Annotated in this window: 47 protein-coding genes and 1 pseudogene (1 of these 48 cut by a window edge); 5 read left to right on the top strand and 43 right to left on the bottom strand. The window is 55.9% G+C overall.

Annotated elements, in window-relative coordinates; all coding sequences use genetic code 11:
* Positions 1-527 precede the first annotated feature (527 nt).
* The 4 genes and pseudogenes from disA to EDC14_RS27760 all read right to left on the bottom strand — a co-directional run.
* Positions 528-1,598, bottom strand: a complete 1,071-nt coding sequence (gene disA, locus EDC14_RS09750) for a DNA integrity scanning diadenylate cyclase DisA (protein WP_243662875.1) — start codon at positions 1,596-1,598, stop codon at positions 528-530.
* A gap of 14 nt (positions 1,599-1,612) precedes the next feature.
* A complete protein-coding gene (radA, locus tag EDC14_RS09745; protein WP_132014096.1) occupies positions 1,613-2,998 on the bottom strand; it encodes a DNA repair protein RadA in 1,386 nt (461 codons plus the stop codon).
* Positions 2,999-3,701: 703 nt separating this feature from the next.
* Positions 3,702-4,487, bottom strand: coding sequence for an S-methyl-5'-thioadenosine phosphorylase (locus tag EDC14_RS09740; protein WP_132014095.1), 786 nt, complete (start codon positions 4,485-4,487; stop codon positions 3,702-3,704).
* A 303-nt stretch (positions 4,488-4,790) separates the two neighbouring features.
* A pseudogene (locus EDC14_RS27760) lies at positions 4,791-5,006 on the bottom strand (alpha/beta-type small acid-soluble spore protein); the annotation flags it as partial.
* 474 nt (positions 5,007-5,480) lie between these two features.
* Between EDC14_RS27760 and EDC14_RS09730 the strand changes: the two are divergent.
* Positions 5,481-5,678, top strand: coding sequence for an AbrB/MazE/SpoVT family DNA-binding domain-containing protein (locus EDC14_RS09730; protein WP_132014093.1), 198 nt, complete (start codon positions 5,481-5,483; stop codon positions 5,676-5,678).
* 44 nt (positions 5,679-5,722) lie between these two features.
* Entirely contained in the window at positions 5,723-7,000 is a 1,278-nt protein-coding gene (locus EDC14_RS09725) for an aminotransferase class V-fold PLP-dependent enzyme (protein ID WP_132014092.1), read from the top strand.
* A gap of 47 nt (positions 7,001-7,047) precedes the next feature.
* On the opposite strand, the gene pgsA is transcribed toward EDC14_RS09725, so the two are convergent.
* From pgsA to deoC, 14 genes are all read right to left on the bottom strand, one after another.
* Positions 7,048-7,575 (bottom strand): CDP-diacylglycerol--glycerol-3-phosphate 3-phosphatidyltransferase, encoded by a 528-nt coding sequence (gene pgsA, locus EDC14_RS09720; RefSeq protein WP_132014091.1) that lies wholly within the window; start codon positions 7,573-7,575, stop codon positions 7,048-7,050.
* A 49-nt stretch (positions 7,576-7,624) separates the two neighbouring features.
* Positions 7,625-8,950 (bottom strand): 30S ribosomal protein S12 methylthiotransferase RimO, encoded by a 1,326-nt coding sequence (rimO, locus tag EDC14_RS09715; RefSeq protein WP_132014090.1) that lies wholly within the window; start codon positions 8,948-8,950, stop codon positions 7,625-7,627.
* 107 nt (positions 8,951-9,057) lie between these two features.
* Positions 9,058-9,609: a lytic transglycosylase domain-containing protein gene (locus EDC14_RS09710; RefSeq protein ID WP_132014089.1), complete on the bottom strand. Its 552-nt coding sequence runs from the start codon at positions 9,607-9,609 to the stop codon at positions 9,058-9,060.
* 7 nt (positions 9,610-9,616) lie between these two features.
* Positions 9,617-10,243, bottom strand: a complete 627-nt coding sequence (coaE, locus tag EDC14_RS09705; protein ID WP_132014103.1) for a dephospho-CoA kinase — start codon at positions 10,241-10,243, stop codon at positions 9,617-9,619.
* Positions 10,231-11,049: a DNA-formamidopyrimidine glycosylase gene (mutM, locus tag EDC14_RS09700; RefSeq protein WP_132014088.1), complete on the bottom strand. Its 819-nt coding sequence runs from the start codon at positions 11,047-11,049 to the stop codon at positions 10,231-10,233. The genes coaE and mutM overlap by 13 nt, the downstream gene beginning before the upstream one ends.
* Before the next feature lie 2 nt (positions 11,050-11,051).
* Positions 11,052-13,739 carry a DNA polymerase I gene (polA, locus tag EDC14_RS09695; RefSeq protein ID WP_132014087.1) on the bottom strand — a complete coding sequence of 896 codons (2,688 nt, stop codon included), beginning with the start codon at positions 13,737-13,739 and terminating at the stop codon, positions 11,052-11,054.
* 36 nt (positions 13,740-13,775) lie between these two features.
* Entirely contained in the window at positions 13,776-14,762 is a 987-nt protein-coding gene (locus EDC14_RS09690; RefSeq protein WP_132014086.1) for a Kae1-like domain-containing protein, read from the bottom strand.
* Positions 14,763-14,765: 3 nt separating this feature from the next.
* Positions 14,766-15,239, bottom strand: a complete 474-nt coding sequence (gene nusB / locus EDC14_RS09685; RefSeq protein WP_132014085.1) for a transcription antitermination factor NusB — start codon at positions 15,237-15,239, stop codon at positions 14,766-14,768.
* An 11-nt stretch (positions 15,240-15,250) separates the two neighbouring features.
* Positions 15,251-15,478, bottom strand: a complete 228-nt coding sequence (locus EDC14_RS09680) for a DUF2273 domain-containing protein (protein WP_165907917.1) — start codon at positions 15,476-15,478, stop codon at positions 15,251-15,253.
* 16 nt (positions 15,479-15,494) lie between these two features.
* Positions 15,495-16,064 carry an alkaline shock response membrane anchor protein AmaP gene (gene amaP / locus EDC14_RS09675; RefSeq protein ID WP_132014083.1) on the bottom strand — a complete coding sequence of 190 codons (570 nt, stop codon included), beginning with the start codon at positions 16,062-16,064 and terminating at the stop codon, positions 15,495-15,497.
* A 90-nt stretch (positions 16,065-16,154) separates the two neighbouring features.
* Complete coding sequence (locus EDC14_RS09670; protein ID WP_243662874.1) at positions 16,155-16,532, bottom strand: Asp23/Gls24 family envelope stress response protein; 378 nt, start codon at positions 16,530-16,532, stop codon at positions 16,155-16,157.
* A gap of 167 nt (positions 16,533-16,699) precedes the next feature.
* Positions 16,700-18,076, bottom strand: a complete 1,377-nt coding sequence (gene accC / locus EDC14_RS09665) for an acetyl-CoA carboxylase biotin carboxylase subunit (protein WP_132014081.1) — start codon at positions 18,074-18,076, stop codon at positions 16,700-16,702.
* A gap of 135 nt (positions 18,077-18,211) precedes the next feature.
* A complete protein-coding gene (accB, locus tag EDC14_RS09660; RefSeq protein ID WP_132014080.1) occupies positions 18,212-18,700 on the bottom strand; it encodes an acetyl-CoA carboxylase biotin carboxyl carrier protein in 489 nt (162 codons plus the stop codon).
* Between the two features lie 415 nt (positions 18,701-19,115).
* Entirely contained in the window at positions 19,116-19,820 is a 705-nt protein-coding gene (gene deoC / locus EDC14_RS09655) for a deoxyribose-phosphate aldolase (RefSeq protein ID WP_132014079.1), read from the bottom strand.
* 276 nt (positions 19,821-20,096) lie between these two features.
* Here deoC and EDC14_RS09650 point away from each other — a divergent pair, with 276 nt between their 5' ends.
* Both EDC14_RS09650 and EDC14_RS09645 read left to right on the top strand, forming a co-directional pair.
* Complete coding sequence (locus EDC14_RS09650) at positions 20,097-20,897, top strand: GntR family transcriptional regulator (RefSeq protein WP_132014078.1); 801 nt, start codon at positions 20,097-20,099, stop codon at positions 20,895-20,897.
* 206 nt (positions 20,898-21,103) lie between these two features.
* Positions 21,104-21,511: a hypothetical protein gene (locus EDC14_RS09645; protein ID WP_132014077.1), complete on the top strand. Its 408-nt coding sequence runs from the start codon at positions 21,104-21,106 to the stop codon at positions 21,509-21,511.
* Between the two features lie 54 nt (positions 21,512-21,565).
* Here the strand turns inward: EDC14_RS09645 and EDC14_RS09640 are convergent, their stop codons facing one another.
* The 24 genes from EDC14_RS09640 to aroC form a co-directional block, all read right to left on the bottom strand.
* Positions 21,566-22,738, bottom strand: a complete 1,173-nt coding sequence (locus tag EDC14_RS09640) for a DUF2264 domain-containing protein (protein ID WP_279388741.1) — start codon at positions 22,736-22,738, stop codon at positions 21,566-21,568.
* A complete protein-coding gene (locus EDC14_RS09635; protein WP_132014075.1) occupies positions 22,735-23,922 on the bottom strand; it encodes a glycoside hydrolase family 88 protein in 1,188 nt (395 codons plus the stop codon). The genes EDC14_RS09640 and EDC14_RS09635 overlap by 4 nt, the downstream gene beginning before the upstream one ends.
* Before the next feature lie 30 nt (positions 23,923-23,952).
* Positions 23,953-24,933 carry a ribose-phosphate diphosphokinase gene (locus tag EDC14_RS09630; RefSeq protein WP_243662873.1) on the bottom strand — a complete coding sequence of 327 codons (981 nt, stop codon included), beginning with the start codon at positions 24,931-24,933 and terminating at the stop codon, positions 23,953-23,955.
* A gap of 234 nt (positions 24,934-25,167) precedes the next feature.
* The gene (locus EDC14_RS09625; protein ID WP_132014073.1) at positions 25,168-27,054 is read right to left on the bottom strand and encodes a heparinase II/III domain-containing protein; all 1,887 of its coding nucleotides are present in this window, start codon (positions 27,052-27,054) and stop codon (positions 25,168-25,170) included.
* Between the two features lie 30 nt (positions 27,055-27,084).
* Positions 27,085-27,936, bottom strand: a complete 852-nt coding sequence (locus EDC14_RS09620) for a carbohydrate ABC transporter permease (RefSeq protein WP_132014102.1) — start codon at positions 27,934-27,936, stop codon at positions 27,085-27,087.
* A gap of 137 nt (positions 27,937-28,073) precedes the next feature.
* A complete protein-coding gene (locus EDC14_RS09615) occupies positions 28,074-28,985 on the bottom strand; it encodes a carbohydrate ABC transporter permease (protein ID WP_424337408.1) in 912 nt (303 codons plus the stop codon).
* A gap of 145 nt (positions 28,986-29,130) precedes the next feature.
* Positions 29,131-30,375, bottom strand: a complete 1,245-nt coding sequence (locus EDC14_RS09610; protein ID WP_132014071.1) for an ABC transporter substrate-binding protein — start codon at positions 30,373-30,375, stop codon at positions 29,131-29,133.
* A gap of 272 nt (positions 30,376-30,647) precedes the next feature.
* Entirely contained in the window at positions 30,648-32,273 is a 1,626-nt protein-coding gene (locus tag EDC14_RS09605) for a response regulator (protein ID WP_132014070.1), read from the bottom strand.
* A 47-nt stretch (positions 32,274-32,320) separates the two neighbouring features.
* Positions 32,321-34,147 carry a cache domain-containing sensor histidine kinase gene (locus tag EDC14_RS09600; protein WP_132014069.1) on the bottom strand — a complete coding sequence of 609 codons (1,827 nt, stop codon included), beginning with the start codon at positions 34,145-34,147 and terminating at the stop codon, positions 32,321-32,323.
* Positions 34,148-34,740: 593 nt separating this feature from the next.
* Entirely contained in the window at positions 34,741-35,268 is a 528-nt protein-coding gene (locus EDC14_RS09595; RefSeq protein ID WP_132014068.1) for a SpoIIIAH-like family protein, read from the bottom strand.
* Complete coding sequence (locus EDC14_RS09590) at positions 35,265-35,873, bottom strand: hypothetical protein (RefSeq protein ID WP_132014067.1); 609 nt, start codon at positions 35,871-35,873, stop codon at positions 35,265-35,267. Before EDC14_RS09590 ends, EDC14_RS09595 begins: the two co-directional genes overlap by 4 nt.
* Positions 35,866-36,402, bottom strand: a complete 537-nt coding sequence (locus tag EDC14_RS09585) for a stage III sporulation protein AF (protein ID WP_132014066.1) — start codon at positions 36,400-36,402, stop codon at positions 35,866-35,868. The genes EDC14_RS09590 and EDC14_RS09585 overlap by 8 nt, the downstream gene beginning before the upstream one ends.
* Before the next feature lie 5 nt (positions 36,403-36,407).
* Positions 36,408-37,556 (bottom strand): stage III sporulation protein AE, encoded by a 1,149-nt coding sequence (gene spoIIIAE, locus EDC14_RS09580; protein WP_132014065.1) that lies wholly within the window; start codon positions 37,554-37,556, stop codon positions 36,408-36,410.
* A gap of 89 nt (positions 37,557-37,645) precedes the next feature.
* Entirely contained in the window at positions 37,646-38,029 is a 384-nt protein-coding gene (spoIIIAD, locus tag EDC14_RS09575; protein WP_132014064.1) for a stage III sporulation protein AD, read from the bottom strand.
* 9 nt (positions 38,030-38,038) lie between these two features.
* The gene (gene spoIIIAC, locus EDC14_RS09570; RefSeq protein WP_132014063.1) at positions 38,039-38,233 is read right to left on the bottom strand and encodes a stage III sporulation protein AC; all 195 of its coding nucleotides are present in this window, start codon (positions 38,231-38,233) and stop codon (positions 38,039-38,041) included.
* A 23-nt stretch (positions 38,234-38,256) separates the two neighbouring features.
* Entirely contained in the window at positions 38,257-38,775 is a 519-nt protein-coding gene (locus EDC14_RS09565; RefSeq protein ID WP_165907916.1) for a stage III sporulation protein AB, read from the bottom strand.
* Positions 38,768-39,793: a stage III sporulation protein AA gene (gene spoIIIAA, locus EDC14_RS09560; protein WP_132014061.1), complete on the bottom strand. Its 1,026-nt coding sequence runs from the start codon at positions 39,791-39,793 to the stop codon at positions 38,768-38,770. Before spoIIIAA ends, EDC14_RS09565 begins: the two co-directional genes overlap by 8 nt.
* A 142-nt stretch (positions 39,794-39,935) precedes the next feature.
* Positions 39,936-40,376 (bottom strand): CD1247 N-terminal domain-containing protein, encoded by a 441-nt coding sequence (locus EDC14_RS09555; RefSeq protein ID WP_132014060.1) that lies wholly within the window; start codon positions 40,374-40,376, stop codon positions 39,936-39,938.
* 150 nt (positions 40,377-40,526) lie between these two features.
* Positions 40,527-41,093, bottom strand: coding sequence for an elongation factor P (efp, locus tag EDC14_RS09550; protein WP_132014059.1), 567 nt, complete (start codon positions 41,091-41,093; stop codon positions 40,527-40,529).
* 254 nt (positions 41,094-41,347) lie between these two features.
* The gene (locus EDC14_RS09545) at positions 41,348-42,418 is read right to left on the bottom strand and encodes a M24 family metallopeptidase (RefSeq protein WP_132014058.1); all 1,071 of its coding nucleotides are present in this window, start codon (positions 42,416-42,418) and stop codon (positions 41,348-41,350) included.
* Positions 42,415-42,864: a type II 3-dehydroquinate dehydratase gene (gene aroQ / locus EDC14_RS09540; RefSeq protein WP_132014057.1), complete on the bottom strand. Its 450-nt coding sequence runs from the start codon at positions 42,862-42,864 to the stop codon at positions 42,415-42,417. The genes EDC14_RS09545 and aroQ overlap by 4 nt, the downstream gene beginning before the upstream one ends.
* Positions 42,864-43,973 carry a 3-dehydroquinate synthase gene (gene aroB, locus EDC14_RS09535; RefSeq protein WP_132014056.1) on the bottom strand — a complete coding sequence of 370 codons (1,110 nt, stop codon included), beginning with the start codon at positions 43,971-43,973 and terminating at the stop codon, positions 42,864-42,866. Before aroB ends, aroQ begins: the two co-directional genes overlap by 1 nt.
* Positions 43,960-44,484: a shikimate kinase gene (locus tag EDC14_RS09530; protein WP_132014055.1), complete on the bottom strand. Its 525-nt coding sequence runs from the start codon at positions 44,482-44,484 to the stop codon at positions 43,960-43,962. The genes aroB and EDC14_RS09530 overlap by 14 nt, the downstream gene beginning before the upstream one ends.
* Positions 44,485-45,684 carry a chorismate synthase gene (aroC, locus tag EDC14_RS09525; RefSeq protein WP_165907915.1) on the bottom strand — a complete coding sequence of 400 codons (1,200 nt, stop codon included), beginning with the start codon at positions 45,682-45,684 and terminating at the stop codon, positions 44,485-44,487.
* 132 nt (positions 45,685-45,816) lie between these two features.
* Between aroC and EDC14_RS09520 the strand changes: the two genes are divergently transcribed.
* Complete coding sequence (locus EDC14_RS09520) at positions 45,817-47,163, top strand: phosphomannomutase/phosphoglucomutase (RefSeq protein ID WP_132014054.1); 1,347 nt, start codon at positions 45,817-45,819, stop codon at positions 47,161-47,163.
* 104 nt (positions 47,164-47,267) lie between these two features.
* Here EDC14_RS09520 and EDC14_RS09515 read toward each other — a convergent pair whose 3' ends face one another.
* Positions 47,268-47,858, bottom strand: partial view of a mannose-1-phosphate guanylyltransferase gene (locus EDC14_RS09515; RefSeq protein ID WP_132014053.1) — the 3' portion only. 495 nt of this gene lie beyond the right edge of the window; 591 of the gene's 1,086 nt are visible here — the last part of the coding sequence; its start codon lies off the right edge, out of view — the gene reads right to left on this strand; it ends in the stop codon at positions 47,268-47,270.

Raw genomic sequence — 47,858 nt, 5'->3', positions numbered from 1 at the left:
TAAAAAAACGAATCGGGACCGTTATCCCATGAATCAGAAAAAAAGTTTGTAATTTTTCCCAGCGTAGCTTGACGACATTGACCCTCGCCCTTCCCTAGAGAAGTTGTTCAGGGAAGCCGATTCGACGGGAAGGGTAACCCATAGTCGCTGATCTCTAACTGCCTTTAATAGCGAAAGCATCGGTCTGCTTGAAAAAAGTCATAAGGCGTTGAAGGCTTCAGCTCTTCGAGTTCGAAGCCCAAGGTTACCCTTCCCCTTGAATCATCTTCTTTAATCGGCTGCTCCGGGGAAGGGCGAGGGTTAGGTCCATCGGCGTCATGACTTATCCTTCAATTCTTTTATTCAAAGTGACTGATAGGGTTCTCGCTACTTGGTGGTATAGAACAAGATGGTGTTTGCGGATAAACTTGATGCTCAAAAAATTGATTTCATCCACATAGAAAAAAATTATCGCCGCCTCCAAACCGGTGATAATTCTTTACTCGACCATGATATGGAATTCCATCCCTGCATACGAAGGGGACGCGCTAAAAATGCCGGTCCAATAAGATCTGTTCGCGCAAACGGCGCAACCCGTCTTTGATGGTCCTTGCCCGCACTTCGCCGATTCCTTCCACATCATCGAGCTCCTCGGTGGATGCCTCGAGTACTTTCGGCAGGACGCCAAAGGTCTTCACCAGATTCTCCACCACCGGAAAAGGCAGTCGCGGAATCTTGCCCAAGATCCGGTAGCCCCGGGTCGTCAGGGAGAGATCCAGACTGGTCCCGCCGGGATAGCCGAGGGCGCGCGAGAGGGAATTCAGATCCAGCAGATCGTCGTCATCCCATGAAGTGAGTTCCTTTTGAAAATCGGACAAATTCGCTTCGCCCCGGAAATAATCGCGCACGACCAACTGGCCTTCGTCTTCGATGTCGATCATCAGCTCATCCAATTGCATGCTGACCAAGCGGCCCTCGCTGCCCAACTCAAAGATGTAGCGCTGGATCTCATGGGCGATCCGGCCGACCATTTCAGCCCGTTGAATGACGGTGCAAACATCCGATAGCGTGACCAGATTCTCGAACTCCAGGGCCGAAAGATTCAACAGCGACTGCTCCAGGACACTCTTATATTTTTGGAGCGTTTGCAAGGCCTGATTCGCCTTGGCCAAGGTCGTCCCGATATCCCGGATGACATAGCGCTGGTTTCCTTTGTAAAGTGTAATAACGTTCCGCCGTTGCGAAATGGCGATAACCAGTTCCCCGGTCTGCGTCGCCATCCGTTCGGCGGTACGGTGCCGGGTCCCCGTCTCCGAGGTGGGAATCAGATAGTCCGGCGTCAAATGGGCATTCGCTACGATAATCCGCCGCCCGTCGGAGGAGAGCACGATGGCTCCGTCCATTTTCGCCAATTCATACAGAGTCGACGGCTGCAGCTCGGAATTGATCCGAAAACCGCCATCGACCAATTTCATGATCGACTCTGCGTCCGAGACCACGATCAGGGCTCCGGTCCGGGCGCGTAAAATATTCTCCAACCCTTCGTAAAGGGTGGTGCCGGGAGCCACCATCTTTAACACTTTGGTCATTTCGAGGTATCGTTGATCCTCCTGGCTCAAACCAAAACCCTCCATTAATTTTTTTCAAGTAGCTCCGGAAGCACCTGGACCAGACGACGAATATGATCGATGGCGTGCAACCGGATTCCAGCCGGCGGGCTGATCCGTTTTACCGATTGGGCGGCCAGAACGCAGGCCTCAAAACCGAGCCGCCGGCCCTCATTTAATAATTTTTCAAGCTCGGGAATGGTCCGGACTTCGCCTGACAGTGCCAATTCCCCGACGCAGAACACTTTCCCGCTAAAAACGATCCCCCGCATCGACGAGAGCAACGAAGCCGCGATTCCCAGATCCAAAGCCGGGTCGTCCGATTCGATGCCGCCGGCGGTCGAAACGAAAATATTTTTATTGCCGAGCCTTTCACCGACCCAGCGCTGCAGCACTGCAGTGACCAATAGCAGGCGGTTGCGGTCCACGCCGATGGCGATATGGCGCGGCGGAATTCCTTCCGCGGTCTCCGTCACCAGGGTCTGGATCTCGGTAAAAATCGGACGACTGCCGCGGGCCGAGGCCACAATCACTGAGCCGGCCATCAGGCGGCTCCTGTTTTCCAGCAGGTACTCCGATGGGTTCTGCACCTCCGCAAACCCCTGACCGGTCATCTCAAACAAAGCCACCTCTTGCGTGGACCCAAATCTATTCTTGACAACCCGGGCCACTCTTAAACTCTGGCTACGGTTTCCTTCAAGATACACCACGACGTCCACCAGATGCTCCAGGACCCGGGGACCGGCCAGTTCCGATTCCTTGGTCACCTGGCCGATGAGCACGATCGGAATGTTGGTGGCTTTGGCGAGCTTAATGAGGTTGATGGTGCACTCTTTGATCTGTGACGGGGCACCCGGCGTCGAACGTAAGGTTCTCACAAAAGTGGACTGGATGGAATCGATGACGACCAGGATCGGTTGGAGAGCGGCGACGTGATGCTGAATCCGTTCCAGATCGGTCTCGGATAATACATAGAGCGAATCGGGGAACTTTCCCAAGCGGTTCGCGCGAATCTTGGTCTGCGCGGCTGACTCTTCGCCGCTGACATAAAGAACCTTGCCGCGCCGGGCGACATTGCCGGCTGCGATCAGACTCAAAGTGCTCTTCCCGATCCCCGGATCGCCCACCAACAGCATCACCGATCCGGCCACCATGCCTCCGCCGATCAGCCGGTCAAACTCGCCGATAGCGGTTTGAACCCGAATGGAATCATCGACTGCCACCTGATTGAGGATCTGCGGTTCCTGCATGCTGCCAAGACCGGTTAATTCGGCCGTTCCGGCAACGGTTTCAGCTTCTTCCTCCAAAGTTCCCCATTCCTGACAAGCCGGACAACGGCCAACCCATTTCGGCTCCTGATGGCCACAGTTGGTGCAGTAAAATACCGTGCGATTCTTCTTGCCGTTTCCCATTCGACCCCCAAGGTAATATCCATCCTATGATACGCTTCATATTTAATATTACAAGGTTTTCTGGAGTTAATAAAGTCTTTTTACGGTTAACTCCAAAAAAAAAATCCTCATTCCCGGGACGAATCGCTTCTCCCCGAATATTCCGCTTGGCGTTCCATCGCGTAACCTTCAGAGTCCATCCCTGACGCCTTTCGTTAGCGAAAATCCCCATCGCTTCCCGCGGTTCTCTCTTGTAGCGCGCAAACTGCTCATTTATTGCCTGCAGATGGCCATCTTTTCACCCAATTTTCCCGCTCGCTGGTCGCGAAATCTCACTCAGGAACCGCGCATGATCGCTCCGTTGCGGAGTATGCGCGCACCGTTACTGTGCAAGCTCACTCAGTGGCCGTGCATCCTTACACTGTTATTGTGCATGGTCGCCCGGTTACCGAGCATGCTCGCACAGTTACTGTGCAAGCTCACCCGGTAGCCGTGCATCCTTACACTGTTACTGTGCATGGTCGCCCGGTTGCCGAGTATGCTCACACACTTGCCGCGCATCCTTGCGCAGTTACCCGGCATGCTCATGGACTCGCCGCGGAAGTTCCGGCCGTCTCCGGCGCATACGAAAAAACGCGCCGTACCAATTCATGGAAGGCGCGATTCGGCAATTCGTCAGCCAAACAAAGCTGTCTTTTCACGGGATCAATGGGATAAACGGTGGTTAAAATAAATCGCTTTTGCACTCGCAATGCTTTACCGGGGGGATCTCCTCGATCATGGCGAAGAGCAGGTTGCGCAAGCGCTCATTGTTGTCGTTGAAAACTTTGAGCACTTCCTGGTGGGATACGGGTTGAATCTCCGGATGGCCTTCCAGGCCCACATCATAATCGGTGATCAAGGCGATATTCACGTAACAGATTCCCAATTCCCGCGCCAGCCACCCCTCGGGATATTGGGTCATGTTAATGACTTCCCAGCCGTTTTTGCTGTATTCCCGGCTCTCCGCCTTGGTGGAGAAGCGCGGCCCCTGGATGACGACCACCGTTCCTTGCTCATGAACGGTAATCCCCTGTCGCTTGGCGCAGGCTATCGCCAAGCGGCGCAATTCCGAACAATACGGCTCGGCCGCGCTCATGTGAGTGGTGATGGGGCCGTCAAAAAAAGTATCGTTCCGGCCCCAAGTCCTGTTGACAAACTGGTCGACCACGACAAAATCGCCCGGTTTGACATCCGCTTGCAGGCTGCCCGCAGCACACGGCCCGATAATCCGGGTCACTCCCAATTCTTTCATTGCCCAAAGGTTGGCCCGGTAGTTAATCATATGGGGCGGCAGTTGGTGGTTTTTGCCGTGACGCGGCAGGAAAGCCACCTTGCGGCCGGCAATTTCCGCCACCGCCAGTTTATCACTGGGCGCGCCATAAGGAGTATGGACCGCAACCTCGTGAACATTATCGAGCAGTGAATAAAAGCCGGACCCGCCAAAGATCCCAATTTCCGCTTGTTCCATTCCAGAACCTCCTTCCATTGATTGTTGGCTATTTCGCTTCCCAGCCCCAAATTCCTTCTTGCCTCAAAACAGATTCGTTTGTTCCCGCGAATCCGTTCATTTAAATATACGCTTCCATCCGTCGATCCATTAAAAAAACCGCCCGGAGGATCCGAGCGGTTTGGGTAAGTATGGATTGGATTAATAGATCTTATCTAAGCTGTTGAGATTGAGGGAAGGATTGCTTGGGACTTTATCCTGCTGTTGCTGGAAACCTCCAGCCTGTAAGCCGGCTTTGAAGCCCGATTGAACGTTGGAGAACGCCTGCTCGGCGATGGAACGTTCAGCCGCTTCAATCATCCGTTTTACCATATGCCCTCCGACTGCGCCGCAGTCCCGCGAGGTCATATACCCCCAGTAATCTCCAACGATCGGAGTGGTGTCGATATTCAACTCCTTGGAGATCTCGTACTTCATGTTGTGAAGCGCGTTAGCAGCCTCTTTAACAACGAGCGAATTCCGCTTTTGACCAGTACCCATTTGATTAACCCCCCTTTCTTATCGGTCTGAGAATAATTTGCCCAGCTATAGGCGGTTTAAAAACGATTAATGATTGGAATATTTCATGTTTACTACCAATAGTTCCAGCGGACCACCGCGCGCCGGTAGCTTTAAATCGAAAAATACGATTCGATTCTCAAAATGAAGGCTTTTTAAAAGCCATGTGATTCGGAAATCATGCTTTCAGTGGACTCAAAAACGACTTTATCCCTTGCTTTTCTGAGCTTTTGTGTTCACCCTGGCCTTCGGACAGGGTTTATCACAACGCTTTTAAAAGCTAAGAATCATCGGGCAACAAAAAAGTACGTTAGCATGCCCTCCATCATTTATTTTGGCATCCGCCGCCTAGTGTATCCAGAATTATTTTTGGAGGAATGAAGCTTCTTCGTAGTAAAAGAGGCGGCCCGGACAGAGACTATGAATAGCCATTATCTTTGAGGAGGTGACCCATCCATGGAATATATCATGGAAATGAATGCCGCCAATCAGCTCACTCTGCCGGAAACGATCGTTTCCGACCTGGGGCTGAAGCCGGGAGCGCATTTTACGGCGCGGCTGGATGGCGGCCGCTTGATCATTGAACGTCTGCCCTTCTCCAGCCTCGAACAGAGTAAAGCGCTGAATCAAACGATCGATTCACTTCACAAGTAGCCAAAAGTCCCTCTCTCCCATACAATGGGAAAGAGGTGCGTCACTTGTTGGAACCGACAAATTTAATTTATGGCCATTCGCAAGAAGTTCCCACCCGCAGAGGACCGACTCCCTACATTAACTTTGATAATGCCGCCAGCACTCCCCCTTTTACCAGAGTCATGGAGGCGTTATGCAGGGAGGCGCGTTGGTATGCGAGCGTCCATCGGGGCGCGGGGTACAAATCGCAATATTCAACCCAGCTTTATGAAGCGGCACGGCAGAGCGTCGGCAAGTTTGTTGGCGTAGATTTCGACCATGATGTGGTCATATTTACCAAAAACACCACCGATTCGCTGAACAAACTCAGCCACTACCTGCCCTTTCTATCCGGGGAGCAGGTGGTGTACACCGGAGTCGAACACCACTCCAACGAATTGCCCTGGGCATCCAAGGACAGCTATTGTATTGGTTTGGATGGATACCAAATCAACCTGGCGGAAACGGAAAGCTACTTTCAGGCGAACGCCGGCCGGATTAAGCTGCTCGCCGTCAGCGGCGCTTCCAATGTTACCGGGTATATTCCTCCCATCTACACGCTGGCTGAGATTGCCCATCGCGCCGGAGCGAAGATCCTGGTCGACGCGGCCCAACTGGCGGCGCATCATCCCATCGACGTTTTGCCGCCTTCCGATCCGCGCCATCTGGACTTCGTCGCCTTTTCGGCACATAAAATGTATGCGCCGTTTGGAGTAGGCGTGCTCATCGGTCCGCGGGAGATTTTCCGGCATACTCCGCCCAGTCAGGTCGGCGGAGGAACGGTCCAGGGGATCGGACCGGCCGGTGTGGTCTGGTCCGAGCCGCCGGATGTAGAAGAGGCCGGCTCTCCCAATGTCTTGGGAGCGGTGGCTTTGGCTGAAGCCCTGAAAGTATTCCGGGAGATCGGCTGGGATTCCATCATCGAAAACGAGAAAATACTGATCCGGCGAACGCTCGAGATATTGCGGGAATTGCCCGACGTGACGCTTTATAATCCCGATCCCGATAACCGGGTTGGCGTAATCAGCTTCAATGTCGCGGGGCATCATCATCTGGAGGTGGCCCAATACCTGGCCGAAGAGTGGGGGATTGGCGTACGGAGCGGGTGTTTTTGCGCCCGCAGCTATGTTCAACGGCTTTTAAACTTGACGCCGACGGCAATCTACAGTGCCCAAAAAAAAATCATCAATCACCAGCCTCAACTGGTCCCCGGCCTGGTGCGGGTCAGTTTCGGCTGCTATAATCAACTGCACGAGGTCGAAAAGTTGGCGCAAGCCCTGGCTGAATTCCAAAGCCGATGCTAATGGTCGATGCGGGCGGTTTGATACCGATTAAAAAACCGCTGACCCGGTCAGCGGTTTTTATCAACCATTCCAAAAGCGCCACGCCAGCGCCAAAGATAATCCAGTCCCGAGCAGATCGTCAACAATACGGCCAGCCACAAGAAGTATAAACTGTACGGTATTTTCAGCATGATTAAGGCAATGGCCACGATCTGTACGAAGGTTTTCAGCTTGCCCCAGGGCGAGGCGGCGATGGCCAAACCTTTCTTGCCGGCAAAGTGGCGTAAAATCGTAATCATCACTTCCCGGAGAATGATGATCCAGACCGCCGGCCAGGGAACCCGTTTGAGATTGGCCAGCACCACCAGAGTCAAGATAATCAGCACCTTATCGGCGAACGGATCAAACGATTTCCCGAACGAGGTAATCTCCTTGCGGATCCGGGCGGCATAACCGTCGAGTCCATCGGTGAGTCCGGCAATGATGAAGATAATCGCCGCCAGCAAGTCACGCCCTGGAATATTCCAAAAAAGAATGCCGACACAAACTAGGGCTAAGATGATCCGTAATGCGGTAATCCAGTTGGCGAGACTCATGGTTTTTCCTCCGTCATGAACTGATTCGGCGTCTTTCAAAAAAATCCTGTCAGCCCTCTGTTAAATATTTTGCATTCAAATTATATCCTTCATAGCCGGTGATCTCCCCCAGAATGAAACGGCCGGCACTCCCCGGCATTCCGGCGATGCTGACGACGCCATCCACTTCCGGTGCAAAACCCGCTGTCCGGCCGATGCCCCGGCCGTCTTGCGCCTGGTCGACCAGGATGATTTGCCTGGTTCCTACCTGTTTCTCAAGGAAACGGGCAGTCACTTCCCGTTGCTCCTCCATAATGAGCTGCCGGCGCCGCTCTTTCTCTTTCGCGCTGATTTGGGGTTTCAACGAATACGCCGCAGTCCCTTCTTCTCGGCTATAAGCGAAAACGCCCAGCTGTTGAAAAAAACCTTCCGCCACGAACTGGCGGAGTTCCTCGAACTCCGCCGCGGTCTCAGTGGGTAGGCCCACAATCAGACTGGTCCGCAAGACAACCCCGGGGAGAGCGGCGCGAATCTCAGCCAGTCGCTCTTTAATCAATTCCGGCGAATCATGGCGGTTCATTAATTTTAAGATCCTGCCATTGATATGTTGAATCGGCAGATCGAGGTAATTGCAGACGGACGGCTGCTCCGCCATCAACCGCAGCAACTCCGGAGTGATTCCCGAAGGGTAGGCGTAAAGCAGGCGGATCCACGCCGGGCCGGCCTGGTCAATCAGTTTTTTGAGCAGTTCGGTCAAGTTGGTCCTGGGTTGAAGGTCTACGCCATACATCGTGATATCCTGGGCGATCAGGTTGATCTCCCGCACACCGGCCTGGACCAGGCTTTTGACCTCCTCAAGCACAGCCTCGGGATTGCGGCTGCGGAACTTTCCCTTGATCAATGGGATGGCGCAATAGGAACAGCGATGATTGCAGCCTTCCGCGATCTTCACATAGGCCAGGTGCGGCACTGTCGCTTGAAACCGCCGTAAATTCCGGTCGTTTAAAAACGGCTGCCTGTCCAGATCGGGCTCGTGTCCCGGGCCATTCTCCACCAGTTGGGCCAATTCGCCGATCTCGCCCAGACTGATCCATAGATCGACCTCCGGAATTTCTTGGCGAAGTTCCGCCGCATAGCGTTGGACCAAACATCCGGTGACCACCACTTTTGAACAGACTCCGCGATCCGTTGCTTTATACTGCACGGCCTCCAGAATGTGGCGGATGGATTCCTCTTTGGCGGGACCGATGAAACCACAGGTATTAATGAGGATCAATTGCGCTTCCCGCAAATCGTGTGTCAATTCCCAGCCGGCTCCGATGAGCTGGCCCAGCATGACCTCGGTATCGACCAGATTCTTTGAACAACCGAGTGAAACAACTCCTAATTTCGCCATGTTACCTCCAAAAATCAACAAAAAATTCTGGTTGTCAGTGGGACGATAACCAGAACCGATGAGTTCCGCTTCACAAAGCGGGTTTTACGCCTCAGTTTCAACATCCCTTATGAATCCAGCTCGGGATATAAATAACGGTAGACTTTTTTGAGCACCGCCACTTTAATAAGGTATTTCTTGGTTTCCGGGAAGGGTATCTGTTCGACTTTGACCATATCGCCATTCCAGACGCCGCGCTCGATCCAGCTGGATACGTAACTTGAACCGGCATTGTAGGAAGCGAGCGCCAGATTGTCATTCTGCCTGAAGTTCCGTTTGAGGTAGGCCAGGTACCAGATGCCGATCCGCAGGTTTTTGGCGGGATCTTTCAGATCGGTGACGGTGAAGTCCCGCCACACCAACTGTTGGGCTACCCACTGACCGGTGGCCGGCATCACTTGCATCAATCCCACCGCGCCTTTATGGGATTCCGCTTCGGGATTGAAACCACTCTCCACAAAGACCATCGCGCTTACCAGGGCCGGGTTCAATTGATGAATCCGGCTATAGTCTATGATCAATTCCCGCTGTTCCAGGATAAAATAATTCCGTAATAACGGCTTATGGAGGAACAGCAGCAACAGGATAGCGACGAACAACAGGACCCGGGGCTTACCCACCCACTTATCACTCCAATGACTGCAATGCCTTCAAAACTTCGCTCTTGAGCTCGGAAAATCCTTTATTATTATTAATAATTCGATCGGCTTTTCCTTCCTTATCGGAGAGGGGAATTTGGGCGGCGATGCGCCGCTCCGCGTGTTCGGCGGTGAATCCGTTCCGGTGGTGCAGACGCTCCCGCTGTACCGCCGCAGCCGTGCTGACGACCCAAACTTGATCGAACAGTTCGGCCATTCCGGCTTCAAAAAGCAGCGGCACTTCCACGACGACCAAACGTTCCCCCCGCTCGCGGGCGGCTTGAAGCCGTCCCTCGATCTCCGCGATCACCAGCGGATGAATGATCTGTTCCAACGCCTGGCGAGCCGCGGGATCGGCAAAGACGATCGCTCCCAAGGCCTTGCGGTCGACCGTACCATCCGGATGAAGAATTTCCCGCCCGAACCGGGAAACAATCGTTTCATAACCGGCCGTTCCCGGCTCCATGGCTTGATGAGCCAGCGAATCGGAGTCAATCACCGGGATCCCGAGATCGGTCAGGATCCGGCAAACCGTAGATTTACCGGTAGCGATGCCGCCGGTCAGTCCGATGGCAAGGATCGTGTCCACCTCGCTTCCATGCTTCAGCTTTGGCATAACGGACAAAAATGGGTCCCCCGTCCGCCAAAGATCATCTTGGCGATCGGCGCCTGGCAGATCGGACAGGGTTGGCCCTTGCGTCCATAGACCCGCAAACGATCCTGATAACCTCCGGGATTGCCTTCGCCGTCCCGGTAATCCCGTTTGGTAGTTCCCCGATACTCGATCCCTTCCGCCAAGACTTGCCGGATCGCCCCATGTAACTTGACCAGCTCTGCTTCGGTGAGCGTATCGAGCGAACGGGCCGGGTGGATTCCCGCCACAAAAAGGGCCTCATCCGCATAGATGTTTCCCACTCCGGCAATAATGCTCTGATCCAGCAGCGCTTTTTTGACCGCCAGTTTGCGCCGGGCCAGCTGCTTCTCGAAGACTGCCACGGTGAAGGAATCATCCAACGGTTCGGGTCCCAGTCGCGCCAGATTGGCGGGAATCGCAGCGCTGGGAAAGAGCGCCACGCGCCCGAATTTCCGCTGATCCCGAAAACGAAGTTCCGTCCCATTGTCCAAAACCAATTGCAGATACGTGGCATCGGCCGGAGGTTCCCCGCCGGGAGCCACCGTCAATTGGCCGGTCATCCGCAGGTGAATCGATAGCGTCATCTCCCCGGCCAGCCTCAGCAACAGGTATTTGCCGCGCCGGTCCAGCCCCACGATTTCCTTCCCCTGAATTTCCCGGAGAAACTCTACGGTGCTGATATTTTGGACCAATTTTGGATGATGGACCTTTCCCGAAAGGATGGTCCGTCCCGTTAGTTTGGGCGCGATGGTCAGCCGTATACTCTCAACTTCCGGCAATTCCGGCATGGTCAATCCTCCAGTTTCATGGTGCTCATTTCGCCCCAGTTCGGGCCGACCTTGACATCGATCACCAGGGGCACGCTCAGCTCCACGGCGCCTTCCATCTCTTGCTTCACCAGACGGGCCAGCTCCCGCCAGGACGCTTCCGGGACTTCGAAGACCAATTCGTCGTGGACCTGCAACAACATTTTACCCAATTCCGGCCGCTCGGATAAGCGGCGTTCGATCCGGACCATGGCCAATTTGATAATATCGGCGGCCGTTCCTTGAATCGGGGTATTGCGAGCCATCCGTTCCGCGAAGGAGCGTTGGGTGAAATTCCGGGAATGGAGATCGGGCAATTTGCGGACCCGGCCGAAAAGGGTCCGGGCTTCTCCGGCCTCCCGGGCGGTTTCGATCAACTGCTCCACATAGGCCTGGACGCCGGGATACTTCTCAAAATAGGCGCGAATGAATTGATCGGCCTCTTTCCGGCCGACCCCGATATTCTTTGCCAGCCCGAAGCCGCTGATTCCATAGATGATTCCGAAATTTACCGCCTTGGCCTGATCGCGCATGGTCCGGGTAACCTCGGCCACGGCGACGCCGTTTACCGCGGCCGCGGTAAATTTATGGATGTCCTCGCCCTTGAGGAAGGCTTCCATGAAACCGGGATCCTTCGAAAAATGGGCCATGACCCGCAACTCGATTTGGGAATAGTCCGCCGCCAGCAAGACGGAACCCTGCGCCGGCAAAAAAGCCCGGCGGATCAGACGTCCTTCTTCGGTACGGATCGGGATGTTCTGGAGATTGGGATCGGTGCTGCTCAACCGGCCGGTGGTCGTCACCGCCTGATTGAACGTGGTGTGGACCCGGCCGGTTTTGGGATTGATCAGCCCAATCAGCGAATCGATGTAGGTCGATTGCAATTTGAGATTTTGCCGGTATTCCAGGATCAACGGGATGACCGGATGCTGTTCGGCCAGATTCTCGAGGGCCTCGGCATCGGTGGAATAACCGGTCTTGGTCTTCTTCGGAGGCTTCAACCCCAATTTTTCGTAGAGGATCGCTCCCAACTGCTTGGGAGAACCGATATTGAATTCCGCTCCCACCGAATCGTAGATTTCCCGCTCCAACTCGACCTGGCGCGTCTTCAAAAGACTTCCGAAGCTGCGGAGCGGTTCCGGATCGACCCGGATGCCGGCCCGTTCCATCGCGAAAAGGGTGGCGATCAGCGGCTGCTCCACTTCTTGATAAAGTTTCGCGAGGCCCATCTCTTCCAGCAGAACGGGAAGTTCCTGCCGCAGCCGGCGGATGGCCGTCATGCGGCTGCCGGCCAATTCCGACAGCACCTCCCGCGAGAGTTCCTCCGGCAGGCTGAAGACGGGGAATTTGGTGCCCCGGTCATTTTGCCAGGTCTTTACCGTCGCATGGAGGTAGATCTCACTTAAATTTTCAAGCTCCATGCCGCCCACGCCGGCATTGGCCAGATAACCTTGGATCAACACATCCTCCAGGGGTCCCGCCAGCGCCAGCTGGTGATGGGCTGCTATTTGCAGCTGTTTTTTCAGATCGTGGCCGGTCTTGCGCAGGTTCGGATCCGCCAACAGCCGCTGCAGCGGCTCCGGCAACTCCTGATCCGGCCGGAGCGGATAGAAATAATTCCGGTCGCCCACGCCGATACCCACCCCCAGCCAGCGGACCAGGGACCAGTTGGCTACGGCGGTTAAAAACTGCAGGATGATGCTTCCGGCCTCCAAAGCCTGGGCAACGAGCGGTCCCAGCTCCCCGGCGTCGAGGATGGTCACTTCAAACTCGATGCTCCGGTGTTGAGCGACGGTCTCAGCCTGCTCCTCGCTGCCCAGTTTCTTCACCAGGGTCCGGAATTGGTACGTCTGGCAGAACTCGAGCAACTCCTGGTTGGAGTAGCCCGGATAACGGCAGTCGGCCAGAGCGATTCCCAGATCCAGATCGGTGACGATCGTCGCCAGACGGCGGCTTAGATAGGCCTGATCCTTATATTCGGTCAGCAATTGGCGGTCCCGCTGCCGGGCGACCCGCTCCAAATTCTGATAGAGCCCGTCGATGGTGGCGTATTCGGCGAGATATTTCAGGGCGGTCTTTTCTCCGAACCCGGGTACGCCGGGAATATTGTCGGAAGCGTCGCCCATCAGCCCCTTGAGATCGATCAATTGGGCCGGTTGCAATTGATACCGCCGCTGCACAAATGCTTCATCCACCCGGTCGATCTCGGTGATCCCTTTTTTGGTGTAGCGGACGGTAATCCCCGGTTCCACCAGTTGAAAGGAGTCCCGGTCGCCGGTGACGATCTCGACCTGCAACCCTTGGCGGGCCGCTTTTTTGGCCATGGTGCCGATGATATCGTCCGCTTCGTATCCCGGATGCTCGTAAACCCTGATCTTTAGCCGTTCCAGCAACTCCTTGATGATCGGTATCTGGGTCCGCAGCGAATCTTCCATCTTCAACCGCTGGCCTTTGTATGCGTCATACTCCTGATGGCGGAAGGTCGGGACTCCCGCGTCCATGGCGGCCAGAAAATAATCGGGCTTGGTCTCCTCCAACAGGCGCAGCAGCATCATGGCCATGCCGTATACGGCATTGGTGACCAGCCCGTCGCTGGTGGCCAGCGGCGGCAGTGCAAAAAAGGCCCGGTTCGCCAGGCTGTAGGTATCGATAATGACTAACTTGCCTTCCATCTTTCCAATCCTTCCCCTCGCGGCAAATCCCGGATTTTAAGAAATCCGCCGCTCCGCATCCATCAGATAATCGTAGCCCAACAGGCCGATCCCCACGGCATTGTCGCTGGACAGCTCCTTGGCCCCAAACTGAAAATCGATGCCGTCCCTGGTTCCGGCCGCGCTCAAAACGTCCCGGATAATCTGGTTGGAAGCCACTCCCCCGACCAGCAGCACCCGGCGGATCCCATGACGGAGCGCCGCCCTTTGAGTCACCTGCAACAACGCGGCGGCGATCGCTTGAAAAACCCCCAACGCCAGGTTCTCGGGGACACAGTTTCCGGCGGCCAGTTTCCGCTCGGCCGCGCTCAACGGCCCCGAAAAACTGATGGTCAAATCGCGGGTGACGACGGGTAATGGCTCCGGCGCCGCAGCCAGCAGCGCCAGGCGTTCCAGAGCCGGGCCGGCCGGAAAGGCCGCGCCCAAGGCGACTCCGATCCGGTCCACAAACTGTCCCACCTGCAAGTCGGAGGAACCGCCGAGCAAGTCAAGGGCATAGCCGACCGCCGCCGGTCTCACCAGCAGCAACTCCGTGGTGCCGCCGGAGATATGCCAGGCCAGAAAAGCTTCGTTCCAAACCGCCGCCGCATGATGCAGGCCGGCCCGGATGTGCCCTTCCTGGTGCGAAAGTCCGATCCACGGCGCTCCCACCAGCTTGGCCAAGGTCTCGCCGAAACTTGCGCCCGCTTGAAACACGGGCAGATAGGCCCCCTCGACCGGGCGGGGCCGCACCGACATGGCCACCAGCGCGATGGCCGGTTCTTCCAATGGAGTTTCCAAGAGTTTGGGGAGATTCTGCAGGTGCTGAAAGACGGCTTCCGATTGGCGCAAGCCCCGTTCCCCGGGCTTCACCCGCAATAGGATTCTGCGGTCCAGCGCGACTGCGCCCGTCCCATCGATCAGCGCCAATGAAGTCGTGTAACAACTGGTATCCAGTCCGATGATCAACTGCTTTTGCATAAAAAAAGAGGGGACGCCCTCCATTTTTCAACTCTCTTCGTCTGATTTCGAATCAGCCGCCGGCGCCGGCGCCGGTTCGGCCGGTGGGGCGGAGGCTGCCGCCAAATTGCGGGCCAAATTGCCCAGGATGCCGTTGACAAACTTCCCGGAGTCCTGATCGCCGTAGGTCTTGGCCAGCTCCACCGCTTCGTTCACCGTGACGCTGACCGGCGTCTTGGCCGCGGAGAATTTCAACTCATAGATGGCAATCCGTAAAATATTCCGATCAGTGTTGGCCATCCGCTCCAGCTTCCAATCCTGAGCATATTTGACGATCTCGGCGTCGATGGCGCCGAGGTTTTTGATGGTCCCTTTCACCAGCTCGGTCAGGAAAGCCTGGGAAGATTCGGGCAGGGAATTCTCGCGAATGGTGCGGGGCAAAACCTCTTGCCAGGGATTTTTTCCCACATCCGCCTGAAATAAGATTTTAAACGCCAAGTCTCTGGCTTCGTGTCGACTCATCGGATCACCTTTCAATCATTGGGTGGAATGACTCTGCTCAAAAGTTCCCGCAAGGAACCTTTTTGGTCAATTCGCTTACCGAGGTAAAAACCTAACAAAATACAAAAAACAAAGGCCAACGCCCGCCAAAATCCCATAAACGCCCAGAGCAAACCGGCGATAAATCCGATGGCGCTTCCGAAGATCCGCCCTTTATAACCCACCAGCTTCGGCAGAGTATCTTTTAGAAATTCATTCACCCCGATTTACCCCTTTCTATTCAACCCGGGTCCGGGTTTCGGCAGCGATCTTTGTCACCAGCACTTTGACTGCATTGACGTGCATTCCCACGGTCTCAAAGATATAGTCGCTCACCTTGGACTCGATCTCCGCCTTGATCTGCGGGATGGCCATATCCGGACTGGCGGTGACTTCGATATAAACATCCAGTCCGGTCAGCTTGTCGGCCCGGACGCCGACGTGAGCGTCGCGTACGCCCCGCACTTTCTTGCAGGCCCGCAAGGCCAGGTTTTCAATGGCCGATACGGTAATCCGGATCTCGCCGAACTGAGTCTGGTAGATCACCGTTTTTTCCTCGCGCCGCATCCGCAGGGCCATCTGGATCAGGAATACCGCCAGAATCAACGCGATGATCGCCACTTCCAACGCCCAAAGATTGATGGGGTTGTCGTTTATCCGAACCAGTTCCTCCAAGATGGTCGGACCGGCCTGTCCGAAGGCCAGCAGCGTGAGGGTAACCGCCAGGACAACTAATATAATACCCGCCAACAGACTGATTAATCGTTCCCAGACTTTCATCCGCTCGATAACACCTTCCTTTTGCAAGAGTTGCGATCCACACCGGCGGACCGGCGCGGAATACGCAACGTTATGAACCACAGTGATGAGGCGAAGCGCGCCCTTGACGCAAGGCTTCTACAGGACTTTCGTTTCCGTCTCTTCCTGTTTAAACTCCACGCCCTGGATATGGACGTTTACTTCAATGACATCCAAACCGGTCATGCTCTCGATGGCCCGTTTCACGTTCTCCTGGACCAACATGGCTGTTTCCGGGACATTCGCTCCAAATTCAATGACGATAAAGAGATCGACCGCGGCTTGTTTCTCTCCGACCTCGACTTTGACGCCTTTGGAAAGATTCTTTCGTTTTAACAATTCGGCAAAACCATCGACTACGCCGCCGCTCATCCCGGCGACTCCTTTAACTTCGGTCGCCGCCAAGCCGGCGATGATTTTGACGACTTCATTGGCGATCCGGATCGTACCGCCCTCGTACCGACCTGTTTGCTCCATGCGAGCCACCCCCATTTGATCTCTCTATGCCGCGCATCGTCCGCCGGGTATTCCCCGCCGCGACTTATCGCTTTCCTTGATTCATCAATGAAGAATGCCGCTATCCGCCTATCCCACCAGGTCTAGAGATGGGAAAGCTCTTTGTAAAGTTTCTTCATTATCTCATCTTAATCGGACTCCCCGTCCGTTATGTCTGTTTTGTCGCCGAAAATTCGCGTCTGAATGAAGTTGGTATAAAAATCGCCGCTGCGGAAGTACCGATTATTCAGGACTTTGACATGGAAGGGGATCGTCGTTTTGACGCCCTGGATCTCGAACTCCTCCAACGCCCGGAGCATGCGGGCGATGGCCGCCTCCCGGTCCTCCTCCCAGACGATCAGCTTGGCGATCATCGAATCGTAAAACGGCGGCACCGCATACCCTTGATAGGCCGCGCTGTCAACCCGGATCCCCGGACCGCCCGGCAGATGGTACAAGGTGATCCGGCCCGGCGACGGCATGAAATTCTTATCTGGATCCTCGGCATTGACCCGGCACTCGATGGAATGGCCCTTGATCCGGATATCTTCCTGGGTGACTCCCAACGGTTCGCCGGCGGCGACCCGGATCTGCTCCTTCACCAGGTCGATGCCGGTCACCATCTCGGTCACCGGGTGCTCCACCTGGATCCGGGTGTTCATCTCCATGAAATAGAACTGGCCGTTCTTGTCCAGCAGGAATTCGATGGTCCCGGCGTTGGTATACCCTACCGACAGGGCGCCCTTGAGCGCCGCTTCCCCAATGCGGCGGCGGGTCTCCGGCGAGACCGCCGGCGAGGGCGACTCCTCCAGCACCTTCTGGTGGCGGCGCTGGACCGAGCAGTCCCGTTCGCCCAGATAGACGCCGTTGCCGTGTTCGTCCAGGAGCAGCTGGACTTCGATATGGCGTGGCTCCTCGATATATTTCTCCATATACACTTCGGAATTGCCGAACGAGGCGTCGGCCTCGGCTTGCGCCATCCGGTACGCGTTCAACAGTTCCGAGCTGTCGCGGACCACCCGCATCCCTTTGCCTCCGCCGCCGGCGGATGCCTTGATGATCACCGGAAAGCCGATGGCTTCCGCCATTTCCATCGCCACGGTCTCGTTCTCAATGATCCCGTCCGAGCCTGGAACCACCGGCACGCCGGCGTCTTTCATCGTCTGTTTGGCCACGGCCTTGTCGCCCATCTTCTCGATGGCGGCGGCCGGCGGCCCGATGAATTTAATGTGATGCGTCTCGCAAATCTCCGCAAAGCGGGCATTCTCGGCTAAAAAACCATAGCCAGGATGAATGGCGTCCACTCCGGCAATGGTGGCGGTACTGATGATATTGGGTATATTCAAATAACTGCGGTTGCCCGGCGCCGGGCCCACGCAAAAGGCTTCATCGGCGTAATGCACATGCAAGGAGTCGCGATCGGCCTCCGAGTAGATCGCCACGGTTCCGATGCCCATCTCTTTGCAGGCGCGGATGATGCGGAGCGCGATCTCGCCCCGGTTGGCGATTAAAATCTTTTGAAACATCGAATTGTCTGCACCTCCGTTTGGTTGGTCGTCCCCGGTCGCATTCTTCCCAATACGATCGTTGGCCTTAAACCGAAAAAGCCGAGTTTTTGGCCAACGTCGTCGAGCAGTGATTCACGAGAATGCCAACGGGTTTCAGAGCTTCTCCAGCACAAACAGAGGCTGACCATACTCAACCGGCTGTGCGTTATCGACCAGGACTTCGACGATCTTGCCCCGCCATTCGCTTTCGATCTCGTTCATTAATTTCATGGCTTCAATGATACAAACGACTTCGCCGACGTTCACGACCTGGCCCGGCTGGACATAGGGATCCGCATCGGGACTGGACGAACGGTAAAAGGTTCCCACCATCGGCGCGGTGATTAAAACTTGGTTCGGCCCCAACCCTTCATTTTTCTCTTCGCCACTCGCGGCAGCGGCAGGAGCCGCGGCGGGAGCGGGTATATTTATCGCATTCAACATCGGATTCGTCATCATGGGGATCGCAGAGGTGATTCCTTGCGGTGAAATTGCGGTTCCTTTTTTGATAACAACCTTGCTTCCTTCACTCTCAAAGCAGAATTCGCTGATGTCGGTCCCATCCAACATCTTCACCAGTTCCTTGATCTCTTTGATATTCATTAGTTTCCTCCTTATGGGAATGGGAAAAAAGACGATACGGTATTTATTCACCAGTCAGGGAATTATTCCTTCTTTTAATTAATTTTATCTTTTGATGCCCCGCGTATACGGGCGTTTTCTAGAAGCGTTGTGATAAACCCTGTCCGAAGGCCAGGGTGAACACAAAAGCTCAGAAAAGCAAGGGATAAAGTCGTTTTTTAGTCCATTGAAAGGATGATTTCCAAATTGGAGGACTTTATCACATGGCTTTTAGAAGCGTTGCGATAAACCCTGTCCTTCGGACAGGGTGAACACAAAAGCTCAGAGAAGCAAGGGATAAAGTCGTATTAAAATCCTCTTGCCATGAACACCAGATGCAAAGAGACGTTTCCGGGAAACGTCTCTTTGATCTCCTTTAACTTTTAACTCGATAAGCTCAACACCCTGTCTCCTCCAGGGTGCCGGCGGCTTCTCGCAGCGCGGCTTCATCCAAAATCGCCCGGGTGGCGGTGGCGCCGAACCGGACCGCCCCGGCCGCCCGGACCGCCAGCGCCTGATCCAGGGTCCGCACGCCTCCGGCGGCCTTCACCTTGACTTTACTGCCGCAGGTCCGCCGCATTAATTGCAGATCGGCGATGGTTGCGCCGCTCCCGGCATAGCCGGTGGAAGTCTTCACAAAATCGGCACCGGCCCGCTCACAGATGCGGCAGGCTTTCTCCTTCAGCTCATCCGTCAGATAAGCATTTTCCAGAATGACCTTTACAGCCGCTCCCTCCGCATGGGCCGCGTCAACCACCGCCCGGATGTCATTCTCCACATAGGCAAAATCGCGCGACACCAGTCTGCCGATGTTGAGGACCATATCCAATTCCACCGCGCCCTCCCGGATAGCCTGCACCGCCTCGAACACTTTCACCGCTGTCGCCGCTCCGCCGTGGGGAAACCCGACCACCGTGGTCACCAACACCGCCGCGCCTTGCAACTCCTTCACGCAGATCCCAATCTCGCTGGGCTTGACACAGACCGAAGCCACATCATACTCCCTGGCAATCCGGCAACCTTCCCGGATCTCCTCCATAGTCATGTCCGGCCGTAACAACGAGTGATCGATCATCTTGGCGATATCGCGTACTGTCAGCATTTGAAGCTCCTCCCTTTTAATGAATTTTGATAAAAGTATCAAATGTATGATACAACTCATTGGAAGTATACTCCAAAAAAACTGCCGTCGTCAACTCTGAAAAAGCCTAAATTATCGTCAATAATGACATTCATTGCTTGTAGGACCGCGAATTTAGCGGGCGATCAATTTTATTTTATGGATTCGGATGTATCATACAAGTTTGTTGATCCGCCCGCGCCAAACTGTTATAATGAGCTGGGGATCCGACTTTTTGGACGGGAAGGTGCCTTTTTCATGGCTAATGATGACGGGCGGCAGTTTCACGGCGGCTTATCGGAGGAGAATGACACTCCGCTCTACTCGCAATTAATTCTCCTGCTCAAACGGCAGATTCATTCCGGGATTCTGAAGCCCGGCGATCTCATTCCTTCCGAAAACCAGCTGTGCGCGGAGTATCGCGTGAGCCGTTCCACCGTCCGGCAGGCGCTCAATCAGCTGACCGAGGAAGGGCTGCTGCTCCGGAGGAGAGGCAAGGGAACCTTTGTCGCCAGCGAGAAACTGAACCGCAATATCAATCATCTCTATAGCTTCAGCGAGGACATGCTCGCCAGCGGGCGAAATCCGCGTTCGGTGATCCTGGAAAAAGCGGTCATGCTACCCGGCGCCGCGATTGCCGATGCATTGGGCCTGCCGGAAAACGGCGAGGTATTCAAGCTGACCCGCTTACGCCTGGCCGATGAGGAGCCGCTGCTGTTGGAGACCACCTATCTGCCGCTCCAGCTCTGTCCCACCATTTTCAACGAAGACCTCGGCGTTCATTCGCTCTACGCGCTGCTGCGGAGCAGCTACCACCTGAATCTGTACCGGGCGGTCGAAACCTACGAGGCCGTCAAGTTAACCAAAGAAGCCGCGCAACTCCTGCGTTGCAAGGCGCAAGCGCCCGCCTTCAATATCCACCGCCTCGCCTACCTCGACAGCGGGATCGCTTTTGAGTACACCAGCTCCGTGGCAAGGAGCGACAAGTGCCGGTTCCGGGTGGAACTGTTTTCAAACAAGGATAAGGTGAATTTTTCGCGGCAGCTCCGGGTGGAGTGAGCGGGACTTACTTTCGCCTGGAATATTCAAAAAAAGGGGGAAATCCGCGCCCTCCGTTGAAACCGGGATTCAACTCCTTGAGATGTGGCAACAACACCCCGCTGGCTCGCGGCCTGTTTTCCCCGATTCGGGATGGTCGCCGGGTCGCCTGACATCCGCATTTTGGAGATAAGGTTCGAACGGCGGTAACCGCCGCAGGAGCTTGGGTGAGTCCGGATCTTGCTTTTATGAATCAGGATTTTGCTTCGATGAATCAAGCAGTTGCTTCAGTAACCAAAGCAGTTGCTTCAGTAACCAAAGCAGTTGCTTTTGTGAATCATGATCTTGCTTTTGTGGATAAATATCTATCTTTTGTGAATCAAGCAGTTGCTTTTGTGAATAAAGATTCTGCGGCGGTCATCGCCACAGGATCTTTTGTGAATCATGATCTTGCTTTTGTGGATAAAGATTTACCTTTTGTGAATCAAGCAGTTGCTTCTGTGAATCACGCTCCTCCGGCAACCCTCGCCGCAGGAGCGTTAGCGAATCCGCCTCTTCCTTTTATGAATCAAGCACCGGCTCAAGCGCTGAAACGAGCCGTCTCATCAATGAAAAAGCCCCGTTTCGTTCCGTAACGAACGCCCAGGGCTCCTTCGCAAACTATTTCGCTATCGCTTTATTTTCACCGCTCACTCCGCCAGCGCGTGGTCGCACGGGCTGTCCAGCCCCGACCAGATCCGTTTGGCGGTCCAGTCGCGCGGCGCATCGGTCCAGAAGGGATCGTCCGGCGCCAGGCCGAGCGGGAGGAAGGCCGTGGTGCAGAGGTAAAGGCTGCCGGTGGAGATGTAGGGTTCGCCGAGGCCGTTCTGATCGCCGCAGAGGCCGATCCGCAGCCAGCCCGCATCGTCGAAAGTGCCGGGGGCCTCCAGCGTCCGCCGGATCACCGCGGTCAGGGCCGAACGGACCTGCGCCGGCTGGAGCTCCGGCGGCAGATTTTGCTGGAGCGCCAGTTGGGCCAGGAGCTGAAAGGCGCCCGAGCGGTAAGCCAACGAACGGCCGACCGGCGGAAAGCTGCCATCGGGCGCGATCAGCCGTTCCAGAATGGCCGCATAGCGGACCGCCCGCCGGTCCACCGCCGGCTGTAGCGCGACCCAGTCCGGATACTCCGGCCCGAGCGCGGCCAACAGATCGACCAGCATCGGCTGGATCACGAAGCTGTTGTAGTAGTCCCAATGAAACTCCGGCCCGTCGCCGTAGACCCCGTCCCCGAGATACCACTGTTCGTGCTGGCGGATGGCATAGTCCACCCGCATCCGGTCCCAGTCCTCGCCCAATTGGCAGAGGGCCGCCTCGATCATCGCCCCGAAAAGCAGCCAGTTGCAGGCGAATGGCTTGCGGCTGCGGGTCGCCCGCAAGCATTCCGCCAGGTTGCGGCGGACCGGCTCTTCCAGCCGCTCCCGGAGCTGATGCCCGGAACGGAGCAAGGCATGAGCCAGAAAAGCCGCGTCCACGATGGGCTGATATTCATAGCTGAAATTGACGAAGTCCGGCGAGGCCGGATCGGTCGCCGCGGCCACGGCGGTCCGGGCCAGCACCCGGAATTCCTCCTGGAGCCGTGCTTCGTCCCGATCGAGCCGGGGGCTCTCCAGCCAGGGCGCCAGCCCCACCAGTGTCCGGCCGAGCGCCTCCAGATGGGTGAAGGCCCGGCGGTCTTCCCGTTCACCGCGGCCGCCCACGGGCATCCGCGCCTTGGCCTCCCCGGCGGCGAACGCTTCCAGCACCGGCCGGGCGATGCGGGTCAGCATTCCGGCCCAGTAGCGCCGCTCCTCAGCCCGCTCCGGCGCGGCTCCCTTCCCGCTCACCAGTATAGCCTCCAATCCCTCAACAAGCGCACCAGGGCCTCCAGGTAAAAATAGTCGCCCCAGATATTGCATTCGTCGACCCCTTCGCCCGCCGGCTTGGAGTAGACGGCATGGCGCAGGATCCCGTTGGAACGGGCCAATCCGGCGGTGGTGTAGGATTCGGTCAAGGAACGGATCATCGCCAAGGCCGCGTTTTCGTAGCAGATGCGGTATTCGTTGGTCAACGGCAATTCTTTGGCCAACTCCAGCAGTCCGCAGGCGGCGATGGCCGCCGCCGAGCTGTCCCGCTCCTCGTCGCCCGCAGTGAAGCAGAGATCCCAGTAACAGACGTCATCCTCGGGCAAGCGGTTCAGGAAGTAATTGGCGAGCTTCTGGTTCAGTTCAGGAAACTCGCTCTCCCGGGTGTAACGGTAGCTCAAGGCGAAGCCGTAGATGGCCCAGGCCTGCCCCCGCGCCCAGCAGGAATTGTCGGAGTATCCTTGGGCGGTTTTTCCGAAACGCGGCGCACCGCTTTCCACATCCATATAGAAGGTGTGATAGGTGGAGGCGTCCTCGCGCACCAGGTAGCGGGCGGCCTGCCGGGCATGGCTGAGGGCCATCGTCCGGTACTCCTCCCGGCCGGACTCCCGGGCGGCCCAGTAGAGCAGGGGCAGGTTCATGCAGCAGTCGATGATCATCCGGCCGCGTTGCTCCGGGTCGTTCAGATCGCCCCAGGCCTGGATGATGCCGGCTTTTTCGAAGAAACGCTCGGTCAGCATTGCCGCGGCATCGAGCGCCAGCTGCCGCGCGACCGGATTGGCGGTGTTGCGGTACTCGGCCACCGCCGACAACGTATAGAGAAAACCCAGATCATGGGTGTCGGTATGGCTGCGCTCGGCGATCCGCCGTTGATAGCTCGGCAGCTGCGCCTCGGCGGCGCGGCGGTATGACTCCGCTCCGGTCAGCTCATAGGCCAGCCAGAGCATGCCGGTCCAGAAAGAAGAAGTCCATTCGACATTGTCGATGACCGGGTAGACATGGTTTTTGCTGGCCGGGGCCGGAAAGCCTGCGCTGAATTCGGCCAGGTTCTGTTCGATCTTCTCCAGGACAAAGCCCACCGCCCGTTCACACTCGGCGCGGCCGAAAGCGGGCCGCCGCGAGTATTTGGCGAACTGGCGGATTCCTTCATCATGCACCTGTTTCATGAACATCCTCCATTGGCTTGAAAATGAGACCTACAATACGGAACTTTGAAACACCTTATCCGGGACTTTCGTAAACAGCGGGCTCATCGATTCCCGGGAATGAATGCATTGAATCGCCTCGGCGAAGAGGGGCGCCACCGAGACCAGCTTAATCTTGGTGGAATGAGCCAGGTACGGGTTGTCCACCGAATCGGTGCCGATCACCCGCTCAATGGGGCTCTCCTCCAACCGGCGCACTCCTTCCTCGGTCAGCATCAGATGGGTCAGGCAGGCGTCGATCCGCTGGGCGCCGCGTTCCTTCAGGACCCGGACCAGATCGACCAAGGTCCCGGCCGAGATGCTGAAATCATCCACGATCAGCGCGTTTTTGCCCTGAACGTCGCCGATCAGCTCCAAGACCTTCGCCCGCTCATCGTGGCCGCTGCGGGTCTTATCGCCGATGGCCACCGAGGCGCCCAGTTCCGCGGCGAACTTATGCGCCTGCTTGGCGAAGCCTGCATCCGGCGAGACGACCACCAGATTGTCCAGGGACAGGGTTCGAATGTACTCGCACAATACGGGCATGGCAAACAGATGATCCACCGGTTTCTTGAAAAAGCCCTGAATCTGCGGGCTGTGCAGATCCATCGTCACCACCCGGTCCGCTCCGGCCAATTCGATGGATTCGGCACAGACCCGGGCGCGGATCGAAACGCGGGGTTCGTCCTTTTTGTCCCCCTTGGCGTAACTGAAATACGGCATGATCGCGGTCACCGAGTCGGCGCTGGCCCGTTTGAAGGCGTCCATCCAAAAAAGGATCTCCACGAACTCGTCGTTGGGATGCATTCCGATGGGCTGCACCAGGTACACGTCTTTATCGCGCACCGTCTCGCCGGCCCGGACGAAGATGTTGCCGTCAGAAAACCGCATCACATCCGCCCGGCCCAACTCAATCCCGAGGTATTTGCACATCCGCTCCGCGAAAACCTTACCGGTGCTCCCGGCAAAAATCTTGATCGATCCGTTTGACAAAACTACCACCCTCTGCAACATTTTGTTCCGTTCTGAAACTTGGCGCGTTTTTGCGCTGCAAAACCGTTTGGAAGATGACCGAACCCCGAACGAGGCGCAAAACATCCTTTAGTAGTTTTCCGTTCGAGCCGTTTTTCCTTTTTCGTTAACAAAGTTTCAAAACTCGATCCAAAATGTTACTTCTTTCATACCGTAAAAAATGTCCCGAAAATGGCTCGGTGCCGCTGGACCGTTTCACCGGCGCTCTCCTGCCAACCGGATCTCCAGCTCCGCCACGACCCGGGCCTGGCTGGGGGCCAACGCAAAATCGATCAGATAGACGGTCCTGGTCTCGGACGAATGCGCGATGAACTGTTCCCACCGGACCGCCGGCTGCATCGTTTGGGGATCGTAGCGGATGAGGGCGCGGCTGCGGAGGCCCTCAAGCTCGATGATTCCGGCGCCGCGCAGCCTCGGTTCGAGGAGGCTGACCAGCCGTTCGACGATGGCGGCCGGGGGTTGCTCCAGGACGAATTCGTCCCGGAGGATCAAGCGGAGCTCCGGGTGCTTCTCGAAAGTAAACTGGCGGAGTAACGAGCGTAGACTGGCGTTTCCATAGGCCGGAGCCAGCTCCATCCGCAGCATATCGCGGTCCGGCCCGGTTTGGACCCCGACGATCCGGGCGGCGTGCTCCCGGCCCGGCTTTTGGAGCTGCCCGTCGATGATCGGCACCGAATGCCCCCGCGAACTGGTGCATACATAATCGTAGCGCTCCGCCCCGAAATACTGTCGGGTATACTGGCCGCTGCCCGGATCCGCCAGCAGGTCGTCGCCGTTGACATGCAGCAGGAAACTCCCGAGGTCGTTATGGTTGTGAGGCTCGTCATTATGGCCTCCCTTGGCGGCGAAGCAGAACGTCCCGGCCGCCGTGGCCTGCTTGGCGATGAACCAGGCGGCGTCCGGCAAGTATACGGTATGGGTAGGCGTGAGGCCATAAACCGCCTCGGGATTGTGCCAAACCAAATTGCGCACCGCATGGGCCCAGCGGTGGGCCGAATAATCATCGCTCAGCCGGGCCTGAAACTCCGGTTCCGGCAGCAGCACTTCGGGGAAGATCTTTTGCAGATAATGGCCCAGTCCGGGCAGATAGCGCTGGGTCAAGTTGGTGTCGGAGAAGCTGACCACCGCATTCCCGGTCAGATAGCATTGCTGTTGAAACAGGGCAATCGGCTTCACCCGCTCATCCCGGAGGAGATCGATCCGGCCGGCGGTCCGCTGCTTCAGGAGCGCCGCGAAGTAGGTATAAAAGCCGAAGCCGTAGCTCCAGTAGCCGATCCCTTCGGTACTGGCGCCGTCCCTGCCGAAGCCGTCCAAATAGCAGTCCAGCGTCGCCAGGACCCGCTGCAATAACGGGGCCAGAATGGCCGGGTCCTCGATCAGGTACAGCGCGGCGGCGCCGATCGAGCCGGCGCAGACCGCGGCCCAATTCATCCGGGTCGTCTCCCACCAGGCGGCCGGGGCCAGCCCTCCCCCATAGGGTTCGATGACCCGCTGCAAGATGGCGGAACGCGCCCGGAGGACCACTGCCGGCGCCAGCCGCTCCGCCAGCAGGCTGACGATCTCGGCCAACGTGAAGGCGGTCTCGGCGGCGAAGAGATCCAGCATCCGTTCCTGGGGCCGGAGCGTCTCCCTGAGAATCCCGGCTTCGTGCCGGACCAGCCCCTGCCCGGTGCCGGCCGCTGGACTCTCTCCCAGATGGGCCGGGAGACACCAGGTGTATTCGTCGCAGATGGCCCAGATCGTGTCCTCCAAGGCCCGCCGGTCCTCATCCGCATCTTCCGCCAAGGTACGCAAAGCAAAAAGGTTCAACCGGTCGCGGTGCTCAAAGTACTCGGTCTCGTATTCGACGCGCGAACCGCTCTCCCGGAAGAGCCGGAACAGCGAATACGGCAGTACCTTGATGGGACGCTCCCGGTAACGGGCCGCGCCATCGCAGACCTCCTGCCACATGGCCCGGTATTCGGGGGCGGTGGCGATCCGCTGCCAGCGGTCCCGTTCTCTCGCCTCCGCGAATAAACCTTGATCATGGGGCCGGTCCGCCATTCCGGCCTGCAACGCCGCTTGCAATTCAGCCATACGCATGATTTCACTCTCCCTCGCAAGTCTCCCCGGTCATCCCTTCAGGCCGGTGGTGGCGATGCCTTGAATGAAGGATTTCTGGAATATCACGTACATAACGATGACCGGCAGCAGCGCGCAAACCGAGGCAGCCATCACCAAACCGTATTCCACCCCGTACTGGGTGATGAACTTGCGGATCCCCAGCTGGATCGTTTTGTTCCGGTCGGAAGTCAGGTAAATCAGCGGCCCCAGAAAATCATTCCAGACGAAAACGAACTGAAAGATGGCAAAGGTGGATAAGGCCGGCTTGCTGAGGGGCAACATGATCCGGCTGTAGATTCCGAATTCGCTCAGACCGTCGATCCGGGCCGACTCCGACAGTTCATTGGGAATCCCCATGAAGGCCTGGCGGATCAGAAAGACGCCCAGCGGAGAGAAGGATTGCAGCAGCACCAGGGACCAGAGCGTGTCATTCAAGCCGAGATTTTTCAAGATGACGAACTGCGGGATCATAATCACCTGGAACGGGACGGCCATGGTCATCACATAGAGCAGGAACAGCGCCTTGCGTTCCGGGAAGGGTATCTTGGCGAAGGCATAGGCCGCCAGACTGCTGGTCACCAGCGAATTGAACATGACCACCAGCGTCAGCCAGATAGTGTTTTTATAGTACAGCAGAAAATCAATCTTTTTCCAAATATCCACATAATTATCCCACTGAATCACTTTCGGAATCCAGCGGATCGGAAATTCGAAGACATCATTATTCGGTTTCAACGATGCGGAAATCATCCACAAAAACGGCAGAATCATGATGATGGTTCCGCATAGCAGCAAAGCATAGATCAGCAGTTTTTGAAAAAAAGCTTTACTTTGCCGGGCCCGTGCTCCTTCGAGTACCATATTGCCGTCTGCGGCAGCCAGTTGTTTGTTCAAGTTCAAGACACTCCTTACGTCGAATGATGCGTCGTGCATGGTCGGGCTCCGCGGCATCGCCCCCCGGAGCAGTTCTCCAGCGATGTTTTGGCCCCGGAGCTGGCCTACATGGAATGGTAATTCACCCACTTATCCTCAAATTTGAATTGGATAATGGTGACCACCAGGACGACCAGGAACATGACCATGGCGATGGCCGAGGCATAGCCGAATTTGAAAAGTTGAAACGCCTGATAATAAATGTAATATACCAAGACATACATGGCCCGGCCCGGGACGCCGTCGGACATGATGATGATCTGGTCAAAAACCTTAAAGGAGTTGATGACCAGTAGCACGCTCACGAAAAAGGTGGACGGACTCAGCATGGGAAGCGTGATATAACGGAATTTCTGCCAGGGATTCACGCCGTCGATGATCGCCGCCTCGTATAATTGTTCGGGAATGGCTTGCAGTCCGGCCAGATAGATGACCATGTAGTAACCGACTTGCTTCCAGACGCTCATCAAAATGATGGCCGGCATGACCCACACCACCGAGGTCATCCAATCGGGCGGATGCTGCACCCCGATCAGGCGCAACACATGGTTGATCGGTCCCATGGTCGGATGGTACAGCATGTTCCAGACCACCGCCACCGCGACCATCGACGAAAAGTAGGGGAAGAAATAGACGGTCCGGAAGAACTTCATCCCCTTCACCTTCTGATACAACAGCATTGCCAGGCCCAAAGCGCTGGCGATCGTCAACGGCACCGAAACGATGGTAAAATACAGCGTATTCCAGAAGGAGACCTGGAAACCGTCGTCGCGGAAGAGTTTCAAGAAATTCTTGGCTCCCACGAACTCCATCGGGTTGGCAAAATCCCATTTGACAAAGCAAAGTCCGAAGGCTGCCAGGATCGGAAACAATGTGAATACCAGAAAGCCGATGACGTTCGGGAGCAAAAATAAGTACGCGGTGATGCGGTTGGACTGGGTCAGGGTCCTGGTTTTGGTTTTTGGGGGAACGCTCAATGTGCTCATGCTGATTCTACCGGAGACGTTGCCGAAAAAACCGGTAGTTCCTCCTTATTCTCAAAAATTAGCGTCGTTCTGATTAAATCGATGCCCCGTATGCATCCGCATACAGGGCATCCGCTCAATCGCAGTTTCGAGGCCTTTAGATGTCCTCTTTGATCTCTTTGGCCCGCTTCTCCATATCCTTGAGCCCTTGAGCCAAGGGTTTCTGGCCCGTCATGATCAGATTGTGCTCCTCGGTCAGCATCTTATCGATGGCATTGGCGAAAGGACTCGGCGGCAATTCGACCGTTGTTTTGCCGGTGGCGAGCGCCTCCTTGCCGCCGGCCGGGAATCCTTTGGCGGAGGTATAAACATCGAGCACGTCCGGGGTGTTCAGCGCCGGGAAGACGCCCCGCGAAGCGAAGACTTTGGCTCCTTTTTCACCGCCGAAGTATTTGATCAGCTTCCAGGCGGCTTCCTTCTTGGAGGACTTGGCATTAATGGCCATGGTGGTCAGGCCGGCGATGGTGGAGCCGGCTTTATTCTGCGGCCAGTGCGGCGCCTTGGCGATGCCCCAGTTGACATTGTGCTTGTCAACCATTAAGGAACCGATGTACCAGGTGCCCATGTACAACATGCCCACCTTGCCGCTCTCAAAGAAGGCGCGGTAATGGGTGTTGGAAGTCTTGATCTCCGCCAGGCTCATCACCGATTTATCCACATTCTGCATGGTCAAGGCCATCTGATAGGCCGGTTTCAGGAAGCCGTATTTGCCGTCGACCAAGGTATTTTTGGTCGTCAGCAAGGGCGGGCATTGGATCTGGCTCCGCCAGGAATGAAAATACGCGCCCCAAATCTTGTTGTTCCCCTCGCCGCTGGTCAACTTCTTGGCCGTCTCCTGAAACTGTTTCCAGGTCATGTCGTTGGTCGGATAGGGAACGCCGGCTTTATCAAAGATGGCTTTGTTGTAATACAGGATATAAATGTCGCTCCGGTACGGGAAAGCCATCAGCTTTTTGTTGCTTTTTACATAGTTCAGCGCCGCGCCGTACGGTTTCAGGTTCACTTTATCCTTGCGGACGAAAGCGTCCAGCGGCGTGAGGTAATTCCGGCTGAGGTAATTGGAGTAGCTGGCAAAATCCTTCACCGCGAACACGTCGACATCTTCGCCGGCGGCCAACATCACCGTCATCTTATCGGGATATTCGGCATTGGCAATATCGATGACATCCACTTTAATATCGGGATTCTCTTTCTGAAAAGCATCGATGACCATCTTATACTCGGGATTCATACTGTAATCCCATACCGAAAACCGGATCGTCTCCTGCTTGGCCCAGACTCCGGTGGTCAGCGTGGCGGCCACCACCACGAGCAGGAGCATCAAAACTAAACGCTTCTTCATGAAACAACCTCCCTTTTTCGTCTGACTGTTTTTATTATAGACAAGTAACAAAAGGATGAAAATGTCTTAACATTCGAAAAATTATACTCTTTTTTCAAATGACTGCGGCGGCCCGGGCGAGGTATTGGTTTTTTCAGATTTGTAATATTATTTTCGAATGCGCTGCTCCATGCGATGAATTTCCCCTTGCCGGAACGGATGGAAAAAACGGAGCTTCGTGTTGGAAGCCAATTTGCAGATCCAATTCCGTCGCCAGCCGCCGTAAGGTGTCCTCAAAGTTTCTTTCCCGAGAACTCGCTGGGAGTCATTCCCGTGACTTTCTTAAAAACTTTGCTGAAGTAATAGGCATTCTGGTAACCGAGCAACGCGGAGATCTCGTAAATTTTATAATCCGATTCGCGCAACCATTTTTTAGCCTGGCCGATCTTGGCCTCGGTGACATAATCGGTGAAACAGATTCCGGTATCCTGGCGAAAAATGGTGCTCAGGTATCCCGGACTGATACTGATAGCCGCGGCTACCTCATTGAGGCTGATCTCTTCGCGGTAATGATCCAGAATGTAGCGTTTCGCCTTGGCGACCAGGCGATGATTCTTCTGCTCGTCCGTCTGGCTGATGAACCGGCACAGCCGCCGTTCCAATCCGGTCAGCCAATGGCCTAGTTCGGCGAGGGTATTTAAAGTTAGAATGCTCTCATAAAGGCTATTGCGGTAACCGATAATCTCTTTTAGCTCCGCCTCGCTGACGTTCAGCGCGCCATTGATCAAATAGGCGATCTGGAAACAAAGATCATAGGCTTGCTCCCGGGACAACTTCGGCTCGTTTAACAGGTTGAAGACCATCTCAAAGGCGGCGCCGATCAGCTCCAGATCCAACAGTTCGATGGCTTTCGGCAGGGCGGTTTTGAGCTCCGCCATGTCGATCTGCGCTTGGTCGGACTCCCCTTGGGGCACGTCCGCGAAACAGAGCACGGTGGCGGCGCCGGAGTAATAACTCTGTTGAACAGCCCGGCAACTTTCAAAATAAGCCCGGGACAGCTCCGTGAAACCCTGATGCGGATCGCTGATTCCCACCGATACTCCAATATTAAAATATTGCTTAATCATCTGCGCCAGCCGCTCGCCCATTCCGACGGCCTTTTTTCGATACGCCTCATTCGCCAGTCCGGCGGCGGCCGAGAAGATCACGATGAACTCGCCGGGATTCCAGACAAAGGTATATCCCTTGAAGATGTCATTGACGATCTCATTAATGGTGTTATGGATGGAGGACTCCAGCACATGCAGCTCATTGGCGTCATACTTCTCCAGCTCCGCCGGATTGTTGAGGTTAATGCGTATCAACGCGCAGGCCAGCAGTTCATCCAGATCGATTCCCAGGTATGCCGCTTGTTCTGAAAGTTCGGCCTGGGGCGCGGCGGGCTTGCTGAGCAGCCGCTGAAAGAAACCCTCCCGCAGCAGCTCGAGGTTCTCGCGTAAGCCTTTCTCGAGCCGTTCCTCCTGATCGGAGCGGCCCCGTTCCGCCAATAACTTCTCGCGGACCGCCGCGAGGGTCTCGGTAAGCACCTCCGGCTCCAAATCCAGCTTGATCAGATACTCCTCGGCTCCCTGCTTCATTGCCTGTTTGACCAGTTGAAACTCGTCATAGCTGCTGAGAATGATGAATTTGACGGGCTGTTCCGCTTTGAGGACCAGTCGCATCATCTCCAGCCCGTCCATCACCGGCATCTTAATATCGGTGATTACGATATCCGGTTGCTGTTTTCCGATCAGTTCCAGGCCCTGCCGCCCGTTGGTCGCTTCGCCGCTGAGCTCGTAACCCAGTTCCTCCCAGGGGATCATCGAACGCAACCCCACCCGCACCAAGGGCTCATCATCGATAATGACCACTTTTACCATGATTCTCTCCTGCAACTCTTCGTTAAGAAATTGATTTCATCGCTATATCATCCTGGCGCCACGGCGGCGGAATGGGTGGCAGTTTCCCGGGGAACCCTCACCGCCACCTGGGTATATTCTCCGACCACGCTTTCAATGGTCAGTCCATACCCCGGCCCGTAGACGAGTTGTAACCGCTGGTTGACATTGCTGATGCCAATCTGCGATAAACCGCGGGTTTTCACCGGCGGAGCAGCCGTGAAGACCGCCGCGATCTGCTCCTGGGTCATGCCAACCCCGTCATCGGTTATCCGGATGATCAATTGTCCGGCCTCTGCCGCGATGTCGATCGCGATCCGCCCGGCGTCCTTCTTGGGCTCGATCCCGTGAAAGATGGCATTCTCCACGATCGGCTGCAGGGTAAACTTGATGATCAGGCATTGCAAGACCGTCTCGTCCTCCAGATGGTACTCCAGCCGGATCTTTCCCTTGTAACGAATGTTCTGGATATAGATATAATCGTCCAGCAGGGCCATTTCCTCCGCTAAAGAGATCTTCTCCGCCGTATTCTTCGAGAGATTCATCAACAGCCGTCCCAGCGCGGAAACCATCTCCCGGATCCCGTCCGCCTTTTGCATGGTGGCCATCAATTTGAGGGAATTGAGGGTGTTGTAAAGAAAATGGGGATTCACCTGGTTTTGGAGCACATCCAGTTCCAGGCGGCGCTTCTCCCGCTCGTCGGCGATGACCCGGTCCAGCAAGCTCCGGATATTGTCGGCCATTTCATTGATGCCCCGGCCCAAGGCGCCCAGCTCGTCCTGGCCCTCGATGGCCGGGTCCCGCGCGAAATTGCCCGCGGCGATGGCCTTCGTCCGCTGGAGGAACTTGGTTAGAGGCTGGGTCAGGTTACTGGACAGATAAACCGTGATGAATGAGGTAAAGACCAGACTGGACAAGAGGATGATCATCGTGATATTCAGCAGGATCTGTTTTTGGCGGTTCAGTTCCGCCGAAGATAACACCCTGATGATGCTCCAGCCGGTCTCCTGCGACTTGGCGAAGACCACCAACCGTTTGGCGCCGCCAATCAGCGCGCTCCGTTCCCCCTGTCTTTGGCTATCCTTGAGGATGGCGGCGACATAGGAGAGCCGGCTCAGATTGTGGCCGAGCAAACGGGGCTGGTGATGATAGACGCAGTGGCCCCGCGAATCCACTACCAGCACCGTCTCATCGGGGCGGACTTCGAAATTCTTAAAAAGATCCGAGATCAGGCTGGTCCGGAAACCAATCATCTGCCAGCCGATCTCGCGATTGGTGATCGAATGAAGGATCGGCCGGACCAGGGGCAGGATATACTCCTCGAACTTGACGGTCGATGGATTCTCAACCACTCCGTACCAGAACTTCCGGCCGTGCAACTTCAAGCCTTTCTGGAACCAGGCGGCTTTTTGGAGCTCGGCGAGCTCGATCTGGGTTCCTTCCGGTTGACCCGCGCGCAGATCCAATCCGTTATTGCCATGGATCAGCAATGAATAGATGGACGTGCCGATGGAGGTGTTGTATTTCAGTTGATACTCCACCAGTTCGAGAAAGGTTTTAATGTCGGAACTGTACCGCACCCGCGCTCCGTTGGAGTTTTTGGTGAGAATCGTATCCAGGTTCTTATTGATAAAGATCCAATCCGACAACTGTTCGGCGTTCTTTAACTGCTTGTCGATGATGGTCATCGAATAATTCAGGTTGCTGGTCGCGGTGCCAATCATATTCTTTTCCAGCGTATGTTGGGAATTCTTGAAATAGAAAAAGCTGATGGCCACCGACGGAATGATCGTAATCGCCAAAAAGTAAAGGATCAGCCGGCTTTTAAGCGTTTTGGGAAAGTTTAACGCAGTCATGGGTGATGCTCCTTCGCGTTCTGAGGGTGGCCCGGACTTGGTCGGCCAATGCCGAAACTCATTATTTCATTTATCTTATATTTTCGTAAAAAGCGGCTTTCTTCCTCTTTTATTTTTCACCCGACGCACGCCATCTTGTCCCAATCGCACCATCTTCGGAAGAAAAACATTGACTCGCGCAGAGACGCGGCGGCGCAGAGTATGATGATTCAAGGCGATTCATGGAAATGATTTCCGATCAAAAAAATAAGAAAACTTCAAAAAATGTAATTTTATCATAGAAATTATAAAATCAACCCTGGCAATCGAAATATCATTCCGGATAATCGCAATATCTCTGGCGATAATGACATTTCCGGTTCTGAAAATGGCAATAACGGTTCCGGAGATTGCAATTTCCCTGCCGTAAATTGGCTTTTCAGTTCGGGAAATGCAAAATTCAGTCCGGATAAATGGCTTTCCGGTCCGGAGCATCGCAGATCCCGCCCCGGAAATGCCATCTTCATGATCAAAACGGCGAATGGCGGCGGTGGCCTAATGGCCGGCGGAACGGCTTTCGTGCCGTCGCGCCGCATCCTTTCCCGCGACGGAGCCTACCGCGACCGTTCGACTACTTGAATCCGGTCCAGCCCCAGCGCGGTGACTTCGGCGGCCAGCTGTCCGATGGTGCTGGCCTGCTCCGGCTGAAGATTGGCGCCGACCACCACTGTCACCATCCGCTGGCCGATGGTGACCAGACAGTCCTTAAACCCTTTGGCCAACAATAAGTTTTCCAACTCATGCTCTCTGGCCGCGTTCTGCGTCAGCCGCCACAATTCTTCTTCCGCCGCTTTGCGCACCTGATCGGAGAGTCCCACCTTATCCAGGAGCTCCTGAACTTGCTCCGCCTCCTGACTGCGTTCCCGGTCCCGTTCCAGCTTCAGGTCGAGCAGCGTATCGTTGGGGCTATATTGCCGGGGTATTTTGGGTGGGATCGGCTCCTGAACCGGCGGCGGTACAATATCGGAATTCACTTGAACGATATACCGGTACCCCAGCCAAAAAAAGAAGCCAAATAACCCCATGAAGGCCAGCAGCCACCAACGCTGCTGCGGCCCGGACCAGTTTTTGAATGGATTCATGGTTTCTCCTCCCTTGCCGATGAAACATCCGCTGGTGCGCCGGGGATCACCAGCACGCGGTGAGCGGGCAATCCCAGGACGGTGATGAGGGTATCCGTCAACATTTGGCGGACCCGGATATCTCCCGCTCCGGTAGCCACCGCGACCACGCCTTGAATCTCCGGGGCCAGCCGCTCCCGGAGCACCGGCACGTTCCGGCCGTCCTCCCCTTTGGAAAAGACGATCTCGTCGCTCGTCTCCTCTTCGGTGCTGCGCAATGCCCCTTGCTCATGAGTGACCCGCTTATTGGTTTTGGTCTGGCGTTCCCAAACGTTGCGCTCCTCTGTTTTGAGATTAAGGGTCACCCGGACCGCGCCGGCCCCGGCGATCCGCTCCAAGATTTGGGTCAGTTCCGCTTGCATCCGGTCGGTCTCGGAGAGCGGCTCGCGAACGGCAGGTTGCAGCGCAATGCCCTGCTGCGTTGTGCGCGGACTCTCGTTACTGCTGAAAAGGATGCCGATTCCCAGACCGGCTGCTCCCATGAGCATCCAGAGCATCGTTCGGTTCGGATTATTCTTCAGCCACCGGGCCAGTCCGTCGTATCTTTTTTCATCGCCTTCACTCATCCCAGATCACCTCGATCCGCTCTTTTTGGACGGGGCACACCAGTTGGATGGAATCGCTGATCTCCTCGGTGAGCGCAGCCCGGCGCGTTCTGTCCCAATCCGCCCCGGATCGGGGCCGCACCGTCACCCCCACTGATTGAACCGTTCCGCCCTCCATAACCACCCGGGTCCTTTCCACCTGAATCCCCTCGACCAGCTTCAACAACTTGCCGATCCGCGCCTCGTAGGCTTCCCGCCGGCCGGCGCCGAATTGCGTCAACCATTGATTGCGCAGATTGAGTCCTTCGCTAACGATCCGGCTGGTCCCCGCCGGACCGGAATCAGTCTGCAGCTCCGGCAAGTTCATCTCCAGTTCCTGCGGCAGGTGGAAGACCTTCAAGAGCGGCTGGGCCAGGACCAGAATGATGAGCAACCCCATGACCATCCGGGTGACCCCTTTTAACTCGTTATTGGGCAGCAGCATTTCCAAAAAGCCGGCCAATACCATCGCCGCTACCACACTTTTCAGCCAGCCCGCCAACCATTCCAAATCACTCACCCCACTCGAAGTCCGGCCATCCCCACTAAAATGGCGATGGCGATGTAAAACATCAGGCCCACCACGGCGACCGCTCCAAAAATATTCAGAAAGACGCCGCCGACCGTTTCCAGGGCGTCGGCCAGCCGTTGATTCCCCAGGGGCTGCATGATGGCGCCGCTCAGATAGTAAAGGGCCGCAACCGCCAGAATCTTGAGGAGCGGGAAGACCGTGATCACCACCACCACGCCCAGGCCAAAAAGGCCGAGCCCACCCTTTAATACTGTCGAACAGCCCATGGCCATCTCCATGGTATCGGCCAATTCTCCGCCCACCACCGGCAGAAAGGTATTCGACAAGTATTTGGCGGTCCGCAAGGCAGTGCTGTCCGCCACTGAACCGGCGAATCCCTTGATCGTGACGATGCCGATAAAGACCGCCATGGCCAGGCCCAACAGTCCCAACGCGCTCATTTTGATGAGATTGGCCAGCTTTTTCAGCTCGAACCCTTCAAACAGATAATTGGTCAACCCGAGAATTCCGGCGAACAAAATCAGCGGAAAAACAACCCCGTTGACCAACCCGGCAACCACCTCGACACTGCCGACCATCAGCGGATGGACGATGGTTGCGGTGGTTACGCCTCCGCCGGCGACCATCAGGCTGAAAAGCACCGGGATCAACGCATACATAAAATTACTCATCTCGCCGATGGCGGTCCGGGCCACGCCAAAGGTCACCCGGAAGCTATTAAAGACAATTCCCATGACTACCAGAAAGCAGATGGCAAAGGCCAAGCGGCCGATGTTTTCTTCCTCGAAGGCATGGCGCAGGTTCTGCAGGATGGCCAGCACCAGCGCGACGAAGATCAATTCTCCCAGCACTTTCAGATTAAAGACCAATTCCTTCAGAAAAAAGTTGAGAATGTCCCGGCCGATCCGCCGCCAATCCCAGTCCGGTCCGGTCACTTGCCAAGCGGCCATGTCCAAGCGCGGCAGCAACCGTTGGACGTCCTGGTCCAGATGGTCCAGGAAACGGTGGAGCTCGGAAAGATCAACCGATGGCACCTGGGCGGCGAAAGGATTGGCCTCGGCCGCCCGGACCGGAACCGCCACCCATAATAGGAGCAACAGCGCTAAGCAGCTGATGCGGAGTATTGCGCGCATTCACCATTCCTCATTCGTCTCAAATCATACCCGCTTCTGTCCAATTCCGGTCGCCGCCGGGTGAAATCCGGTGCGGCCCGCCGAACGCCTCAAAAGAACTTAAGCACCAAATTCAACACACTGAACATGATCGGCAGTCCGGTCAGAAGGATCATAATCTTGCCGGCCAATTCGATCTTGGTGGCCATGCCATGCTCACCGGCGTCCCTGCAGATCTGGGAGCCGAATCCGGCCAGATAAGCAAAACCGACGATCTTGATGATCTCTTTCAAATAGGCGATATTCATCCTCGTCTTTAACGCCATGGATTCGAACGTCGCCAGGATGACTTGGATCCCCTGAAGCAGCGCCAGAAGGATGATGGCGGCCGCGGCGATCGAGAGCAGCGTCGCGAGTTCGGGACGGTCGCGCCGCACCATGACGAGCAGAATGGTGATGATCAGGGAAAAACCGAGGATTGCCAAGAAGTTCATCGCTACCCCCTAAAGCCCGAAAACCGCCCGGACGTCACTGAACAACCGTTCTATCAACTGAATCACCATCAACGTGACGATTACGACTCCGGCCAGCGTGACCAGTAGGGCATGCTCATCCTTGCCGACCTGTTTTAAGACCGAGGTTAAGAGCGTTATTAACAGTCCGATGCCGGCGATCCGCAAAATCAGATTGATATCCACGGCTCAACCCCCTCATGACAGCATCACAACAGCCAGAGCACGACGATGGCCCCGGCGGCAAATCCCAGGTACCGATAGAGATTGGTTCGTTTTTTCACTTCCAGTTCCGCGCCGGCCAGGTTTCCCTCCAACCGACTCTGGCAGGTGCGGATCTTCTTGACCTGGTCTTCGCGGTCGGTGACCCCCAGATAGGAACCCAGCTCCAACAAGACTTGGCCATCCTCGGGGCGTAATTTTTCCGGCAGCAATCCGGTGACGAGCGCCGTCCAGGCCTCGGCTACGCTGGAATCGGCGCCGAAGGCGATCGTTCGCGCCATCCTCCGGAACTCGACCTCCAGGTTCTTTTCGTTCACCGTTGCGGCGATTCGGTCTAATATTTGCGGCAGCAGATCGCTATGATAGTAAATCTCCGTGGCGAGCATTTCCAGGATCCTGAGCCACTGGCGAAGCATCCGGCAACGTTGCGCCATCCGCTCGGCACAGAGAAAACCGCCGAACGTGCTCGCGCCGAGGATTAAGGTGATACCAATGAGTTTAATCACGGTGCTCTCCTCCGTTTTGGGATTGGAGCCATAGCTCGGGACCGGCCGCCCCGGCTTTGACACTCTCAAGCGTGCCCGGGCCGAAGCGATTGCTGAGCGTAATCAGCCGTTCGATGGAGCCGTTTTCCAGGATCCGGCGCAAGCCGGGACGGAACATGGCCTCGGTCAGATTACGGGCATGGGCCGTCGTAATGAAACTGACGCCGGCATTGATGATGTCGGCGATGATCTGCTGGTCTTTCTCACGGCCTACTTCGTCGGTGGCGATAATCTGCGGATTCATGGAACGCAATAACAGGTAAACCCCCTCTTCCTTGGGGCAGGCATCCAAAATATCGCTGCGGGGTCCCAGATCCAACTGTGGAACGCCCAAATAACTCCCGGCCAACTCCGAGCGCTCATCCACCACTCCGATGTGGTGACCGGGAATATTGAGTTGGCTCACGCCGTAGCTAAACTCGCGGATGATCTCCCGCAACAAGGTGGTTTTGCCGGCGGCGGGCGGCGAGATGATCAGGGTTTTGAGAAAGCGGCCGTCCTTCCAGAGCAGCGGCAGAAGGGGCCGGGCGATTCCCGCTACCCGGCGGGCGATCCGAAAATTGACGCTCGAAATATGTTGAATCGTCTGAATCTTACCGGCATTCTGCACCACCCGGCCGGTAAATCCCACCCGGTGCCCGCCGGGAAGCCCGATATACCCCTGGGCAATCTCAGCTTCCAAGGCATAATAGGAACCAGTGGTCAGAGCGCTGATTAGCTTTCGCAGCTCGTCGATGCTCATTACGCCGGCTTCCCGGAAATCGTCGGTCACCCCTCCGTCTTCGGTCAAGAACACATGACGCTTGCCGCAGTTTAATTCCACGGGACGATTGACCCGGCAACGAATCTCAATAATCTCTGATCGAAAAGGAAGAGGCAGCTTGGCCAGGCGATTCCGCAAATCGGAATGAAAAAAACGGATAATCTCCGGCCAGCTTGAGCCATGTTGCTCCCTAGGGATGGGTTGCTTGTCAGCCATTGACGCCTCGTCCAAATTTTATCGCAAGCTATGGATATAAATCCTGACCAGTGAGCCAAATAAAAAAGCCCGTCCTCCTATATCTATTTTTATTGAGACGGGCTTCTTTTTATGACAAATGACGGTAAGGTTCAAATCCACTTTACGCCAAGGGATGTTCACCCTCCGGACTGAGTTCGGCGGTAAAATGCTGCCAGACCACATTGCCGCAATCCGGGCAAACAACCTCGTAATTGCCGGGTTCATCTTCGAAATACAGATCCTGTTTGCAATGAGGGCAGGTTAATTCCATGATCTCCTCGTCATCATCCTCTTGCGGCTGCGAAGTCACTAATTCCTCGGAGTCTTCCGAGCCTTCGGCGTCATAGAAGTATTTTTCCAGCGTGCTCAAGTCTTCGTCAATCGCCTCAATATAATCGGCGAATTCTTCCTGCGACTCTTCCATCTCCGCCAGATCCTCCGCAACGCCGTCGCAGAAGTCCATCAGTCCTTCCCAGATTAACTTGGACTTATCGTCTTTGGCCAATTCCGAGCCTTCCATCAAGCCCCGCAAATAGGCGGCTTGTTCTCTCAACTCACGCATCTTGCACTCTCCCTTCGACGATAGTATCCCTTGATTCCCCGGGCTTAATACCTGCCGCACGCATCAAGCGGCCGCCGGCAAATGGCGGTCATCCTGGTATTAATAAAAAAGACCGCAGTCGCGGTCTTCGATCAACATGTTTTCGAAAGATTACTTATTGACCCGCTTCAGATATTGATTGGTGCGGGTATCCACCTGCAAGACATCGCCGATGGTCACAAAGAACGGCACATTGACGACAGCGCCTGTCTCCAGGGTTGCCGGCTTGGTTCCGCCAGTGGCGGTATCGCCTTTGAAGTTGGGATCGGTCTCCACTACTTCCAACTCCACGGTGTTCGGCAGTTCCACGCCGAGAATCTCGTTTTGATACATTTGAATTTCGACGATCATATTCTCTTTCAAATATTTGGGGGCATCGCCCATTTTGGCAGCGGGAATCGTCAGTTGTTCGTAGTTCTCCATATCCATAAAGGTATAGTCGTCATCGCTGCTTTTATAAAGGAACTGCATCTCCCGGAAGTCGATCCGCGCGTTCTCCACCTTTTCGTTGGAGTTAAACGTGCGCTCCACGGTGTATCCGGTCCGAATGTTTTTCAGTTTGGAACGGACAAAGGCAGCGCCTTTACCGGGTTTCACGTGCATAAAGTCGACCACGGTATAAAGATCGCCGTCGATCTCAATGGTCAAGCCGGTTTTAAAGTCTGTTACCGAAATCATGAATGGATATCCTCCTATAGCCAGTTTTTGATCGGCAAATGGTTCCGAAAATAACTGCTATGTAGCAACGTTCGCAATGATCGTTTACCCGCCGCGCTTGACCGCTCTGAGTAAAACAGCGCGCTTATCCCACATAGTCCGCCAATATTTTACCATAAATCCTGAGAAATTGTCGAGAATTTTTCTGCTTTTCAATAAAGTCGTTCCCGCTGCCGGCTCCGGGATGAATTCTCGGAAGGATTGCGAAACCGGTGTCAACCGATTTCCATCAACTCCTGTTTGGGACTGCCGGTCAAGTTGCGGATCCCATCCTCGCCGACCACCATCAGATCCTCGATCCGGACTCCGCCCCAATCCGGGAGATAAATCCCGGGTTCGACCGTAACCACCGCTCCCGCCGGGATGTTCCCCGGCTCGGAAGGGGACAAACGGGGATTTTCATGAATGTTCAAACCGACGCAATGGCCCAAGCCATGCCCGAAACGCTCGGCGTAGCCGTGTGCCGCAATGATGTCGCGCGCTACTTTATCGACCGCCCGGCCGGGTAAACCAGCCTTTAAATAATCAAGCGCCGCGTTCTGCGCTTCCAGCACGATCTGGTAAATCTCCCGCTGCTTGGCGTCAGCCTTGCCGATCGCCACCGTCCGGGTCATATCGGCATGATATCCCTGATAGAGTGCTCCGCCGTCGATCGTCAGCAACTCACCGACTGCCACTTCTTTATTGGAAGGGGCGCCGTGCGGCAACGCGGCCCGCCATCCGGAAACGACGATGGTCGAAAAGGATGATCCCTCGGCGCCATTCAACCGCAACTGATAATCAAACTCCAAGGCGATCTCCCGTTCCTGAACCCCGGGGCGAATTCGCTCCAACGTCGCAGCCAAAGCGTGATCGGTAATCCGTTCCGCCTCGGCCAGCAGCTCGATTTCATGTTCATCCTTGACCACCCGGATTTCTTCTATCAAACGGGTCGTGGGAATCAGCTCAATTCCCTGAAGAATCGTCCCCAGACTGGCATAATCGGCATAATTCAGTGCGCCGGCCTCAAACCCGACCCTGCTCCATCCCAGCTTTTGAATGGCCTCTCCAACACTTTGCCAGAGTTTCGGCCCTTGCTTCCAGAGTTCAAATTCGGTCACTTCCAAGGCGACCTGATCCCAGTAACGGAAATCGGTCACCAGCAAAGCGGCATCCGCCCCAATCAGCAATGCGCCCTCCCCGCCGGAAAAACCGCTGAGATAGCGCAGATTCTCCGGATGGGTCACCAGCAGGCCATCCACTGGCTGCGCGGCCAGAGACTGCCGTATTTTTTGTAAACGACTCATATTCGGTTCCTCTTTTCCAGTAATTCATTGATCGCCCGAAGTCCCAAACGATAGCTATCAAATCCGAAACCGGCGATCTGGCCCCGGGCAATCGGCGCGATCACCGAGTGATGCCGGAACTCTTCCCGGGCATAGATGTTGCTGAGGTGGACTTCGACGACGGGCACGGACATTCCGGCCAAAGCGTCCCGCAAGGCATAACTGTAATGAGTAAAGGCACCAGGATTGATCAGAATCGCTTCAGCCCATCCGGCTTCGGCCTGGATGCGATCGATCAGTCCTCCCTCGGAATTGCTCTGAAAGATCCGCAACTCCATGCCAAGTTGCCGGGCAGTTTCATTCAAGACCCGGTTCAAGTCGTCCAGGGTTTCCCGGCCATACACTGCCGGCTCCCGTTTGCCGAGCCAATTGAGGTTCGGACCGTGCAAAACCAGTACTTTTCCCATTATGCTCCCCCCATCTCTTTCAAAATATCGACGACGCTCTCCTGGGGGACTGCGGCCTCGATCCGTACCTCGCCGATCCGTAGCGGCAGAATCCAGCGCACCGCTCCCTGATCGGCTTTTTTATCCAGCAAAATGGCTTCGGCGATCGCGCTGCTATCCAATCCGGGGATTTGGAGCGGAAGGTGCAGTTCCTGACAGAACCGGCGCAAGGTCGGCTCCAGTGACTGGTCCGCCAGCAACCCGCTCCGCTCGGCCAGCTTTGTGGCAGCCAACATTCCCAAGGCTACCGCCTCTCCATGTTTATAACGAGTGTATCCGGTGATGCTCTCCAACGCATGACCGACCGTATGGCCGAAATTGAGAATTGCCCGTAAGTTCTGTTCCTTTTCGTCCTTCCGTACCACTTCCGCCTTGATCCGGCAGGAGCCGCCGACCACTTCGCTGAGGGCCGCCGGATCGCGGCGCAGAATCTGCGGCAGCTTTGCGCCGATCATCCGGTAATACTCCGGATCGAGGATAATGCCGTGCTTGATTACTTCGGCCATTCCCGAACTGAACTCGGCGTCAGGTAAGGTCCTCAATGTCGTGACATCGGTCAACACCAGTCGCGGTTGATAGAAAGCGCCAATCAGATTCTTGCCCTTCCTGTGATTGACCGCGACCTTGCCTCCCACGCTGGAATCCACCTGCGCCAATAGGGTTGTGGGGACCTGGACGAAACGGACGCCCCGCATATAGGTGGCGGCCACAAAACCCGTCAGATCGCCGATGACTCCGCCTCCCAATGCCACTAAAACCGTCTTACGGTCGTATTTTCCCTCCACCAGACGGTCATATAAAAAATCAGCTTCGGCCAACGACTTAAAGGTTTCGCCGTCCGGGACTTGAGCCGCCGCGGCGTCATATCCGGCCCGTTGGAGCGACTGGAGTACCGGATCGAGATACCACTGGGCCACAGTGGGGTTGGTGATCACCAGGATCCTGCCGGCGATCTCCCGTTGGTGGAAAATCGCGCCGATCTCTTCCAAAATCCCGGCCCCGATCAGGATGGGGTAACCCCTTTCCGCCAGATCCACCCGGATCTCTTGCAACACATCAAATGATTTCATTCCCATATCCTTTCGCCGTCAATCGCGAAACCAGCTCCTCGATTAGCTCATCGGGTACTTTGAGCGAGGTATCGAGCACGATATCCGCCCCTTGATAAATGACGGCTCTTTGCTGCAGAAGCTCCCGGATTCGGGCCAAAGGATCGGCTACCGCCAGCAAGGGCCGGTCATCATTGCATTTCACTCTGTCATAAATCGTTTCCGCCGGTGCAATCAGCGAAACGATTACGCCACCTTCACGCAATCGTTCCAGATTAACCGGGTTCAACACAAATCCGCCGCCCGTGGCGATGACCAGGCCATCCCGGCCTGCCAGTTCCCGGGCCAATTCCTGCTCCAACTGGCGAAAGTAGGCTTCGCCCCGCGTGGCGAAGAGCTCCGCAATGCTTTGGCCTTGTCGGATTTCGATCAACTGATCCGTATCGATGAATTCATAGTGGAGCCGCGCGGCCAACATCCTTCCCAGCAATGTCTTGCCGGTTCCCATGAATCCGATGAGCGCGATTTTCATTTAAAAACTCCTGATTGCCGCCAGATAATCCCGGTAATGAGCCCGCATCTCCTCCAAATGGTCGCCACCGCATTTTTCGGTCAATGCTTCGGCCAGCACCCAGCAGACCATGGCTTCGGCCACCACTGCCGCCGCCGGAACGGCACAGGTATCGGACCGTTCTACACTGGCCTGAACCGGTTCCTTGGAGACGATATCCACGGTCCGAAGCGGCCGGTAGAGAGTGGGGATGGGCTTCATCGCCAAGGAAACGCGGATCATTTCTCCGTTGCTGATCCCGCCCTCGATCCCGCCGGCATGATTGGTCCGCCGCGAATATCCTTGTCCCGGCGCATACCCAATCTCATCATGGACTTGCGAGCCGGGCAACCCGGCTGCCTGAAATCCTAAACCGACGGACACTCCCTTAATGGCCGGAATGCTCATCAATGCCCCAGCCAGCCTCGAATCGAGCCGGCGCTCCCAATGGACATGGCTGCCCAGCCCCGGCGGGACGCCCCGGGCGATCACTTCGATTACTCCTCCCAGCGAATCCCCGGCCGACTTGGCGCGATCGATCTCCGCCGTCATCAGTCGGGAAACCTCGGAATCCGGAGCCGCCACCGGAGAGTTCCTGGCTTCTTCGCGATACCGGACCATGTCCTCGGGCGGTTCCGCCAGACGGACCGTGCCGATCTGCAATACTCCGCTGAAAACCTCGATCTCAAACTCCTGCAGAATCCGGCGGGCGACTGCCCCGACGGATACCCGGGCAGCAGTCTCGCGGGCGCTGGCCCGCTCCAGGATGTTCCGGATATCGGACTGCTGATATTTTAAAGCTCCGGCCAGATCGGCATGTCCGGGCCGCGGCGCTGTGACGTTGGCCTTCAACGAACTGATTCGCTCATCCTGATCGATGGTCACCGCGGCGGAACCCATTCCCGGCGCGACAGCCATCACCTCCTGCCAACGTTCCCAATCGCGGTTCAGAATCTGTAGCGTGACCGGCGAACCCAGCGTACTGCCGTGCCTTACGCCTGATAGGATCGCCACCTGATCACCTTCGATCTGCATCCGCCCCCCCCGACCATAGCCCTGGCGACGCCGGTCCAGATCGGCCTGAATCGCCGCGGCGGTCAGGGGCAACCCCGCGGGAAGACCTTCAATAATTGCAGTCAAAGCCGGACCATGGGATTCTCCGGCTGTTAAAAAACGGATCATTTTCGAATTTTTGCTCCAATCCATCTTTTGTTAAATTATAAATGAATTTTGCCCGAAGTGCAATGCGCTGAGAAGGTTTTCATGCTTGATCGTCGAATAGAAACCAAAAAATTACTTTTGGAGGTAGCCTGAATGTCGCATGTTTTCCGTGAATATGACATCCGAGGCGTGGCCGAACGCGATCTAACCCCCGATTTTGTGAGAGACCTCGGCAAATCCCTGGCCACATTCTATCAAAAACGTAACGTCAATACGATCAGCGTCGGCTACGACTGCCGTTTGAGTTCGGTTCCGTTTAAAACCATTTTGATCGAAAGCTTGCTCCAATCGGGAATGACCGTTTACGATATCGGCCTTTCCCCAACTCCTCTGGTCTATTTTTCATTATTCAGCCTGCCGGTCGGCGGCGGGGTGATGATCACCGGCAGCCACAACCCGCCCAACGAAAACGGCTTCAAAATCTGCCTCGGCAAAACGACCATCTTTGGCGAAGAGATCCAGGAGTTGCGGCGGATCATGGAAGCCCGGGATTACCGGACCGGGCAAGGCACGTTGATCGAAAAACCGATCATTGCCGAGTATCTTGCCGATTTGAAGGGCCGGATCCATCCTGGCGCCAAACCCCTTAAAGTCGTTCTGGATGCCGGCAACGGGACCGGCAATCTGTTGGCCGTCCCCCTGTACCGTAGCTTGGGCTGGGAAGTGATCGAGCTTTTTTCGGAACCGGACGGGAATTTTCCCAACCACCATCCGGACCCGACCATCCCCGAGAATCTGGCCGACCTGAAAGCCGAAGTCCTGGCCAACCGGGCCGATCTCGGCATCTCCTTCGACGGCGACGCCGACCGGATCGGAGTCATTGACGCCCAAGGTAGGGTCCTCTGGGGCGACCAATTGATGATTATTTATGCCGGGGATATTGTCAAGACCAAACCGGGCGCCAAGATTATCGGCGAGGTAAAATGCTCCCAAACCATGTTCGACCGGATCCGGGAGATGCAGGGCGACCCGATCATGTGGAAGGTCGGGCATTCCTTGATCAAAGCCAAGATGAAGGAGGAGGGGGCCTTGTTGGCCGGGGAGATGAGCGGGCATTTATTCTTTGCCGATCGTTATTACGGTTATGACGACGCCATTTATTCCGGCGCCCGGCTACTAGAGATTCTTTCTCATGCCTCCGCCAGCCTTTCCGAAATGGTGGACGGCCTGCCCAAAACCTATTCCACTCCCGAGATCCGGGTGGACTGCCCCGAGAATAAGAAATTCGATGTCGTCCGCGAGCTGGCGCGGCATTTCCAAGCCAAATATCAAGTCATCGATATCGATGGCGCGCGGATCATCTTCCCGAACGGCTGGGGACTGGTGCGGGCTTCAAATACCCAACCGGTTCTGGTAACCCGATTTGAAGCCAACTCCAATGAGGCCTTACAGGCCATCCGGGAAGAAGTCCAAGCGGCGCTGCAAAAACTGCTCGCATAGATCCGATATTGAGAATTGACTCCAACGATCAAGTGGCTGGCCCGGGGAGACCCGGCAGCCGCTTGACCGTCCCTTTTCATTTCGCCCGTTTCAGAATTGAACAGTCAAAGCAGTTCCTCATGGTGCTCTTCTCTCAACCGCTCCAGAACCTTTTTCATATCCTGGGCCCGCTGTTTGGCGCAGACCAACAGGGAGTCTTCCGCCTCCACGATGATCAGGTCGGAGACCCCCAAAGTAACGACTGGTTTCCGCTCGCTATATACAATGCAGTTCGACGAGTCCAGAGCGATTAAATCGCCTTGAGCGACGTTTCCAAAATCGTCCTGCGGCAAATAGCGTTCGAGCGAATTCCAGCTCCCCAAATCGTCCCAACCGAAATCAGCCGGGATAACCACGATATTCCGGGTCTTTTCCAAAATTCCATAATCAAATGAAATGGCGGGAATCCTGGGATAGATCTCTTTCAACCGCTCCGTTTCCGCTGCCGTTCCAAGCCACGCTTTCAATGTTTCCAGCCCGGTGGCCAGTTGCGGAAGGTGAGCCGCGAGCTCTTGGAGAAGACATCGGACCCGCCAGACAAAGATCCCTCCGTTCCAAAGGTACTCTTGGCTGACCAGATATTGAGCGGCCGTGGCGGAATCGGGTTTTTCCTTGAATCCGGCCACTTCGTGGAAGGTCACGCCACTTTCTTTGGC

This window comes from Hydrogenispora ethanolica, assembly GCF_004340685.1.
Lineage (GTDB): Bacteria > Bacillota > UBA4882 > UBA8346 > UBA8346 > Hydrogenispora > Hydrogenispora ethanolica.
Note: the sequence above shows the minus strand (reverse complement) of the source record. Positions and strands in the feature narration are given on the sequence as shown.

What these genes read in the sequence shown, in the direction of transcription:
- radA (WP_132014096.1), bottom strand. Translation starts at nt 2,998, where the DNA reads ATGGGAAACGGCAAGAAGAATCGCACGGTATTTTACTGCACCAACTGT.
- EDC14_RS09740 (WP_132014095.1), bottom strand. Translation starts at nt 4,487, where the DNA reads ATGGAACAAGCGGAAATTGGGATCTTTGGCGGGTCCGGCTTTTATTCA.
- EDC14_RS09730 (WP_132014093.1), top strand. Translation starts at nt 5,481, where the DNA reads ATGGAATATATCATGGAAATGAATGCCGCCAATCAGCTCACTCTGCCG.
- pgsA (WP_132014091.1), bottom strand. Translation starts at nt 7,575, where the DNA reads ATGAGTCTCGCCAACTGGATTACCGCATTACGGATCATCTTAGCCCTA.
- rimO (WP_132014090.1), bottom strand. Translation starts at nt 8,950, where the DNA reads ATGGCGAAATTAGGAGTTGTTTCACTCGGTTGTTCAAAGAATCTGGTC.
- coaE (WP_132014103.1), bottom strand. Translation starts at nt 10,243, where the DNA reads ATGCCAAAGCTGAAGCATGGAAGCGAGGTGGACACGATCCTTGCCATC.
- mutM (WP_132014088.1), bottom strand. Translation starts at nt 11,049, where the DNA reads ATGCCGGAATTGCCGGAAGTTGAGAGTATACGGCTGACCATCGCGCCC.
- polA (WP_132014087.1), bottom strand. Translation starts at nt 13,739, where the DNA reads ATGGAAGGCAAGTTAGTCATTATCGATACCTACAGCCTGGCGAACCGG.
- EDC14_RS09690 (WP_132014086.1), bottom strand. Translation starts at nt 14,762, where the DNA reads ATGGAGGGCGTCCCCTCTTTTTTTATGCAAAAGCAGTTGATCATCGGA.
- nusB (WP_132014085.1), bottom strand. Translation starts at nt 15,239, where the DNA reads ATGAGTCGACACGAAGCCAGAGACTTGGCGTTTAAAATCTTATTTCAG.
- EDC14_RS09670 (WP_243662874.1), bottom strand. Translation starts at nt 16,532, where the DNA reads ATGGAGCAAACAGGTCGGTACGAGGGCGGTACGATCCGGATCGCCAAT.
- accC (WP_132014081.1), bottom strand. Translation starts at nt 18,076, where the DNA reads ATGTTTCAAAAGATTTTAATCGCCAACCGGGGCGAGATCGCGCTCCGC.
- accB (WP_132014080.1), bottom strand. Translation starts at nt 18,700, where the DNA reads ATGAATATCAAAGAGATCAAGGAACTGGTGAAGATGTTGGATGGGACC.
- deoC (WP_132014079.1), bottom strand. Translation starts at nt 19,820, where the DNA reads ATGCTGACAGTACGCGATATCGCCAAGATGATCGATCACTCGTTGTTA.
- EDC14_RS09650 (WP_132014078.1), top strand. Translation starts at nt 20,097, where the DNA reads ATGGCTAATGATGACGGGCGGCAGTTTCACGGCGGCTTATCGGAGGAG.
- EDC14_RS09635 (WP_132014075.1), bottom strand. Translation starts at nt 23,922, where the DNA reads ATGAAACAGGTGCATGATGAAGGAATCCGCCAGTTCGCCAAATACTCG.
- EDC14_RS09625 (WP_132014073.1), bottom strand. Translation starts at nt 27,054, where the DNA reads ATGCGTATGGCTGAATTGCAAGCGGCGTTGCAGGCCGGAATGGCGGAC.
- EDC14_RS09620 (WP_132014102.1), bottom strand. Translation starts at nt 27,936, where the DNA reads ATGGTACTCGAAGGAGCACGGGCCCGGCAAAGTAAAGCTTTTTTTCAA.
- EDC14_RS09610 (WP_132014071.1), bottom strand. Translation starts at nt 30,375, where the DNA reads ATGAAGAAGCGTTTAGTTTTGATGCTCCTGCTCGTGGTGGTGGCCGCC.
- EDC14_RS09605 (WP_132014070.1), bottom strand. Translation starts at nt 32,273, where the DNA reads ATGGTAAAAGTGGTCATTATCGATGATGAGCCCTTGGTGCGGGTGGGG.
- EDC14_RS09600 (WP_132014069.1), bottom strand. Translation starts at nt 34,147, where the DNA reads ATGACTGCGTTAAACTTTCCCAAAACGCTTAAAAGCCGGCTGATCCTT.
- EDC14_RS09595 (WP_132014068.1), bottom strand. Translation starts at nt 35,268, where the DNA reads ATGAATCCATTCAAAAACTGGTCCGGGCCGCAGCAGCGTTGGTGGCTG.
- EDC14_RS09590 (WP_132014067.1), bottom strand. Translation starts at nt 35,873, where the DNA reads ATGAGTGAAGGCGATGAAAAAAGATACGACGGACTGGCCCGGTGGCTG.
- spoIIIAE (WP_132014065.1), bottom strand. Translation starts at nt 37,556, where the DNA reads ATGCGCGCAATACTCCGCATCAGCTGCTTAGCGCTGTTGCTCCTATTA.
- spoIIIAD (WP_132014064.1), bottom strand. Translation starts at nt 38,029, where the DNA reads ATGAACTTCTTGGCAATCCTCGGTTTTTCCCTGATCATCACCATTCTG.
- spoIIIAA (WP_132014061.1), bottom strand. Translation starts at nt 39,793, where the DNA reads ATGGCTGACAAGCAACCCATCCCTAGGGAGCAACATGGCTCAAGCTGG.
- EDC14_RS09555 (WP_132014060.1), bottom strand. Translation starts at nt 40,376, where the DNA reads ATGCGTGAGTTGAGAGAACAAGCCGCCTATTTGCGGGGCTTGATGGAA.
- efp (WP_132014059.1), bottom strand. Translation starts at nt 41,093, where the DNA reads ATGATTTCGGTAACAGACTTTAAAACCGGCTTGACCATTGAGATCGAC.
- EDC14_RS09545 (WP_132014058.1), bottom strand. Translation starts at nt 42,418, where the DNA reads ATGAGTCGTTTACAAAAAATACGGCAGTCTCTGGCCGCGCAGCCAGTG.
- aroQ (WP_132014057.1), bottom strand. Translation starts at nt 42,864, where the DNA reads ATGGGAAAAGTACTGGTTTTGCACGGTCCGAACCTCAATTGGCTCGGC.
- aroB (WP_132014056.1), bottom strand. Translation starts at nt 43,973, where the DNA reads ATGAAATCATTTGATGTGTTGCAAGAGATCCGGGTGGATCTGGCGGAA.
- EDC14_RS09530 (WP_132014055.1), bottom strand. Translation starts at nt 44,484, where the DNA reads ATGAAAATCGCGCTCATCGGATTCATGGGAACCGGCAAGACATTGCTG.
- aroC (WP_165907915.1), bottom strand. Translation starts at nt 45,684, where the DNA reads ATGATCCGTTTTTTAACAGCCGGAGAATCCCATGGTCCGGCTTTGACT.
- EDC14_RS09520 (WP_132014054.1), top strand. Translation starts at nt 45,817, where the DNA reads ATGTCGCATGTTTTCCGTGAATATGACATCCGAGGCGTGGCCGAACGC.